At 64.5% G+C, this 57671-nt stretch carries 49 protein-coding genes and 1 pseudogene (1 of these 50 running past the window's edge); 26 read left to right on the top strand and 24 right to left on the bottom strand.

From position 1 onward, the window contains the following. The 4 genes in view from prpB to OO12_RS02740 are tightly spaced (at most 14 nt apart) and all read right to left on the bottom strand, a layout consistent with a single transcriptional unit that may run on beyond the window. Nucleotides 1-243, bottom strand: the 5' portion of a protein-coding gene (prpB, locus tag OO12_RS02755) for a methylisocitrate lyase (RefSeq protein WP_034157104.1). 678 nt of this gene lie to the left of the window's left edge; 243 of the gene's 921 nt are visible here — the first part of the coding sequence; its start codon is at nt 241-243; the stop codon falls past the left edge of the window. A gap of 10 nt (nt 244-253) precedes the next feature. Further along, nucleotides 254-1411, bottom strand: coding sequence for a bifunctional 2-methylcitrate synthase/citrate synthase (gene prpC / locus OO12_RS02750; RefSeq protein WP_034157147.1), 1158 nt, complete (start codon nt 1409-1411; stop codon nt 254-256). 14 nt (nt 1412-1425) lie between these two features. Beyond that, nucleotides 1426-2937: an MmgE/PrpD family protein gene (locus tag OO12_RS02745; RefSeq protein WP_034157103.1), complete on the bottom strand. Its 1512-nt coding sequence runs from the start codon at nt 2935-2937 to the stop codon at nt 1426-1428. A gap of 4 nt (nt 2938-2941) precedes the next feature. Continuing rightward, nucleotides 2942-3355, bottom strand: a complete 414-nt coding sequence (locus tag OO12_RS02740) for an acyl-CoA thioesterase (protein ID WP_152616237.1) — start codon at nt 3353-3355, stop codon at nt 2942-2944. A gap of 138 nt (nt 3356-3493) precedes the next feature. On the opposite strand from OO12_RS02740, the gene OO12_RS02735 reads away from it, so the two are divergent. Further along, a complete protein-coding gene (locus tag OO12_RS02735; protein WP_034157101.1) occupies nt 3494-4900 on the top strand; it encodes a short-chain fatty acyl-CoA regulator family protein in 1407 nt (468 codons plus the stop codon). Nucleotides 4901-5130: 230 nt separating this feature from the next. Next, nucleotides 5131-6327: a CmlA/FloR family chloramphenicol efflux MFS transporter gene (cml, locus tag OO12_RS02730; protein ID WP_034157100.1), complete on the top strand. Its 1197-nt coding sequence runs from the start codon at nt 5131-5133 to the stop codon at nt 6325-6327. 193 nt (nt 6328-6520) lie between these two features. Here cml and OO12_RS02725 read toward each other — a convergent pair whose 3' ends face one another. Next, a complete protein-coding gene (locus OO12_RS02725) occupies nt 6521-7534 on the bottom strand; it encodes a LacI family DNA-binding transcriptional regulator (protein WP_034157099.1) in 1014 nt (337 codons plus the stop codon). 146 nt (nt 7535-7680) lie between these two features. On the opposite strand from OO12_RS02725, the gene OO12_RS02720 reads away from it, so the two are divergent. The 7 genes from OO12_RS02720 to OO12_RS02695 all read left to right on the top strand — a co-directional run bounded on the left by OO12_RS02720 (nt 7681) and on the right by OO12_RS02695 (nt 19270). Next, the gene (locus OO12_RS02720; RefSeq protein ID WP_034157146.1) at nt 7681-9144 is read left to right on the top strand and encodes an MFS transporter; all 1464 of its coding nucleotides are present in this window, start codon (nt 7681-7683) and stop codon (nt 9142-9144) included. A gap of 107 nt (nt 9145-9251) precedes the next feature. Next, nucleotides 9252-9410, top strand: coding sequence for a hypothetical protein (locus OO12_RS28425; protein WP_160296722.1), 159 nt, complete (start codon nt 9252-9254; stop codon nt 9408-9410). 203 nt (nt 9411-9613) lie between these two features. Beyond that, nucleotides 9614-13060 carry a TonB-dependent receptor gene (locus OO12_RS02715; protein WP_034157098.1) on the top strand — a complete coding sequence of 1149 codons (3447 nt, stop codon included), beginning with the start codon at nt 9614-9616 and terminating at the stop codon, nt 13058-13060. Nucleotides 13061-13144: 84 nt separating this feature from the next. Next, a complete protein-coding gene (locus OO12_RS02710) occupies nt 13145-14683 on the top strand; it encodes a tryptophan halogenase family protein (RefSeq protein ID WP_034157097.1) in 1539 nt (512 codons plus the stop codon). Beyond that, on the top strand, nt 14680-16179 hold the full coding sequence (locus OO12_RS02705) for a tryptophan 7-halogenase (protein ID WP_034157096.1): 1500 nt from the start codon (nt 14680-14682) through the stop codon (nt 16177-16179). The genes OO12_RS02710 and OO12_RS02705 overlap by 4 nt, the downstream gene beginning before the upstream one ends. Continuing rightward, nucleotides 16176-17213 carry a cupin-like domain-containing protein gene (locus tag OO12_RS02700; RefSeq protein ID WP_052215475.1) on the top strand — a complete coding sequence of 346 codons (1038 nt, stop codon included), beginning with the start codon at nt 16176-16178 and terminating at the stop codon, nt 17211-17213. Before OO12_RS02705 ends, OO12_RS02700 begins: the two co-directional genes overlap by 4 nt. Before the next feature lie 38 nt (nt 17214-17251). Then, complete coding sequence (locus OO12_RS02695) at nt 17252-19270, top strand: glycoside hydrolase family 97 protein (protein ID WP_034157095.1); 2019 nt, start codon at nt 17252-17254, stop codon at nt 19268-19270. A 68-nt stretch (nt 19271-19338) separates the two neighbouring features. On the opposite strand, the gene OO12_RS28420 is transcribed toward OO12_RS02695, so the two are convergent. The 6 genes from OO12_RS28420 to OO12_RS02670 form a co-directional block, all read right to left on the bottom strand. Then, nucleotides 19339-19506: a hypothetical protein gene (locus tag OO12_RS28420; protein ID WP_160296721.1), complete on the bottom strand. Its 168-nt coding sequence runs from the start codon at nt 19504-19506 to the stop codon at nt 19339-19341. A 199-nt stretch (nt 19507-19705) separates the two neighbouring features. Next, nucleotides 19706-21061, bottom strand: coding sequence for an MFS transporter (locus OO12_RS02690; protein ID WP_160296720.1), 1356 nt, complete (start codon nt 21059-21061; stop codon nt 19706-19708). Nucleotides 21062-21162: 101 nt separating this feature from the next. Further along, the gene (locus OO12_RS26655) at nt 21163-21963 is read right to left on the bottom strand and encodes a GntR family transcriptional regulator (protein WP_160296719.1); all 801 of its coding nucleotides are present in this window, start codon (nt 21961-21963) and stop codon (nt 21163-21165) included. Between the two features lie 84 nt (nt 21964-22047). After that, entirely contained in the window at nt 22048-23940 is a 1893-nt protein-coding gene (locus OO12_RS02680; protein WP_034157143.1) for a glycoside hydrolase family 5 protein, read from the bottom strand. Beyond that, a complete protein-coding gene (locus OO12_RS02675; protein WP_034157093.1) occupies nt 23933-24829 on the bottom strand; it encodes a hypothetical protein in 897 nt (298 codons plus the stop codon). The genes OO12_RS02680 and OO12_RS02675 overlap by 8 nt, the downstream gene beginning before the upstream one ends. Next, a complete protein-coding gene (locus tag OO12_RS02670; protein ID WP_034157092.1) occupies nt 24816-27089 on the bottom strand; it encodes a TonB-dependent receptor in 2274 nt (757 codons plus the stop codon). The genes OO12_RS02675 and OO12_RS02670 overlap by 14 nt, the downstream gene beginning before the upstream one ends. Before the next feature lie 203 nt (nt 27090-27292). Between OO12_RS02670 and OO12_RS29390 the strand changes: the two genes are divergently transcribed. Then, complete coding sequence (locus tag OO12_RS29390) at nt 27293-28123, top strand: SDR family NAD(P)-dependent oxidoreductase (protein WP_443024538.1); 831 nt, start codon at nt 27293-27295, stop codon at nt 28121-28123. On the opposite strand, the gene OO12_RS02660 is transcribed toward OO12_RS29390, so the two are convergent. Both OO12_RS02660 and OO12_RS02655 read right to left on the bottom strand, forming a co-directional pair. Then, a complete protein-coding gene (locus OO12_RS02660) occupies nt 28033-28899 on the bottom strand; it encodes a phytanoyl-CoA dioxygenase family protein (protein ID WP_052215469.1) in 867 nt (288 codons plus the stop codon). The genes OO12_RS29390 and OO12_RS02660 overlap by 91 nt on opposite strands. 2 nt (nt 28900-28901) lie before the next feature. Continuing rightward, nucleotides 28902-29732, bottom strand: coding sequence for a phytanoyl-CoA dioxygenase family protein (locus tag OO12_RS02655; protein WP_034157090.1), 831 nt, complete (start codon nt 29730-29732; stop codon nt 28902-28904). 143 nt (nt 29733-29875) lie between these two features. On the opposite strand from OO12_RS02655, the gene OO12_RS02650 reads away from it, so the two are divergent. Then, nucleotides 29876-30841, top strand: a complete 966-nt coding sequence (locus OO12_RS02650) for a hypothetical protein (RefSeq protein WP_152616235.1) — start codon at nt 29876-29878, stop codon at nt 30839-30841. 60 nt (nt 30842-30901) lie between these two features. Here OO12_RS02650 and OO12_RS02645 read toward each other — a convergent pair whose 3' ends face one another. Next, complete coding sequence (locus OO12_RS02645; protein ID WP_235364663.1) at nt 30902-31312, bottom strand: NIPSNAP family protein; 411 nt, start codon at nt 31310-31312, stop codon at nt 30902-30904. 57 nt (nt 31313-31369) lie between these two features. Between OO12_RS02645 and OO12_RS02640 the strand changes: the two genes are divergently transcribed. The 6 genes from OO12_RS02640 (at nt 31370) to OO12_RS02615 (ending at nt 39477) form a co-directional block, all read left to right on the top strand. Then, a complete protein-coding gene (locus tag OO12_RS02640) occupies nt 31370-31981 on the top strand; it encodes a TetR/AcrR family transcriptional regulator (RefSeq protein WP_034157088.1) in 612 nt (203 codons plus the stop codon). A gap of 304 nt (nt 31982-32285) precedes the next feature. Next, nucleotides 32286-32684 (top strand): hypothetical protein, encoded by a 399-nt coding sequence (locus OO12_RS02635; RefSeq protein ID WP_034157087.1) that lies wholly within the window; start codon nt 32286-32288, stop codon nt 32682-32684. Beyond that, nucleotides 32681-33958, top strand: a complete 1278-nt coding sequence (locus OO12_RS02630) for an efflux RND transporter periplasmic adaptor subunit (RefSeq protein ID WP_034157086.1) — start codon at nt 32681-32683, stop codon at nt 33956-33958. Before OO12_RS02635 ends, OO12_RS02630 begins: the two co-directional genes overlap by 4 nt. Nucleotides 33959-34113: 155 nt before the next feature. Further along, the gene (locus tag OO12_RS02625; protein ID WP_034157085.1) at nt 34114-37305 is read left to right on the top strand and encodes an efflux RND transporter permease subunit; all 3192 of its coding nucleotides are present in this window, start codon (nt 34114-34116) and stop codon (nt 37303-37305) included. A gap of 11 nt (nt 37306-37316) precedes the next feature. After that, entirely contained in the window at nt 37317-38771 is a 1455-nt protein-coding gene (locus OO12_RS02620) for an efflux transporter outer membrane subunit (RefSeq protein WP_152616234.1), read from the top strand. Nucleotides 38772-39204: 433 nt separating this feature from the next. Then, the gene (locus OO12_RS02615; protein ID WP_235364662.1) at nt 39205-39477 is read left to right on the top strand and encodes a hypothetical protein; all 273 of its coding nucleotides are present in this window, start codon (nt 39205-39207) and stop codon (nt 39475-39477) included. Between the two features lie 633 nt (nt 39478-40110). Here OO12_RS02615 and OO12_RS02610 read toward each other — a convergent pair. From OO12_RS02610 to OO12_RS02600, 3 genes are all read right to left on the bottom strand, one after another. Beyond that, nucleotides 40111-41232 carry a dipeptidase gene (locus OO12_RS02610; RefSeq protein ID WP_034157084.1) on the bottom strand — a complete coding sequence of 374 codons (1122 nt, stop codon included), beginning with the start codon at nt 41230-41232 and terminating at the stop codon, nt 40111-40113. A gap of 100 nt (nt 41233-41332) precedes the next feature. Further along, the gene (locus OO12_RS02605; RefSeq protein ID WP_152616233.1) at nt 41333-41878 is read right to left on the bottom strand and encodes a GNAT family N-acetyltransferase; all 546 of its coding nucleotides are present in this window, start codon (nt 41876-41878) and stop codon (nt 41333-41335) included. A 130-nt stretch (nt 41879-42008) separates the two neighbouring features. Next, nucleotides 42009-42578 (bottom strand): DUF7010 family protein, encoded by a 570-nt coding sequence (locus OO12_RS02600; RefSeq protein WP_152616232.1) that lies wholly within the window; start codon nt 42576-42578, stop codon nt 42009-42011. 80 nt (nt 42579-42658) lie between these two features. On the opposite strand from OO12_RS02600, the gene OO12_RS02595 reads away from it, so the two are divergent. Beyond that, on the top strand, nt 42659-43480 hold the full coding sequence (locus tag OO12_RS02595; protein ID WP_034157081.1) for a helix-turn-helix domain-containing protein: 822 nt from the start codon (nt 42659-42661) through the stop codon (nt 43478-43480). Between the two features lie 44 nt (nt 43481-43524). Here the strand turns inward: OO12_RS02595 and OO12_RS02590 are convergent, their stop codons facing one another. Further along, nucleotides 43525-44892, bottom strand: coding sequence for a sensor histidine kinase (locus tag OO12_RS02590; RefSeq protein WP_034157080.1), 1368 nt, complete (start codon nt 44890-44892; stop codon nt 43525-43527). Further along, entirely contained in the window at nt 44889-45563 is a 675-nt protein-coding gene (locus OO12_RS02585) for a response regulator transcription factor (RefSeq protein WP_034157079.1), read from the bottom strand. Before OO12_RS02585 ends, OO12_RS02590 begins: the two co-directional genes overlap by 4 nt. 348 nt (nt 45564-45911) lie before the next feature. Here OO12_RS02585 and OO12_RS02580 point away from each other — a divergent pair, with 348 nt between their 5' ends. From OO12_RS02580 to OO12_RS26650, 4 genes are all read left to right on the top strand, one after another. Then, nucleotides 45912-46400, top strand: coding sequence for a class I SAM-dependent methyltransferase (locus tag OO12_RS02580; RefSeq protein WP_235364661.1), 489 nt, complete (start codon nt 45912-45914; stop codon nt 46398-46400). Nucleotides 46401-46609: 209 nt separating this feature from the next. Continuing rightward, on the top strand, nt 46610-48178 hold the full coding sequence (locus OO12_RS02575; protein WP_082006308.1) for a M20/M25/M40 family metallo-hydrolase: 1569 nt from the start codon (nt 46610-46612) through the stop codon (nt 48176-48178). Nucleotides 48179-48383: 205 nt separating this feature from the next. Further along, complete coding sequence (locus OO12_RS29025) at nt 48384-48560, top strand: hypothetical protein (protein WP_235364660.1); 177 nt, start codon at nt 48384-48386, stop codon at nt 48558-48560. 52 nt (nt 48561-48612) lie between these two features. Next, nucleotides 48613-49833, top strand: coding sequence for a serine hydrolase domain-containing protein (locus tag OO12_RS26650; protein WP_052215468.1), 1221 nt, complete (start codon nt 48613-48615; stop codon nt 49831-49833). A 10-nt stretch (nt 49834-49843) separates the two neighbouring features. Here OO12_RS26650 and OO12_RS02565 read toward each other — a convergent pair whose 3' ends face one another. The 5 genes from OO12_RS02565 to OO12_RS02550 form a co-directional block, all read right to left on the bottom strand. Then, nucleotides 49844-50125, bottom strand: coding sequence for a DUF3325 domain-containing protein (locus OO12_RS02565; RefSeq protein ID WP_052215465.1), 282 nt, complete (start codon nt 50123-50125; stop codon nt 49844-49846). Beyond that, nucleotides 50122-51636: a PepSY-associated TM helix domain-containing protein gene (locus OO12_RS02560; protein WP_034157077.1), complete on the bottom strand. Its 1515-nt coding sequence runs from the start codon at nt 51634-51636 to the stop codon at nt 50122-50124. The genes OO12_RS02565 and OO12_RS02560 overlap by 4 nt, the downstream gene beginning before the upstream one ends. Further along, nucleotides 51633-51938 carry a hypothetical protein gene (locus OO12_RS02555; protein ID WP_052215464.1) on the bottom strand — a complete coding sequence of 102 codons (306 nt, stop codon included), beginning with the start codon at nt 51936-51938 and terminating at the stop codon, nt 51633-51635. Before OO12_RS02555 ends, OO12_RS02560 begins: the two co-directional genes overlap by 4 nt. A 1-nt stretch (nt 51939) precedes the next feature. After that, nucleotides 51940-52089: a hypothetical protein gene (locus tag OO12_RS28415; RefSeq protein WP_160296718.1), complete on the bottom strand. Its 150-nt coding sequence runs from the start codon at nt 52087-52089 to the stop codon at nt 51940-51942. A 116-nt stretch (nt 52090-52205) separates the two neighbouring features. Beyond that, nucleotides 52206-53147: a LysR family transcriptional regulator gene (locus OO12_RS02550; protein ID WP_034157076.1), complete on the bottom strand. Its 942-nt coding sequence runs from the start codon at nt 53145-53147 to the stop codon at nt 52206-52208. Between the two features lie 81 nt (nt 53148-53228). On the opposite strand from OO12_RS02550, the gene OO12_RS02545 reads away from it, so the two are divergent. The 4 genes and pseudogenes from OO12_RS02545 to OO12_RS02530 all read left to right on the top strand — a co-directional run. Then, a complete protein-coding gene (locus OO12_RS02545) occupies nt 53229-54239 on the top strand; it encodes a zinc-dependent alcohol dehydrogenase family protein (protein WP_034157075.1) in 1011 nt (336 codons plus the stop codon). A gap of 134 nt (nt 54240-54373) precedes the next feature. After that, entirely contained in the window at nt 54374-54937 is a 564-nt protein-coding gene (locus OO12_RS02540; protein ID WP_052215462.1) for an RNA polymerase sigma factor, read from the top strand. Between the two features lie 104 nt (nt 54938-55041). Then, a complete protein-coding gene (locus tag OO12_RS02535; protein ID WP_034157074.1) occupies nt 55042-56835 on the top strand; it encodes a vWA domain-containing protein in 1794 nt (597 codons plus the stop codon). Nucleotides 56836-57011: 176 nt separating this feature from the next. Beyond that, nucleotides 57012-57671 (top strand): annotated as a pseudogene (locus OO12_RS02530) (hypothetical protein); the annotation flags it as partial.

Below are 57671 nucleotides of genomic sequence, written 5' to 3'. Positions count from 1 at the left end.
GATCTGGCGGATGAAGAAGGCGACCTCATCGACGGTGATGATACCGAGATCGGGCAAACCCATGCTCGCCGTCATCGCCGCACCCGAGAGATAGAGACCCTCGAACCCGGCCGCCTTGGCCTGCAGCGCGGCGTGGCCGTTATGCGCGCCGGGCAGTCGGAAGATCTGCGGCCGTTCAAGCTGTGCGCGGAAGCGCTTGCCCGCCGACTCCTGCGGCAATTCGTCTGCAATCAGATAGGGCATGTCTTCTCCTTTACGCCGCCACGCTCTCGCTGCGCGCCGCCAGCGGCACGAAGGCGAGATTCTCCGGGCCGGTATAATGCGCCGAGGGGCGGATGATCTTGTTGTCGATGCGTTGTTCGACGACATGCGCCGCCCAACCGGACGTGCGCGCGATCACGAACAAGGGCGTGAACATCGCGGTCGGCACGCCCATCAAATGATAGGAAACCGCGCTGAACCAGTCGAGATTGGGGAACATCGACTTGGCGTCCATCATCACCTGTTCGATCCGTTCGGCGATGGCATATTGGCGAACCGATCCCGCCTCATCGGCCAATGCCTTCGCCACGCGCTTGATCACGACGTTGCGTGGGTCGGACACGGTATAGACCGGATGGCCGAAGCCGATCACGACCTCCCTGGCATCCACGCGGCGACGGATATCGGCCTCGGCCTGGTCGGGCGTTGCGTACCGTTTCTGAATCTCGAACGCGACTTCATTGGCGCCGCCATGTTTGGGACCGCGCAGCGCGCCGATCGCCCCGGCGATGCACGAGTAGATGTCCGACCCGGTCCCGGCGATGACTCGCGCGGCAAAGGTCGATGCGTTGAACTCATGCTCGGCATAGAGGATCAGCGAGGTGTGCATCGCCCGCACGAAACTGTCGGACGGCGACTTGCCGTGGAGCAGGTGCAGGAAATGCCCGCCGATGCTGTCGTCATCGGTCTCGACCTCGATCCGCCGGCCATGCTGGGCATAATGATACCAATAGAGCAGCATCGACCCGAGCGATGCCATCAACCGGTCGGCAATGTCGCGCGTATCGGGCAAATTATGGTCATGCGTTTCCGGCAGGACGCAGCCCAGCGCCGACACGCCGGAGCGCATCACGTCCATCGGATGCGCCGCCGCCGGGATTGCCTCCAGCGCTTCCTTGACCGAACGCGGCAGGCCGCGCAGCACCCTCAGCTTGGCCTTGTACGCGACCAGTTGCGACGCGGTCGGCAAGGTGCCGTGGACGAGGAGGTGAGCGATCTCCTCGAACTCGCTGGTCTCGGCGAGATCGAGGATGTCATAACCGCGATAGTGCAGGTCGTTGCCGGTCCTGCCCACGGTACACAGCGCGGTGTTGCCCGCCGTCACGCCCGAAAGCGCCACGGACTTTTTCGGCTTGAACGTGGCGTTCATGGCTTTTCCCTCCATCAGAAGATGCCAGCCGGAGCTTCCGCTCCAAGCTTCCCGGCGGGTATGATGAAATTGAGCTGGGCAATTTCGGCACCCGTGAGTTCGGGCAATCTGTCGACCAGCGCCAGGAAGCGGTCCTGTTCGGCCCGTTCGACGATCCCGTCCGCCAGGGTGCGGAATTTCTCGACATAGTTCGCGCGCACGAACGGCCGGGCGCCATTGGGATGGGCATCGGCGACGCCAAGTTCGTCGATGATCGACTTGCCGTTCTTCAGCTTGATGATGACTTTGCCGCCGAACGCCTTGTCGGAACCCTTGGCGTGATACCGCGCGGTCCAGGCCGGATCTTCCTCGGTGGTGATCTTGTGCCACAATTCGACCGTCGCGGGACGCTGCGCGCGGTCAGGGGCATAGCTCTTCTCGTGGTGCCAGCCGCCATCCTCCAGCGCGACCGCGAAGATATACATGATCGAATGGTCGAGCGTTTCGCGGCTCGCCTTCGGGTCCATCTTCTGCGGATCATTCGCCCCGGTGCCGATCACATAATGGGTGTGATGGCTGGTCTTGATCAGCACGCTTTCGATCTGCGACAAGTCACCGACCCTCGGCCCCATGCGCCTGGCCAGATCAATCAGCGCCTGGCTCTGATATTCGGCCGAATATTCCTTGGTATAGGTGTCGAGGATCGCGCGCTTCGGCTCGCCCGCGACGGGCAGCGGCACCCGATAGACATGCGCCGGGCCGGACAGCAGCCAGGCGATGAACCCATCCTCGCCCTCATAAGCCGGCGACGGCGCGCCTTCGCCACGCATGGCGCGATCGACCGCCTCGATCGCCATCTTGCCGGCAAATGCCGGGGCGTAAGCCTTCCAGGTCGAAATCTCGCCCTTGCGAGACTGGCGCGTGGTGGTGGTGGTGTGCAGCGCTTGCTGGATCGCCTGATAGGTGATCTCGGTCGACAGGCCGAGCAAGGCGCCGATACCGCCCGCGGCGCTTGGCCCGAGATGTGCGATATGATCGATCTTGTGCTCGTGCAGGCAAATGCCCTTCACCAGATCGACCTGGATTTCATAACCCGCCGCAAGCCCCTGGACGAGCGCGGCGCCGTCGAGTCCCCTCGCTTGCGCCACCGCAAGGATCGGCGGGATATTGTCGCCGGGGTGACTGTACTCGGCCGCCAGGAACGTGTCGTGAAAATCGAGTTCGCGCACCGCGACGCCATTGGCCCAGGCCGCCCATTCGGGGCTGACCCTCACATCGGGCGCCAGGCCGAAAATCGTTGCGCCCGCATTATTGCCACCCCCCGAGCGATGGGCCAGCGCCTGGGCCCGGGCCGAGCGGATCGGTCCGCGCGCGACCGATGCGGCGGCGACCGACGCGTTGTCGATGATGCGGTTGCCGATCATGTCGATCACGTCCGCGTCGACCGGGACCGGGTCGGTCGCGACCGCGGCGAGCTTCCAGGCGAGTTGATCCTCGCGCGCCAGCGGCTCGGCGGACTTGTAGGTGCGGACGTCGTGCAGCTTCATGGACTCAGGCTTCCTTTGACGAGAGATGTTCGGGATCGACCGGCACGGGCCCGCCATGGGCATCGACGGCGACCATCTCGAACTGGCCGCGCATGGCCGGTCGACGTTCGCCGGTGGTCAGCGTCTCGACCACCACCGCGACATCGACCGTCATCGATGTGCGGCCGACGCGCGTAACGTGCGCCGTCAGTTCGACCAGTTGGCCGACCGCAACCGGCTGATGGAATTCGATCTTGTCCGATGTCGCCATCACCACGGGCTGGCGGGCCCGGCGGCTGGCGGCGACGAACGCTGCCTTGCCCATCAGGCTGAGCGCCGCGCCGCCGAACAATGTGCCGTAATGATTGGCCTGTTCGGGAAAGATCATTTCCACGAAGCGGGTGTCACCCGGTGCGCCATTGGTCGGTGCGGTGTGCATCGTCATTCCCGAAAGAGCCGCTTGCCGACCCTATGAGTTTGCAATATTCACACAAATGGCGATGCGAGAATGACTGAAATAGTGTGATTATGTGGACAAGATCATGCGGATTTGCAAAGTTTGTGAAGTAGAAACGCGATGAGTAAGGCCTTTATGGGCGTGCGGCTGCGGCGGCTGCGTGAAGAGCGTGGCCTTACTCAGGCGGCGCTCGCCCAGACGCTGGCCATCTCGACCAGCTATCTGAGCCAGCTCGAACAGAATCAGCGTCCGCTCACCGTGCCGGTACTGCTGCGCCTGAACGCATCGTTCGGCGTCGATGTGCAGATTTTCTCGGACGATGACGAAGCCCGTCTCGTCACCGATTTGCGCGAAGCATTGTCGGACGGCGCGCAGACCGAAACGATCTCAGTCGCCGAGATGCGCGAACTGGCGACCAACATGCCGGCGGTCGCGCGGACGCTCGTATCGCTGCACCGGCGGCATCGCGACGGCATCGAGCGGAACGAGGCAATGGCGGCGCGGCTTGGCGACGACTGGATCGGCGATGCGCCGGCACGCATGCCGTTCGAGCAGGTCCGCGATTTTTTCTACGCCCGTCACAATCACATCGCGCCGCTCGATGATGCCGCCGAGCGGCTTTATGCCGATGCGGGTCTCGCCCCGCATACGGTCCATGCCGGCCTGTCCGCCTGGCTGGCCGCGCGCCATGACGTGCGACTGATTGTCGATGACAGCGAGAAGGCGCAGCGGCGTTTCGATCCGGTGAGCCGCACCCTGCATCTCTCGCCCGATCTCAAACAAGGCCAGCAGGCGTTCCAGATGGCGACGCAGCTCGCCTTGCTCGAACTGGGCGACCTTATCGACCGCCTGACCGACGACTCCGCTTTACGGGGAGAGGAAGCACGCATGCTGGCGCGGATCGGGCTGGCCAATTATTTCGCCGGCGCGCTGATCCTGCCTTATGGGGATTTCCTGCGGGCGGCGGAGGAGTATCGCTACGATATCGAACGGCTGAGCCGGCATTTCGGTGTCGGGTTCGAGACGATCTGCCATCGCCTGTCGACATTGCAGCGGCCCGATGCGCGGGGCGTGCCGTTCTTCTTCATCCGGGTGGATCGCGCCGGGAACATCTCCAAGCGGCAATCCGCGACGGATTTCCACTTCTCCCGCGTGGGCGGCTCCTGCCCGTTATGGAATGTCTATGAAGCCTTCGCTCAACCGGGCCGCGTGCTGGCTCAGCTTGCCCGCATGCCCGACGGACGCACCTATTTGTGGATCGCGCGTACCGTCGGTCGCGGCAATGGCGGCTTCGGCGTCCCGGGCAAGACTTTCGCCATCGGGCTCGGCTGCGACGTGCGTCATGCCGCGCGGCTGATCTATGCCAAGGGGCTGGACTTGTCCGACCCGGACGCGACGACGCCGATCGGTGCGGGATGCAAGGTTTGCGAACGCCCCGCCTGTGCGCAACGCGCCTTTCCGCCGATCGGCCACGCGCTGGCGATCGACCAGAATCGCAGCGCGCTCACGCCCTATCCCACGACTTGAGCCTGGCGCTCGCTTGATCGACCGATCACGCGCGCCTATCATCATACCGCCGGACCGGCATCACTTCAGTTCGGAGTTTTCGCGATGGGAACACTACCGTCAGCAGACAAATAAGCCGCAACAACTTTCGAGATCGTTGTTGCGGCCATCTGCATTCTCACAATTGATGCTGAGCATCCCCGAGGCAGATCGCCGCCGAATGTCACCCACATTTGCGCGGACCCATCGTCATGCCTCATCAAAACACTCATCACTGGCCCTATTCCCTGCCCATCGCGCTGCTGCTGATGGCCCCGTTCGACCTCCTCGCCTCGCTGGCGATGGACATCTATCTGCCCATTGTTCCGTCAATGCCCGCCATTCTCGCGACATCCCCCGACATGGTGCAACTGACCCTGAGCCTTTATCTCGCCGTGCTGGGCATCGGCCAGGTCATCTTCGGACCGCTCTCGGACCGGATCGGCCGCCTGCCGGTACTGCTGGGTGGCGGTTTGGTCTTCGCGATCGCATCCTTCCTTCTCGCGCTCACATCATCCGCACCAGTCTTCGTCACGGTGCGCGTGGTCCAGGGACTGGGTGCGGCGGCAATGCTCGTCGCGACCTTCGCCACCGTTCGCGACGTCTATGCCCGGCGTCCGGAAGGTGCGGTGATCTACAGCCTGTTCGGATCGATGCTCGCGTTCGTGCCCGCACTGGGCCCGATCGCCGGCGCGCTGATCGCCGAACATCTCGGCTGGCGCGCGATCTTTGCTCTGCTGGGCAGCCTCGCACTTGCCGCCACGCTGCACGCCCTGTCCAGATGGCCTGAAACCCGGCCCGCCATGCGGAGCGGTTCAAGGGGCATGTTCGGCGCAATCCTGACGGATCGGGCCTTTTGGACCTACACCACCGGTTTCGGCACGGCGATGGGGGCATTCTTCGTCTTCTTCTCGACCGCACCATATGTCCTGGTCGAACGTGCCGGCCTGTCCCAACTCGCCTTCAGCCTGCTGTTCGCGACTGTCGCCCTGGTCATGATCGCCACCGCCCGCTTCACCGCGAATCTGGTCGGGCGCTGGGGAATTCCGGGCAGCCTTAGGCGCGGCATGGCGTTGCTGATGACGGGATCGGCATTGCTGTCGGCTGGACAGATGATCGGCGGCATATCGCCCTGGACCTTCATTCCGCCAATGTGGATCGTCGCCATCGGCATCGTGCTGAGCGTATCGGTCACGGCCAATGGTGCGCTCGCACGCTTCGCCGAAGTCGCCGGCACGGCGACCGCGCTCTATTTTTGCGTTCAGAGCCTGATGGTGGGGATCATCGGGACGTCGTTCGTCATCCTGTTGCCGGTCGACTCAGCCTGGCCGATCATTGGCTATTGCACGTCGATGGCCATCGTCACGCTGGCGCTGCTGGCGGCAACATCGCGCACTGCGACGATCTGATCCGAGGCCGGCGGGAAACGGGCGGGGACAATCATGGGCAGCACTTTGTCCGATCGGCGGGCGGTGTGGGCGTTCGCGCTCGGCCGTTGCGCCGTGGCCATCGGCGTCGTGCTGCACTTGCCGATGTTCCTGATGGCGCGTTCGACGGACTATCGCCTGTCGGGCATGCCGATGGATGCCGACATGAGGCTGATCAGCCGCCGCAGGATTCGCGCACGATCAGGTCAGTCGGCAGCCGCTCCGAATGGTGGCTCGAACTGTCGTCGAGGATGCTCGACACCAGCAGCCGTCCCGCCTCCTGCGTGTCCTGCCGGATTGTGCTGAGCGTCGGGGTACTCAAGCGGCTGAGCAGCATGTCGTCATAGCCGACCACCGACACATCTTGCGGCACCGACAAGCCGACACGCCGCAGCGCGCGGATCGCACCCAGCGCGATGAGGTCGCTCGATGCGACGATACCATCGAATTTGGTGCCGCGCTGGATGAAGCGACTGACCGCCGCATCGGCGGATTCGAGCTCGAACTCGACCGGCACCACCAGCGCTGGATCGGCCTCGATTCCACTCTCCTTCAGCGCGTCATGATAGCCACGACGACGCTGCAATGCTTCCGGATCGCTGCCGCCGAGAAACACGATCGACCGCCGCCCGAGCCGCGCAAGATGGAGCGTCGCGCGCCTGCCGCCAAGCAGATTGTCCGAGCCGATCGAGCGGTATTTCTGGCCCGGCAGCTGCGCACCCCACACCACGAAGCGCGCAGGCGTATCGACCAGTTGGTTGAACGCTTCGTGCAGCATACTCTGGCCAAGGAAGATGACGCCGCTCGCCCGGCTGGTCGTGGTGGTCAGGACCAGGTCATCATAATTGGCCGGCGCGGTGTGGCTGACGGTGAAGTCGCAATCGCGCGCGCGCGCCGCTTCGCCGATATTGGCGAGCAGCTCGAGGAAGAACGGGTGCGACAGCGGCAGCGCCCGGCCGCGCATATGCGGTGTCACGATCGCGATCGACCCTTCCGCCCCGATCGGACCGGCCGGCATCGATCGGCGGAACGGATATTGGTGCTCGCGCGCCAGCGCCCAGATGCGCTGCTTGGTCCGCGTGCTGATCAATGGCTGATCATTCAGCGCGCGCGATACCGTGGAGACCGAAACCCCGGCGAGCTTGGCCAAATCTTCCAGGGTGGTTATTTTATTGCTATCGCTGGCCATCGCACCGGAATTCGAGGGGGGGCATTCCGCCGCCTTAATGCATTGAAAGAGGGTCTTTGCAAGCGACTGACCCTGTGCAGGTGAGCGACACAGCGTCGGACCGACCGGCGGGCAGGCCGCATCTTTCGCTTTTTCAGATCTGGAACATGTGCTTCGGCTTGTTCGGCGTGCAGATCGTCTGGGGCCTGCAGAACGTCAACACCAGCCGTATTTTCCAGACGCTCGGCGCCGATGTCGATCAACTGCCGATCCTGTGGATCGCCGCACCGATCACTGGTCTGCTGGTACAACCGATCGTCGGACATCTGAGCGATCGAACCTGGGGCCCGCTCGGTCGTCGGCGCCCCTATCTGTTCGGTGGCGCCTTGCTCACCGCGCTCGCGCTTCTCGTCATGCCCAACACAACGACCTTGTGGTCGGCCAGCGTGATGCTGTGGGTGCTGACCGCGTCGGTCAATATCGCGATGGAGCCATTCCGCTCGTTCGTCGCCGATACATTGCCCGAGGAACAGCGTGATGCCGGCTTTGCCATGCAGGTGTTCTTCATCGGCGTCGGTGCGGTATTCGCCTCCGCTTTGCCGTGGATGTTGACGCATTGGTTCGGCATCTCGGGACAGGCACCGCCCGGCGCCCTGCCGCCCTCGGTCCGCTTTGCCTTCTATATCGGCGCTGTCACGCTGATCGTCGCCGTGACCTGGACCGTTTTCACGACATCGGAACGACCGCCGGCAAGCCTGATGGCCGACATGGCACGCCGACCGACGCAGGTGACGACGCCGATGGCGAGCGGTGGAGCAATGGCATGGCGAGGTGCGGCCTGGACCCTAGGCGGATCGGTGCTCGGCCTGGTCACCGCAATCGAGGGATATCGGCGCGAAGTGTTTCTGCTCGCGGCCATCGCCGTCATGTTCGGCCTGACTCAGGTCGCCGCGGCCTGGCTAAGGCGGCATGGTCGCGCATCGCAAGGGCTGTTGCAGATCGTCGATGATATCATCCTCATGCCCGCGGTGCTGAGACGACTCGCGATCGTCCAGTTCTTCACCTGGTTCGGCATGTTCGCACTGTGGATCTATGCGATCCCGGCGGTCGCGGCGCATCACTTCGACACCAACGACGTGAGCTCCGCGGCATATGGTCAAAGCGCCGATCTGGTCGGCATCCTGTTCGCCGGATATAATGGCGTGGCGGCGATCGCCGCGCTCAGCCTGCCCCGGCTCGAACGCCTGATCGGCCGGCGCAAGAGTCACGCGCTGTGCCTGACGCTTGGCGCGCTCGGGCTGGCCGGCTTCCCGCTGATCGACGATCCTTCACTATTGTGGATCCCGATCCTTGGTATCGGCTGTGCCTGGGCGTCGATCCTTTCGGCACCATATGCGATGGTCGCCAGCGCCGTCCCGCCCGACAAAATGGGCGTCTATATGGGCATCCACAATATCTTCCTCGTCCTGCCGCAATTGGTCGCCTCGGCGATATTGGGGCTGCTGGTCGAGCAGACGTTTGACGGACAGGCGATCTCCGCGCTCGGACTGGCGGCGGCTGCGCTGATCATTGCCGCAGCCATTGCACTGACGATTCCGGACACCGAAGGCGATCGGCGAATCATCGCCTGATCCGGAGTCGATCATCAGCGAGAAACCATCCTGAAATCCATGCAAAATTTTGCATAGATTTGACTTTTTGCAAATTTTCGCTCTCGGATTGAGTGCTGCCCCGCAGCATGAAAACGCATGAACTGGCAGAAAATCCGCTGAATTTCGCCATATTCTGGCAAATTAGCGGCTCGAAAAAACTTCTTGCATCCCTTGGCATATTACGCAAATTTACGCAAATAGATGATGACGACGCCATTGAAGCGCCGCATCCGACAGGGGGATGATGAAAGCGCATGCAAAATCGCGCGGAGCCAAGTGACCGGAATATGCCGCCGCGCCATGCCGCGGACGGTTCGGTGCGCCCTCGATCCTTGAGGTACCATCCGGCTCGAACCTGGCGGTTCCTCTCGAACCCACAGCCGCGACCTCATGCACTTTCAACGGATCGAACAGCGCCGACAGGGGCGGTACTAAAGGGGAGCATGTCATGAAGAACGAGTTTTCGGGGCACGCCCGCAACGTGATGCTGCATGGTGGCGTATCGTTGCTGGCGCTGGCGATGATGGGGGCGGCAGGCGCCGCGCAGGCGCAGACCTCGCCCCCCGCCAACGCGGTGGCCGATACCCCGTCCCAGACGCAATCATCGTCCGGCGCCACCTCAGTCGCGGATACCGCAACCGAAGACAGGAGCGACGACATCGTCGTGGTCGGCGTGCGCCAGGCGCTTGCTTCCGCGCAAAGCACCAAGAAGAACGCCGACACGGTGGTCGACTCGATCTCCGCGACGGACATCGGCGCCTTTCCGGACAAGTCGGTGGCAGCGGCATTACAACGCGTGCCCGGCATCACCGTCTCGCGTCTCCAGTCGAGCGACGACAGCACCCATCCTTCGGGCGAGCCGGCGGGTGTCCTGATCCGCGGCCTGCCGCAGGTCCGTACCGAGTTCAACGGGCGCGACAGCTTCTCCGCCGACGCGGCACGCGGGCTCAATTTCAACGATGTCTCGCCCGAACTGATGGCCGGCGTCGATGCGTACAAGAACCAGACCGCCGAGATGATCGAAGGCGGCATTGCCGGCACGGTCAATCTGCGTACCCGCCTGCCGCTCGACAGCAAGGGGCTGCTCGTCGCCGGCAACGTCAAGGCCACTTATGGTGACCGATCGAAGGACTGGAACTATGAATATTCCGGTATCCTGAGCTATTCGGCCGAAACCGGGGCGGGCACGTTCGGCCTGCTCGCCAACTATGCCCATTCGCATGTCGTGACGCGCACCGAGAGCGTGATCATGGACAAGATCGACACCTATTGCTCGGACGCTGCGCTTGATCCCCAAAAGACGGCGACCGTCGGCGCCGACGGCAAGATCGCCTGCGCCTCCAATCCGTTCGGCGGGACCGGCTGGGCCTATGCGCCGGACGGCATCCGCTATTCGCAGGTCGACTATGACCGCACCCGCCGCGGCATCGCGCTCGCCGCGCAATATGAGGATCCGACGGGCGATTTCCGCGCCAGCGTGCAGTACAATGATTCCAAATATCGCAACGCCTGGCTGGAGCGCGCGTCGCACACGATCTTCGACGGCAATTATTACGGCACACCTGCCTACAACCCGCGCAAGTCGACCATCCTGGGCGCGGCGCCCGGCACGTCCGCTCTGGTGTTCGGGTCGAACGGCATGCTGCAATCGGGCACGCTGACTCAGGGTCATGGCAGCTGGCGCGGCAGTTTCGACAGCTCTCAAGCGGCAATCGACACTGGCTCGGCCGTTCCTGGTATGCCGTTCGTCAATTACTGCGGCGCAGGCTCGTCCTGCACATCGCTCCGCGACGGCCTCTATTTCCAGAACGAATCCCGCAACTTCGACCACAGCGAGCGGACCCAGGATCTTTCCGGCAACATCAAATGGGATGTCAACGACCGGCTGCACCTCAATCTCGATGTGCAGAAGATCTGGGCGCATACCAACAATAACGACATATTGGTCGCCACCGGATCGATGGCGAACATGGACTATAGCGTGGACCGCAACGGCACCCCGACGGTCAAGCTGCTGCCGGGCTCCAACGTCAATTATGCGGCCGGCGGGCTCGCCAATCCGCACAATTACTGGATGCCGTTCATTCAGGGCCATGTGGAGGACAATGACGCCGACGAATTCGCGCTGCGCGGCGATGTCGAATATGACTTAGCCGATGGCGGTTGGCTCAATTCGCTCAAGGTCGGCGTACGCTATGCCGATCGCAACCAGACGGTACGCTATTCGACCTTCAACTGGTCGCCGATCGCGGCTCCGTGGAACTGCAACGGCCCGGGCTTCAACATCGACAACACCGCGCCGGCCGCTTACCCCGCCTGCGCGCAGCCGCATGCCGATTTCAAGGGCTATGGCGCGGGCATCTGGGAATCGACCGACCTTGGCAACGGCTTCTTCAACGGCAATGTCTATGACAATGGCAACCTGGTCTATCTGAACCGCCCGACGCTTAGGAATTTCGACAAGCTCGTCTCATCGTTGAGCGGCCCGAACACCAACTCGCCGCTGGGTGCCGGCTGGTCGCCGATCTGCGACCGGAGCGGCCTGATCGCCAATAGCTGCTTCCTGCCGCAGGAAGTGATGCAGGTGAAGGAGAAGACCACCGCAGCTTATGCGATGCTGCGCTTCGGCGGCGACGACAAGACGATCTTCGGCGGTATCAATGTTCAGGGCAATATCGGCGTCCGCGTCGTCAAGACCAGTATCGATAGCGAAGGCCGTATCGGTTTCCCCGCCGCGAACATCTTCGACAATGTCGCGCCTTGCGTGCCCGGTGCTCCGCCACCCAACGGATGGGTGGTCAACCCGGCCTGCTCCCTGACACCGGCGATCCGCGCGTTCGCCAACGGCGGTAGCGACCCGAACAACTTCAAGACGGATTACACCAATGTGCTGCCGACCCTGAACGTCCGGTTCGGTCTCGACAGCAAACAGTTCATCCGCTTCGCCGCATCACGTGCCATGGCACGTCCGGATTTCGGCCTGTTGCGCAACTTCGTCTCGATCCAGGCCCCGGTGTATGATGGCAGTGCAAGCTCGCCCTATCTGGTGCGCGATGCACAGGGGAACGTCACCGGATATAATTTCGTGTTCCGCGCCGAATCCGGTTTTGCCGGACTGAAGCCGGTTCTCGCCGACCAGTTCGACCTGACCTATGAACGCTATATGGGCCCGAGCAGCTCGTTCACCTTCGGCGCTTTCTTCAAGAAACTGCACAACAGCATCGCTTATGGCGACTTCACGCGAACCATCACCAATAACGGTTCGACCCAGACGATATTGCTGCGCGGCCCGCGCAACGAAAAGGGCGGCGGCAAACTCTATGGCTTCGAAGCCGCGTACCAGACCTTTTTCGATTTCCTGCCGGGCGCGCTCAAGGGTCTTGGCGCTCAGCTCAACTACACGTTCGTCAAGCAATCGGGGATCAACAATTCCAACCTGATCGCGGTGGGCGCGCTCGATGCCGGCGGCACCGGTGGCCAGGGCGCCGGCCTCGACGTGAGCGGCGGCCGCGGCGCGGTGATCGACTCGCATCGCCTTGCGGGGATTTCCGATCATACCTTCAACGTGGTCGGGCTGTACGAATATGGCCCGGTCGGCCTGCGCCTCGCCTATAACTGGCGGTCGCGTTTCCTGACCAACAACCTCGACTGCTGCATCGGCCTGCCGGTGTTCCAGAAGGCGGCCGGCTTCCTCGACGGATCGATCCGCTTCTCGGTCAACAAATATGTCGAACTGTCGATCGAAGGATCGAACCTGCTCAACACCACCACCGTATATCAGCAGCAGATCTTCGGCGACACGATCAGGACACCGGGCGCCAAGCCGGTCTATCTCGACTCGAACTGGGGCCGCGTCGACCGGCGCTTCCAGTTCGGCGCGCGGTTCAAATTCTGACCTTGGCCCGGCGTCGTCGCACCCTGCGGCGACGCCCGCTTTTCGATATGGTCGGGTAACACGCGCATGCAGGGAGACACTATCATGCCCCCGCCCCGGTTCAGGATCGTCATCGTCGGCGGCGGCACGGCGGGCTGGATGTGCGCGGCGGGCCTGATCGGACGGCTCGATCTTGCGGACTATGCGGTAACGCTGGTCGAGTCCGACGAGATCGGCACGGTCGGCGTCGGCGAGGCGACGCTGCCGCACATCAAGACCTTCAACGACCTGCTCGGCGTCGACGAAGCCGAGTTCATGCGCGAGACCCAGGCGACCTTCAAACTCGGCATCCAGTTCCGCAACTGGCACCGTCCCGGCGATTCCTACATCCATCCATTCGGCGTGTTCGGCGAGCCCTGGGGCGGGGTCGATTTCCAGCACCACTGGGTCCGCGCCCGCCAGGCCGGCCGCGACGTCGCACCGCTCGATGCCTATTCCTACGCGGTCACGGCGGCACAGCGGAATGCGTTCGAATTTCCCAATGAGGACCCGAAATCGATCCGCTCGACCTATGCCTATGCCTATCATTTCGACGCGAGCCTTTACGCCCGGTTCCTGCGCCGCTGGACGGTGGCGCGTGGCGCGCACCGTATCGAAGGCATGGTCAACGACATCGCGCGCGATGCCCAGTCGGGCGATATCACCGCGCTGACGCTCAAGTCGGGCGAGCGGATCGAAGGCGATCTGTTCATCGACTGCACCGGGTTCCGATCGATGCTGCTCGGCGGCGTTTTCGAGGTCGCCTGGGAGGATTGGACGCACTGGCTGCCATGCGACCGGGCGCTCGCGGTACCGTGCGACCGGACCGATGATTTCACGCCCTACACGCGATCCACCGCGCAGAAAGCCGGCTGGATCTGGCGCATCCCGCTGCAGCACCGCACCGGCAATGGCTATGTCTTTTCGAGCCGCTTCATCGAGGTCGATGACGCGCGCGACGCGCTGCTCGCACAACTTGACGGCGCGGCGCAGGCCGAGCCACGACTGTTGCGCTTCTCGCCGGGCCGCCGGGTGCGGACCTGGGCAGGCAATTGCATCGCGATCGGCCTGGCGAGCGGATTCCTCGAGCCGCTGGAATCGACCAGCATCTTCCTGGTCCAGGCGGCCGTCATCGACCTGATCAACCTGATGCCGCCCGCCACGGCACACGGACGGATCGATCCACGGCTGGCGCGTGAGTTCAACCGTCTGTCGGAACTCCAATATGAACGCGTGCGCGACTTTCTGGTCCTGCATTATGCCGCCAATGAGCGTCTCGGCGAGCCGCTCTGGGACTATGTCCGGGCCATGACGCTGCCCGAAAGCCTGGCGCACAAGATCGACCTGTTCCGTACGCGCGCCACCGCGCCCAATTATCAATATGGCCTGTTCTCACGCGAGAGCTGGCTGTCGGTGCTGATCGGACAGCGCATCATGCCGACCGGCTATAACCGGCTCGCCGACGCGCTCGACCTCGATACGCTCGACACCAGGCTGGCCGACCTTGCCGGAAGGATCGCGACCAACACGGCGGCGATGCCCGTGCATAGCGACTTTGTGGCAAGCTATTGCGCCGGCGCCGATCTGGCGGGGATGCCATCATGAGCGACACGCGCCCCAATCGCGTGGTGATCGCCGGTCGCGATGCCGCGCTGTGGCTGACGGCGAGCGTGATCCAGCGCGCGCTCGGCCCGGCCGGGGTTAGCGTCGAGGCGATCGAACTGCCGACGCGGCTACGATCCGGCGAGGTCATCGTCACGCAACCGGCGATCGAAGCGCTGCACAACCAACTGCGGCTCGACGAGGCTGCCTTGCTCAGGACGACCGGAGGCAGTTTTTCGTTCGGGCAGAATTTCGTCGACTCTTCCGGTGCGACCCCGTCCTTCATGCATGCCAGCGGCGCTTATGGCGCGCCGATCGATGGCAACGCCTTCTTCCCCTATTGGGTCAAGGCGCGCAGCTTCGGGCTCGATGTCGCGCTCGAAGATTTCTGCCTGACCGCCGCCGCCGCGAAACAAGGGCGGATGATGCTGCCCGACGAGACGACCGAGATTTTCGGCCGCACCGACTATGGCTATCATCTGCCCGCCCTGCCCTATGTCGCCACGCTGAAGACTCTGGCGGCGCGTCTCGGCGTGGTCATTCATCACACCGCGACGGTGGCGGCCGAGCGTGATGAAGGCGGGATCCGCGCGATCACGCTCGACGACGGGCGCCGGATCGACGGCGCCCTGTTCATCGATGCCACCGGCCCCGAGGCGTTGCTGATCGGCGAGGCGCTGGGCGTTGGGCGCGATGCATGGCGACCACAATTCGGCATCGATCGCCGGCTGAGTGCGCAGACATCGCGCTTTCTGTCGGTCCCGGCCTATGGCGAGATCCGCGCCTGGCGCGATGGCTGGCTCGGCCTTTTTCCCAGCCAGGTCGCAACTCATGTCGTGCAGCATTATTCCAGCGCCTGCTGCAGCGACGAAGAGGCCCTGCGCGCGATGGCCGTCGCGTCCGGCCTGAGCGTGTCGGACGCCACCCTTAGCGTCATCGACCCGAGCCGGCGGCATGTCGCCTGGGAAGGCAATTGCGTCGCGATCGGCGAGACCGCCTGCACGCTCGATCCGATCCATGGCGTCGATCTGCACGCGATCCAGCTTGGCCTGGTGCATTTGCTTCAGCTTTTCCCGGTGACCCTGAATTTCGCCGCCGAGCGCGCCGAGTATAACCGCCTGATGCAGTCCTCGCTGGAGCGTATCCGCGACTTCCAGTCGGCCTGGTACGCGCTCAACCGCTATGGCGACTCCCCATTCTGGACACAGGCACGGGCGGCGGCCCGGCCGGAGGCGCTCACGCACAAGATCGCGACCTTCCAGGCGCGCGGCGATATCGCGCCGATGGAGGATGAAAGCTTCTCGTTCGACAGCTGGCAGGCACTGTTCGTCGGGCTTGGATTGATGCCCGAAAGCTGGCCGCCGGCGATCGACCGCACCCCGCCCGAGCGGATGAAGCAGGAATTCCGCCGCACCCTCGCCTTTGTGAAGGAACAGGTGCTGAAGCAGCCGACGCATGAGCTGTACCTCGACAGTTTCTGCCGGAGCGAGGCGGCATGAGCGTTGGTACGGCACAGCGACAGCCGGCAAGTAACCCGCTCGATCAGCTCCCGCCGGTCGAGGTGCGTGCGGCGTCCTCGGTCAACCTCGACGCGTTAATCGCGGACGGCGTACCGGTAGTGCTGAGCGGCTTGTTCGATGCCTGGCCCGCGCTCGCCGTTGGCCAGCATTCGCCGGCGCGGCTCAACGCCTATCTCAAGGCGATGGACCATGGCATGGCCGGCCCGGTGATGGAGGCGCCAGCGAGGAGCGGCGGGCGTTTCGGCTATGCCGCCGACCTGCGCGAGTTCAGCTTTTCCAAGCGCCAGCGGTCGATCCCCGAAACGCTTGACCGGATCGAGCGGTTGCTCGGCACCGCCGATGCGCCCTTCGTCGCGATCCAGATGCTGCCGCTCGCCAGCCACCTGCCCGATTTCGTGCGCGACAATGCGATGCCGCTATTGCCGGCGGTTGGACCTCGGCTCTGGCTTGGCGGGCCAGTGCGCACCCAGACGCATAACGACCACGACCATAATCTAGCCTGTGTGATCGCCGGGCATCGCCGCTTCATACTGTTCCCGCCCGAGCAGGTGAGCAATCTCTATGTCGGGCCGCTCGACAATCCCCCGCCCTTGTCGCTGGTCGATCCCGAGGCGCCCGATCTGGCGCGCTTTCCGCGCTACGCCGAAGCGATCGCGACCGCGCGGGTCGCGCATCTTGCGCCAGGCGACGCGCTCTTCATGCCCAAATATTGGTGGCACCATGTCACGTCGCGCGACCCGTACAATGCGATGGTCAATTACTGGTGGGGCGATAGCGCCACCGGGCTGGAGCGCGCGAATGACGTGTTCCTGACCGCACTGCTCGCACTACGCGATCTGCCACAGTCGGAGCGCGCTTACTGGAAGGCAATGTTCGACCTGCATGTCTTTCGCAGCGAAGGCGCGGTCGATCATATCCCGGCCGAACTGCGCGGCGCGCTCGGGACGATGCGCCCCGCGGCCCGCGCCGCGCTGAAGCAACAGCTCAAAATGGCCTTTCTCAAATCGTCATGACCCCTTTTCCTGTCGCGTATCACGAAAGACTCCTCCCCATGATCCTTCGCCCACTCCTCGTCCTTGCCGCACTCGGCGCACCAGCGGCCGCCTCGGCCGCAACCCGCGAATGCGCCCAGTCGCCGACCAAGGTGATCGAGGTGTGCGTCACGGTCGAGGGTGGTCGCGCGCTTTATACGGTGAGCCGGGACGGCAAGCCGGTGCTCGCCCCGTCCGCGCTCGGCCTGAGCTTCGCTGGAGAGCCGGATGCGCGCTACACCGCGATCACCGCGGCACGGCGCGGCGCATCGGACACGACATGGGAACAGCCCTGGGGCGAGCAGCGCGTCATCCGCGACAATCATCGTGAACTGACCGTATCGCTGACCGGCGACACGCCGCTGAACGGGTCGTTCGACGTCACATTCCGTCTGTTTGATGACGGAATCGGCTTTCGCTACACTTATGGCGCGGTCCCTACCGGCAAGGCCGTCTCGGTCACCGCCGACCGCACCGAGTTCCACACCATCGGCGCCTATCAGGCCTGGTGGTACGAGGCGCTCGGCCAGGAACGCGACGAATATCTCTACACCAGGACCGATGCGCGCCGCATCACGCTGGCGGAGACACCGCTGACCCTGAAGGGCGACAATGGCCTGTATCTGTCCTTCCATGAAGCGGCGCTGATCGATTTCCCCAGCATGTTGCTGGCCGGCAATGGCGCCGGCACGCTGACCGCGCGGCTGATGCCCTGGCCCGACGGCACGCTCGCGCACAAGACCGGTCCCTTCACCACGCCGTGGCGCACGGTGCTGATCGGCACCAGCGCCGGTGCGCTCGCCGACAGCCGGATCGAGCTCAATCTCAACGACCCGAGCAAGATCGCCGATATGTCCTGGTTCAAGCCCGGCAAATATGTCGGCGTGTGGTGGGAAATGCATCTCGACAAGACCACTTGGGGCAGCGGTCGGCGGCACGGCGCGACCACCGCCAATGTGAAGGCCTATATGGATTTCGCGGCGAAATATGGTTTCGACGGCGTGCTGGTCGAAGGCTGGAACCAGGGTTGGGAGGGTGACTGGATCGCCAATGGCGACAAGTTCAGCTTCACCAGAAGCTATCCCGATTTCGATCTTCAGGCTGTCACCGCCTATGGCAAGACGAAGGGTGTCAAGCTGATCGGCCATAACGAGACCGGCGGCGCGGTGGTCAATTATGAAGCGCAGCTCGACGACGCGATGAAGCTCTATCAGTCGGTCGGGGTGTCGGAGGTCAAGACCGGCTATGTCCGGCACAGCGGCGACATCATCGCCGCCGATGGCAGCCGACAATGGTTCGCCGGACAATATATGGTGCGACACAATCTGCATGTCGCGGAGGTCGCCGCGGCCCATCGCATCGCGATCGACGCGCATGAACCGGTCAAGGACACGGGCTTGCGTCGCACCTGGCCCAACATGATCAGCCGCGAAGGCGCGCGCGGCCAGGAATATAACGCCTGGGGCCGCCCGACCAATCCGCCCGAGCATGTCGTCATCCTGCCCTTCACCCGGATGCTTGGCGGACCGATGGACTTCACCCCGGGCATTTTCGATATCGCACGCGGCGGCACCGAGCTGACTCACCGTGTGCAATCGACGCTGGCGACGCAGCTCGCCGAATATGTCGTACTTTATTCGCCGGTCCAGATGGCGGCTGACTTGCCGGAAAATTACGAGGCACGACCCGACGCCTTCCAGTTCATCCGCGACGTGCCCACCGATTGGGAGGTCTCCCGCACGCTGGCTGGCGAGATCGGCGAGCACATCGTCGTCGCGCGGCAGCCGCGCGGCGGACAGGATTGGTTCCTCGGCGCGCTGACCAATGAGACCGCACGCAAGCTCGACCAGTCCCTGTCGTTCCTCGCGCCCGGCAAACGCTATGAAGCGCAAATCTATCGCGACGGACCCGGCGCGGATTATCGCAACAACCCCGGCGCGCTGGTGGTGGAACGACGCATCGTCACCAACCGGGACAGCCTGGCGCTGGACATGGCGCCGGGCGGCGGCGCGGCGGTTCGTTTCAAATTGCTGCCATGACCGGCACACGCTTTAATGCGCAGAGCGGCCGGGCGATCACGCGCTTGCGGATCGCCCGGCCGTAAAGCTTACCCTTCGATCTCGTCGCCTTCTTCCTCGGCGCCGATTTCCTCTTCGTCTTCGTCTTCGTCCGCTTCACCTTCGGCGCCGTTCTCGACGGCAAACTCTTCCAGTTCATCCTCGGGCGGAGCAGCGGGATTCAGTTCGTTTTCCTGCGCTTCATTGTTCTCGGACATGAGGGTCTCCGCAAAAGAGAATCGGCCGCGACGCTGCGGCCGACCCAGGCTGGCACCCCAATGCGACACGCGCATTGCAACCCTGCCCGTTTCATCGTGCCGGAACAGTTCAGGGAGGATGTCAGCCAGATTTAGCGAAACATGAACCCATGCCGCGCCGGACGAGTCATGGTTGACTGTGCTTGACGCGGTGACGGCGCTAGCCGCGCCGCCGCGCTGCCAATTCCTCCACAATCTCGTCGTGACGGCGGCCGTGCAGCGGATAGAGCAGCATCGCCAGCCCGGCGAGCGCCAGCCCGATCGACGGCAGGACGATGATCAGCAGCTTCATATTGGCCAGCGTCTCGGGCGTCTGCACCGCGTTGGCATGATAGCCGATCCGGTCGAGCAGCCAGCCGAACAGCCCCGCGCCCAGGCCGAGCGCGACCTTGAGGAAGAATTGTCCAAGGCCGAAGATCAGCGATTCAGTCCGGCGCCCGGTACGCCATTCGCCGAACTCGACCGTGTCGGGCAGCATCGACCAGAAACCGAGCGCAAGACCCAGGCCGGTGACTTGCATCCACAGGAAGAAGCCCGTCGCCTCAATCGAGGTGCGCACGTCGTTGAACGCAAACCAGAGAAGGCCCGCCAGCCCCCAGACGATCGCTGCAAACCAGGCGTTGCGCTTGCCGATCGCGCGAGAAATCGCCACCCAGATCGGCACCACGATCAAGCCCGAGACAGCGGCAACCGTCAACGTGGTGCGCCCGCCGGCCTCATCGGCGAGATAATATTTGAAATAATAGAGGATCGATTTGCCGATCGCGGTCGAGCAGACCACACCCGCACAGATCGCCAGCAGGATCGACCAGAGCGCACGATTGTCGCGCAACGCGCGCCAATAATCGCCTGCCTTGAGCGCCGGTTCGATCTCACCGCTCTCTTCAGGCTCGCGTGTCGTGAAGAACACGATCGGCAGCACCAAAGTGGCGACAACCGCGAAAATCGCCGCAGCGAGCAGGAAGCCGTGCGACAGGTCGCCCGCGCCGAGTTTCGCAGCGAGAGGCTGAGTTGAGACGGCGATGACGATCCCGGCGAGCGTGGCGAAGATGATCCGCCCGCCGGCGATGGTGCCGCGCTCCGCCGAGCTTGAGGTGATGCGTGCGGTCATCGATGTGTAGGGGATCGACACCACGGTATAGGCGATGCGGAACAGAATGTGCGTTGCGAGCATCCACGCAGCCAGCCCGGTCCCGGTGAATGGCGGCTTGTAGTAAAGCAGCACGAAAGCGATGCCGACAAACGGCGTGCCGAACAGGATATAGGGGCGGTACCGACCCCAGCGCGTGCGTGTGCGGTCAGCGATCGCGCCCATGATCGGGTCGATCGCGGCGTCGAAGATCGACGCGATCATGTAGATCAGCCCGGCCGCCGCCGCGCTCAATCCGACCACATCGGTATAGAAGAACAGCAGGAAGAGCGAGATGCTCTGCCAGTAGAGATTGAAGGCGAAATCGCCGACTGTGAAGCCAAGCAAGCCCTTCACGCCCAACCGGGGTGCAACCGAATCCGCCACGTCTCTCTCCCGCATTTTCTGCGAGACTAGATAAATTATCGCGAATTATCCAAATAAAATATCGAATCCTGGGGATATTCGCACCGACGCGGCGGCATGGACTATTTCTTGCGCGGCCGTCCGCGTTTCGGGGCGGCCGCGACCAGCTCATCGCTGTCCTCAATGTCCACCTGTTCCATCCCGGCAAGCGTGTTGGTGACGGTCTGGTGAAACGAAGTCCCCATCTCGAAGAAATCCCGCACCAGCGTCTCGAGCCGCGGCGCATCGCGCTTGACCAGCGCATCGACAATCTCGCGGTGCTTGCTGTGATGGTCGAGCGCCAGGTCGACCTCATAATCAGCAAACAGGTTGATATAGCGCTCGATCCGGTTGCCGAGATCAGTCCAGATCTGCATCAGGATCGGCGAGCCGCAGCCCGAGAGCAGGGTGTAATGCAATCCGCCATAAGCCAGCTGCCAGGTTTCGCGATGCTCCGGGCTGTCGAACAGTTTCGGCACCTTGAGCGAGCGGTGGAGCTGCACCACCACTGCCTCTTCCCAGGCGTCATCGCCGTGATCGAGCGCCATTTTCAGCATCAGCCGGTAGATGCGGCGATAGACGCCGACCAGATCGGCATAATCGGCGAGCGAGACCGGTGCGACGCGATGGCCCTTTTGATGCTCGTGCAGGACAAGGCCGCCGGTGGTGAGGAGCAGGATCGCCTCGCGCACCGGGCTGTGCCCGACCTTGTAGAAATCGACCAGCTCGGCGATCTTGAGCCGCTCCATTGGCCGGAACACGCCGCGCACGATGTCGCGGCGGAGCCAGTAATGGACTGCCTGGGTGGGGTTGCGCTCTACATCGACGAACCCGCTGAGCGCGGGCGCGGTGAATGTGGCTACTGAAGGAAGATCTGTCGGCACCCTGATCATAGTAAACAGGCTGCGCGCCCTTGCAACCGACGCGCGCGCGCTTTGCCGCCGAACCGGATCTTCCTGGGACATGGCTTACAAGGCGGTCGCGACGACCAGCAACGGGCCGGCGGCCAGCGCACGCACGGCAATCACGCCCGGCGCAGGATCGGCCAGCCGCTCGCCCCCTGCCGCATCGATCGCCGCGCCGCGCGGGAAATGCGCCACGGGCAGCACGATCTCGGTCGGCGCCTCGATCGCCGGATTGGCATCGAAGGCGATCCTGAACACGCCGTTCGCCGCATCGAATGCCTGCTCGGTCAGCATGCCCTGAACCGCCCGGGCATAAGGCCGCGCAAAACCCGGCACCGCGCGCCCGCCGCTATCCGGATCACAGTCATACGTCGCCTGGTCCGGGCTGAAAATCGACAGATCCTCCTGGTTCCAGCCATCGCCCAGCGCAGCGTCGTTGCGATTGGACGCCGTATAGTTCCACAAGGTCCCGCTCATCAGATGCGAATCGAGCGCGTCATACATCGCGCCAAGCGCCGCGACATGATCGCCCCAGGGCATTGGGTCGCCCGCACGCCACGCCGCATAGGCCGCCCCTTCATCGAGATCGAACGGCAAGCCGAATTCCCCGATCAACGTCGGTGCGCCGCCCTCGCCCAGCGCATCGCCGAGGCGCTTGATCACGCCGAGCTGAGCGGCATAGCTGGTCGCGCGCCGGGGCTCGACCTGCTTGGTCACCAGGGTCGCGAAGTCATACCAATGGCTGGCGTTGACGCAGCGGTCGGGCATCCCGTCGGGAAAACCCATGCCGGAGAACGCTTTGAACGGATTCACCTCGGCAAAGACCAGCCAGTCGGGCCGGACGCGCCGCACCGTCGTCGCCATGGCGTGGAAGAAGGGCAGGACATGATCGCGCTCGGGATCGATCGCGGCACCATCGGCGCGATCGAAATGGTCCGGGCGCAGCGCCGTCTCGCCGTCATAGATGCCCGCTTCGGCAAAGGGACAGACGACCCCGTCGCGCCAGATCCGCACACCCGCCGGATTGGCGATGCGGAACCCGGCCGGCTCGACCTCGAACCCCTGCCCGGTCCGCACGACCAGCGGAATCTCGCACGGCCGGCCATCGGCGATCAGCAGCATGTCGAGCGGACTCATCGCCAGGCCCGGCCGCACCGGTTCGGGTTGCTCAACGCTGCGCTGGCAATGACGATAGGCCAGCGGCCGCCCGATCATGCCCGTATCGGGTTCGTTGAGCGTGTCGAAACCGATCACCTCGGGAATGTCGGCGACGCGTTCGGCCACCGCGGTCATCGCCGCGAGATACTCGCCCTGCAGCAGGTCCTGCACCGGCGTGCCACCCGGTTTGAAGTCTGGCAGGAAGCGCGTGCCGCCGAAGAACAGGGTCCACATGATCGCATTGGCGGGCAAGCGGTAATTGCTGCCCCAGCTCATCTGCGGATACGCCGCCTGGCGCCCGCCAAGTGCGGCGTCGTAGCGCTGCTGCATCAGATGCGCGGCATCGGCAGCGCCGAAACGGGTGAAGTCGAGCCCGACCGCCTCGAACACCCAGCCCGGTGCGCCATCGCCGCCGGTCATGCGCGACCAGACGTCCTGGTGAAAATCGATGAAAACGGCAAAGCCATAAGCCGCCGCCTTCAGGCACACGGCGCGGAGATAATCGAGATACTCTTCGTCGCGCATTCCCGGTCCGGCATGCGCCACCGCTTCCCAGGTGGTGAGCAGGCGCAGCGCGTTGAAACCCCAGCGCGCAAGCCGGCCGAGATGCGCGTCGGCTTCGGCAATCGGGAACGGCCGCCCGGTGAAGCTGACCGTCCGGTGATCGGCGAAATCGTCGCGCAAATGCGTGCCGGATACCGACACTGGCAGCTTGCAGTCGCCGCCAAGATTGACTCCACGCAGCAACACATGCCGGCCCGACCGGTCAACGAAGCGGGTACCCCGAATATCAAGCACCGGCCATCTCCCGCGCGGCATCGAAACAGACGCGTGCCGTGTCGATCAGGAATGCGGCATCGGTCCAGCGGTCGCTTTCCTCGCGTGGCTGGCCATCGGGACCAGTGACCATGCGAGGATAGAAGGAGCGCGGCGGGAGCAGTTCGGGCATGACGGTGAAATAGCCTCCTGGGGGTGCAGCGGCGAGGAAGCTGCGAAAGCTTTCCGTCCACATGCGTTTGAAGAAATCGAGATGCTTCGCCGCAGCGGGGTCGCTGGCGCTGAGCTGGCCGACCGCGTTCGAGCAGACGCGCAGATGCAGGAAGCGGGTGCGCGCGAATACCGAACGCATCACGTCGAACTTCATCTCCATGTCGCCATAGGTCAGTTCATGGCCGATATACCAATGCGCGAAATCGCCATTGAAGCGCAGGTCGGGAAAGCGCGCGACCAGATCGACCGTGCGGCGAATATCCTGGGTCATCGTCGCGCGGTGGGTTTCGAGGAACAGCGGATGGCCTTCCTGCACCGCCGCCTCAAGCAGGGCCTCGGCGAGCCGCGCCATCTGGTCGTCATCCTCGACCCCCGTGCCAAGCTGTATTGTGGTGCAGTCGCAGCCGGCGTCGCGCCAGCGCGCCGCGACGCCGCGCAGTTCCGCGGGATCGTGAAACACGCGGGCGATGCCGGTCGGGATCAATCCGGCGGCATGCGCGGCCGCCGGATCGAGTGTCTGGATCGTTTCATATCCGGCCTGTTTCAGCGCGGCATAGATCGCCGCCGTGTCACCCTTCGGTCCCGCCGACCAGTCCGGCAGGTCGGCGATGGTGATGAAACTCATGCCGGCGGCGAGACGCGGCGCTGCCGTCGTCCCGTCATTGGTGCCAGTACCAGGCGGTTCAGAAACCGACATCAAGCGACAATCCGATGCTGCGCCGCGATTCATACGGCCGGAACTGACTGAGGCTGCGTGCGGCGCCGAACGGAGTCGAGAACATCGCGATCGCATATTCCTTGTCGAGCAGGTTCTTGGCGTAGACCGACAGCTTCCAATGATCGTCCTTGCCGGCCAGCGCGATCGCGGCGTTGACCAGGGTATAGCCCCCCTGCCGCGCGCGCGGATTGTTGGGGAAAGCGATCAGCTGCTCGGAGCGATAGCTCGCGCCGAGATCGAAGCGCAGTTTCAGATCGTCCGACAGCGCCACGCCATAGGATCCGCCGAGATTGAATTGCCAATGCGGCGAGAAGGGCAGCGGCTTCCCGGTCAAATCCTGCTGCACATCGGTCGAACGGGTCGCGCCGGGCGCAAGCACGCAACCCTCGCTGGTCGTCTGGCCGCCATAGCAGGGCGCATAATTGAAATTGCCCCATTCCGCATCGACATAGGCACCACCCAGGGTCAGCGTCAGATCGGCCGGGTCGAGCGGTCGCCACGCCGCGTCGAATTCGACTCCCCTGGTCTTCGCCTCGCTGCTGACGATTGGATAGGTCGAGGTGACAGGGTCGCGGCCGGCGGTCTGATAATTGCTGACCTTGGTGTAGAAGAAGGTGGCGTTGAGCGTCAGGCGCTGTTCGGGCCAATAGGTGCGCAGGCCGAACTCATAATTGGTCGGCCGTTCGGGAGCGACCTTGCGCAGGATATTATTGCCGATATTGGTGTCGAAGCCGCCACCTTTGAAGCCGCGCGTGACCGTGGCGAAGATATTCGCGTCCTTGTTGAAATCATATTGCGCGCCTGCGCGCCACACCAGGGCGGTTGTATCCATTTTTGCGCTGGCGCTGTCGCGAGCATTATAGCGCGGATCAAGCCGGTTCTTGGCGGCCTCGACGCGCTCATTGACCACCCGCGCACCGGCGATCAGCTTGAAGCGTTCGGCCAGATTGATGTTCGCCTGACCGAACAGCGCCATGTTGCGCGTCTCGGCGGCGACCCGCACCTGACGGTAGTAGAACGAGTAGGGTATGCCGTTGAAAATCTGGGTCGAGTGCGAGATCACGTCGGAATTGAAATAATAGGCACCGAGCACATAATCGATCGTGCCGCCGGTCGGCGAGGCCAGCCGGAGTTCCTGGCTGAACTGATGCTGCTTGAAATCGGTGTAGTTCACGTTGAGCAGATTGTCCGGCGAGGAATCGGAATCGAGCCCGTCATGCGATTGCCAGGTGCGCCAGGCAGTGATCGAGGTCAGCGTATAGCCATCGCCGAAACGGTAATCGCCCTGCAGCGAGAACCCCTTGCTGCGTGCGTTCGAGAAGACGTCGCCATCGACATTCTGTTCGAGATTGCCGCGCCCCGGCACGATCCCCGCCGCAAGCGCTTTCCCCTCGGGTGAAATGGCGATGGGCGTTCCCGCCACCTCGGCCAGGGTCCAGATGCAGCAATCCGAGGTGCGCTTGAAATAATCGCCGATCGCGGTGATCGTCAGATCGGACGAGGGTTCATATTCGAGCTTGCCGCGAAAGCCGAATTCGTCGCGATTGTTGAGCTTGCGGCCGTCATAGATGTTGCGGATATAGCCGTCGCGCACATTGCGCCGCCCCGACAGCGAGAAGCGCAGCGTGTCGGTGATCGGCCCCGAGACATACGCGGTGAAGCGCCGGTCATTGTCCGGCCAGGCCCAGCTGACGCTCGCGCGTCCCTCGAATTCCTTGGACGGGCGTTTGGTCACGACGTTGACCACGCCGGCCGATGCGTTCTTGCCGAACAAGGTGCCCTGCGGACCGCGCAGCACCTCGATCCGCTCGACATCGGGCAAGTCGGTGACCGACGCACCCGACTGGCCGAGCACCACCCCGTCGAGCACATAGGCGGTGCTGCCCTCGATCGCCTCGGACGAGAAGGTGCTGGTGCCGATGCCGCGAATGAAAAAGCCGAAATTGCGCGGGCCCGCCGCGCTGATCAGGGTCACGCTCGGCACCAGATATTGCAGGTCGCTGGTCTCGTTGAACTTGAGCGCCGCGAGTTGGTCCTTGCCGACGACCGCGACCGACAACGGCACGTCCTGCAGATTCTCGTCACGGCGCTGCGCGGTGACGATGATGTCGTGGCCGTCCTCATGTGCGGTCGGCTTCGGTAGCGGCGCATCCTGTGCCGAGGCCGTGGCGGGCATGGCCAGCACAGCGATCGACAGGCCGGACAGCAGGCATAGGCGATAGAATCCAATCCGTGACATGTTTCATCCTCCCCAATCTTTTATGTTATTGAGTGAATAAATTTATCAATTTTTGTACTGTGTCAACGATTCAATCTAATTTTGCGCATTGATCCTCTGGCCATGGCGGGGATGCCGATCGAAAGCCCGCCCTGCCCTGCACGCTCCGGCGCTTGCCAAGATGATGGGGAACGTCGACATCGGCCGCGGGAAAAGGAGTGCTCGTGTCGACCCTTGCAGGGAAAATCGCGCTGGTGATTGGCGGTACCCGGGGGATCGGGGCAGCCATTAGCCGTCGCATGATCGCCGACGGTGTGTCATTGGCCATCTTCTATCTCAGCCGTGCCGAAGAAGCCGAGCAGTTCGCGGGCGAGCTTCGTTCGACCGGCGCGGCAGTGACCGCATTGCAGGTGGATGTGAGCGATGCCGGCGCGCTGAACGACGCCATCGATAGGGTGATCGCACAATTTGGCCGAGTCGATATTCTGGTGACCGTTGCGGGACTGGCGATCACCGGCCCGCTCGATGCCTATCCGGATGATGCGTTCGACCGTGTCTTCGCAATCAATGTGCGTGCGCCCTTCCTCGCGGCGAAGAAGGTAGCGGAGAAAATGGCGACCGGCGGGCGTATCATCACGATCGGCAGCATTGTCGCGGACCGGACGCCGGGCGATGGGACGACCTTATATGCCGCCAGCAAATCCGCGTTGAGCGGCCTCACCAGAGGATTGGCGCGCGACCTCGGCGCACGCGGATCACGGCCAATCTGGTTCAGCCCGGCCCGATCGACACCGAGCGCAACCCCGCCGATGGTCCTCATGCGGAAGAGAACCGGTCACCCCTCGCTATTCATCGTCATGGGACGGCCGATGAAGTCGCCGCGCTGGTTGCGTTTCTTGCCTCCCCTACCGCGGGCTTCGTCACCGGGTCCGTCTATAATATCGACGGTGGCTGGAGCGCCTGATCAGCCGCGCGGGTCCGGGATGATCCCGAGATCGGCAACCCGCCGTGCCCGCGCATCCTCGATCTGCGGCCAGGGCGCAGGATCGGGATAGACGCCGGCCGCGCGCGGCCAGGCGAGCGGCGTCGCGTCGCTGTCTATGACCGCACCCGGCAGGATGCCGCTGCGGTCAACCGAGGGATGGTGCTTGCCGTCAGTGCTGCGCGTACAGCCATCGGCAAAATAGATTGCGGTATAGACCCGCCGCATCATCGCCGAGGCATTGCCCATCGCCATGTGCATGGTCAGCCCGTGATGGAAGATCACGTCGCCCGGGCTGGCCGGCACGAAGCGCGCGCCCGCAGCGAGATCCTCATCGCCGCCCTCGCCGGAGAAAATGTCGACGAAGCGCGCATCCTGCCGGTGCGATCCCGGCACATAGCCCATGCCGCCGCTGCTGTCGTTCGCCTCGACGAACGGAATCCATGCCGTGACCGTGCGATATTCCGCGATCGGCCAATAAGGGTGATCCTGATGCGCCTGAGTCGGTGCGCCGCCCGGTTCCTTGTACAGCGCCTGATCATGCCATAGCCGGAGCCGGTCGGCCCCGACCAGCAACGCCGCCACGGCGCACACCGCCGGGTGGAAGGTCAGCGGCCGGACGTCCGGGAAATCCTCCCAGATATACTGGCATTGCAGGAAGCTTTGTTCGTAGCGCGACTTCTCCCGCAGCGACCGCGTGTCGCGCGACTTCCGGACCGCCACCGCCTGATCGACGGCGGCCGCATATCCGGCCAGTTCTTCGGGGTCGATCAGGCCCGGCACGGCTACGAAGCCGTCGCGCGCGAAATCGCTTTTCAGACGCCCAGGCTCGAGACCGACGCGCATCATGCTCAATCGCCGAGGATCAGAAACTGGCGGTGCGGATCGTCCTGCAGGATTTCCCTGCCCTCGGCCGTATGGGTGCGCGCGCCATCGGGTGCATATTGCAGGATATAGGCCTTGCGCACCGTCCCGTCCTTCAGATTGGGACCCGTGCGATGCGGTGCGAGCGAAGAGAACAGGATGATGTCGCCCGCGCGCGCCGGCACGCACACCGCATCCTCCACTTCCTCCAGGCATTTCAACCCGATCGAGGTCGGCCAATGCTCCAGCGTGCCGCGCTTGTGCTGGCCCGGCGCGATCCACGGACAGCCATTTTCCTCATCGACATCGACCAGCGGGATCCAGAAGGTCAGATATTGCTGCGGCTCGATGAAGGTATAGCCATTATCCTGGTGCCAGGGGAATTCCTGCTTCTTGCCGGTCTTCTTGTACACCGACTGGTCCCAATAAAGCCGCACCCGCTCGCCCGACAGATCGTGGCACAGGTCCTGGATCACCGGATGCGCGGCGAAGTCGTGCAACACCTCGGACCGCGCGACGAGATGCGCGGCAAAGGTGATCGTGCCGGCTGAGGTCAGGCGGAATTCACCGCCCTGCTGTTCCGCCACGAACCGCTCATAGGCCTCCTCGATCGGGTCGATCGCGGCGGTGACCTCGGCGATTTCCGCAGGGGTGAAGGCGTCGCGGATCAAGACGAAGCCGTCGCGGTCGAACGCCTCGGCCTCGGCGGGCCTGAGCCGGCGCAGCGGCCGGTCCGGCGTGACATTCTGCCATGAAAAGCCCGCGCTTCGTGCATCCACGGTGCCAGTGCTGATCCGGTCTTCGACGGATATAACCACGGCTCTTTCTCCTTGATTCGATTTTTTTTTATATTTATGATCAATTTTTATCGAGTCCACACAAAAAAATGCGGGCGGAACTCGGGAGGCGGATCAACCGTCGGCGTCGTCAGGCGCGACCGTCACGCAATGAGGAGAGAGAGATGAGGAAGGCGTTTGCCGCTATTATTGCCACGACTCTGGTCATGGTCGCGCCGTCAGCGGGGCTCGCCGCTCCCAACCTCCCAACCAAACCGATCGAACAGAAATATTATGCCGACGGGACCTGGGCCGTGTCGCAGACCGTGACCGCGGCGAATTGCGATTCCAAGGGCAGTGTCTGCGACATCTATTACCCGACCAACCTTGGTGCCGGCGGCTTCCAGCATCCGGTCATCGTATGGGCCAATGGATCGGGCACATCGCCGATCGCTCCTGCCACTTATGCCTTTGTCCTGCGCCATTTTGCTTCATGGGGCTTTGTCGTCATCGCGACGCGCGACGGCACGACCGGCGAAGGCCAGACGGTGATCGACAGCGCGAACTATATGAAGGCGCGCAATCTCGACTCCGGCAGCGTCTTCTACAACAAGCTCGACACGACCAAGATCGGCTCGATTGGCCATTCGCAAGGCGCGACCGGCGCGATCAACGGGATGCTGAAATCGACCGGCATCTTCCGCACCGCAATCGCCATCGAAATCGCACAACAGGCATTCTGCAGTTCGACGACCAATTGCCTGCAGACCGCGACCCTGACCGGCGCGACCAGCGGCTCGATCTTCTATATCGCCGGATCGTCCGACGGGCTGATCTCACCCGATACGCAGTGGCTTGGATCGCAGCTCAACTCCAATACCGCCTATTACAACGCAACGCCGGCCGCGCTGAACAAGGTCAAGGCGATCCTGAAGGGCCCCAATCACAACGACGTCCAGGGTACGCCGAACTGCCCCTCGGGCCTCGGTTTCTGCAGCAATGGCGCGCATGGCTATCTCGGTTATCCGACCGCCTGGATGATGTGGCAGTTGCAGGGCGCGGCGGATGGCCAGCAGGCGTTCAAGGCCTCGGGCGGCGAGATCTTCACCGAAACCGCCAACTGGCAGAGCGTACTCAGCAACGTGCCATGATGATCATGGCTTGCTGACGACAAAGGCCGGCCCGGGTTTCCCTGTGCCGGCCTTTTTCATTCAGGAGAATAACGGCCGGTGGAAGGATCGGTCGTGGCGCAGGAAACAGCGCGTTTCCTCGGCATAGGCGATCGCCTTCGCGACCTCCGGGTCGCTCGCGCTGGCGATGCGATATTGCTCATAGGCCGCCAGGCTGTCGAAGCTGAACAGGCAGAACGCCTCGTCGCTCGCGCCTTCCGACGGCAGGAAATAGCCGTGATGGACCCCGCCGAATTTCGGCAGCAGCGTCAGCCACATACGCGAATAGATCTCGAACTCGGCAAGCTTGTCCTGATTGATGATATAACGGACATGGCAGGTAATCACTGGCGGCTCCCTCACCGATTGCGCACCGATCCGATAGCCGCGCAAACCGCTCCCGGCCACGCCCTTATGCGTCAGGCCATGGAGGGAGACCGGCGGGATCAACATGCTGCGCCAATCGCGGGCACTGGACGAACGCGGCAAAGTCACTATATACCGATCGGTATGGAACAGACTCTAGCCCCTCCGCCGGTCAAAGGCCGGCCCCGGGAATTCTGCACGGAGGAAGCGCTTGCCGCTGCTCTGCGCGTCTTCTGGCGCAACGGTTATGAGTGCGCGTCGATGGCCGAACTGACCGCCGAGATGGGGATTACCAAGCCCAGTCTCTACGCCGCTTTCGGCAATAAGGAAGCCCTGTTTCACAAGGCGCTCGATCTTTATGAGCGCGAAAAGCTCGCTTACACCGTCGCCGCGCTTGAGGCGCCGACCGCACGCGGCGTGGCCGAGCGCTTCATGATCGGCGCGCTCGAAATGCAGATGAGCACGTGCGACCCCAAGGGGTGCATGGGCGTGATCAGCTCGGTGTCGTGTGGCGGCGCCGAATCGATCAAGGCGGATGTGGCCGCGCGCCGCGTGTCGTCCGAAGCCGCGCTGATCGCACGCTTCGAGCGTGCCAAGCTGGAGGGCGACCTGCCCGAAACGCTCGAGCCCGACGCGCTCGCACGCTATCTTTATGCCCTGCTCCAGGGCCTGTCGGTTCAGGCGGGATCGGGCGCGTCATGCGCTCAATTGCAGCAGCTGGTCGATACCAGCCTGTCGATCTGGCCGACCCGCTAAAAATAAACATACCTAGCGGTACACAAAGTGCTTGACGCACTGCGGCATAAAGTTATATACCGATTGGTATTGAAGTTGGACTCTCCCGTGAGCCCGACGGTCGGCTAGGGAGAACCCCTGATGACGAGCAAGTAATTCCAGCGCGGCGGGTTTCGGCCTGCCGTACTTCATCGATTTCAGACGGCGATCGTGGGCACCACCTGGTGCTTTCGCGAGCGTTTATCATTGCCTGATGGCCAGTGCGGCGCAGAGGACGGGTCTTCTGCGGATGGTGTTGTGCGATCTAAATTCAAGGGGATTTCCAATGGCTTATCTGGACATCAACAACATCTCCGCCGCTCCTGTCATGGGTCGCGCCGCCGAGCGTCGCCAGATGACCGCGCCGGCCAGCTTCTCGCCGATCGAGTGGAGCGTCATCGCTCTCGCCAAGCGCGATCGGATCAGCAGCCTGTCCGAACCGAGCCGCCTGTCGCGCGCGTTCGGCAGCCTGTTCGGTCTCGGCACCGCATCGCATCTCGCCGAGCCGCGGCTCGAAACGCTGCGCCGCCTCGCGGTGCATGCGTGGAAGCGCGGCTATGCGCTGCCCGCGTCGGAGGTCGCATTATTTCTGAAGGCCGGCTTCACCATGGGCCAGGCCGAAACATTGGTTGCGAGCGTCACCGGCGGACAAGTCGGTCAGCTCGCCTGGAGGATCGCCGCATGAATATGGTCACCCCGATCGATACCGAACACAGCACGCCGGTCCGCCCGCTGCGTGACGGCTTTTCCCGTCTGCCGCGCTGGCAGCGCGGTGCGCTCATCATTCTCCCTCTTGCCTTGATCGGCGCGGCTGGCGCCAAGCTCGCCGATCAATCCCCGGCAGTGGCGGCGGCTCCCCCCCTCGCCGCCGTCACTGTCGCGGCTCCATTGGTGCGGGACGTCAGCGAATGGGACGATTATGTCGGCCGTTTCGCGCCAAGCCGCACGGTCGAGATCCGGCCGCGCGTCGCGGGTGAAGTCACCGGCATCCATTTCCGCGACGGCGAGGTCGTGCAGAAGGGCCAGCTGCTCTTCACCATCGACGCCCGCCCGTTCGCGGCGGCGCTGGCCGAGGCACGCGCCAATGCGGCCAGCGCATCGAGCGCGCTTGTCCTCGCGCGCACCGACCTCGGCCGCGCGACCAAGCTGATCGATGACGAGGCGATCTCGGCCGGCGAAGTCGATTCGCTCCGCGCCAAGGTGCAGGCGGCAACCGCCGCGCTCGCCGCGGCCAATGCACGGGTCCGGGCGCGTGCGCTCGACGTCGAGTTCACTCAGGTGCGCGCACCGATTGCCGGCCGCATTTCCGACCGCAAGGTCGATGCCGGCAACCAGGTCGCGGGCGGCGAAGGCACTGGCGGCACGGTGCTGACCACGATCAACGCGCTCGACCCAATCTATTTCAGCTTCGACGGATCGGAAGCTTTGTACCTGAAGACGCAGCGTGCGCGTCAGCCCGGCGCCGAGCCGGCCGCGGTCGAGATCCAGTTGCAGGATGAGAGCGAGCATCGCTGGAAAGGCAAGCTCGACTTTACCGACAATGGCCTCGACCAGCGTTCGGGCACGATCCGTGGCCGTGCGGTGCTGAGCAATCCGAACTATTTCCTGACCCCGGGCATGTTCGGCAATATGCGCCTCGCCGCTGCGGGCAGTGCCAAGGCGCTGCTGGTGCCCGACGCCGCGATCCAGACCGATCAGGTGCGCAAGGTCGTGATGACCGTCGATGCGAAGGACCAGGTCGTCGCCAAGCCGGTGACGCTCGGCCCGGTGGTCGATGGCCTGCGCATCATCCGGTCGGGCCTAGCGCCCAGTGACCGGGTGGTGATCGCCGGGATCCAGATGGCCATGCCCGGTTCCAAGGTCCAGCCGCGCGCCGGCAAGATCAGCGGCCAGGCTCAGGCGCCGGCGCCACAGGTCGCTCTGCCGGTGGCCGGCGAGGCGACGCTGGGCGCCCGCTAGGAATCGAGACACCCTCCACCGTTCGCCCTGAGCTTGTCGAAGCACCGCCCTTCTCTCTGCCGTAGCAAAGAAGAACGGCCCTTCGACAAGCTCAGGGCGAACGGGGTGGGGGCAGCTTAGAAGCTCAAAAAACGCCTTCATCAAGGACAGTCCTCATGCGCCTCTCGCGCTTCTTCATCACGCGGCCGATCTTCGCCGCGGTGATTGCGGTCGTCATCACCCTGGTCGGGGCGATCGCCTATCTCAGCCTGCCGGTGTCGCAATATCCCGACATCGTGCCGCCGACCGTGACGGTCAGCGCGGTCTATCCCGGTGCGAGCGCCGAGACGGTCGCCGAAACCGTCGCCGCGCCGATCGAGCAGGAAATCAACGGCGTCGACAACATGCTGTACCAGTCGTCGCAATCGACCGGCGACGGCAAGCTGGTCATCACCGTGACCTTCAAGATCGGCACTGACCTGGATGCAGCGCAGGTGCTGGTGCAGAACCGCGTCGCGGTTGCCGTGCCGCGCCTGCCCGAAGACGTGCAGCGCCTCGGCGTCGTCACGCGCAAGACCTCGCCCGACTTCCTGATGGTGGTCAATCTGGTCTCGCCCGACGATTCGCTCGATCGCGGCTATATCTCCAACTATGCGCTGACTCAGGTGCGCGACCGGTTGAGCCGCATCGACGGCGTCGGCGACGTGCAGCTGTTCGGCAGCCGCGACTATTCGATGCGCGTGTGGATCGACCCCGGCCGTGCCGCCGCGCTTGACCTGACCGCGGGCGAGATCGTCGCCGCGCTGCGTGCACAGAACGTCCAGGTCGCCGCCGGCACGCTTGGGCAGCCGCCCTATGCCACCGGCAACGCCTTCCAGCTCAATGTCGAGACGCAAGGGCGCCTGACCGACCCCAAGCAGTTCGCCGATGTGGTGATCCGCACCGACGCCGATGGCCGCCAGGTCAAGGTATCGGACGTCGCCCGGGTCGAACTCGGGGCGCAGGATTATGGCTCCAACACTTATCTCAGCGGCAAGCCGACGGTGATCGTCGCCGTGTTCCAGCGCCCCGGATCGAACGCACTCGCGGCGGCCGAAGGCGTCAATGCGGCGATGAAGGACATGTCCGGCCGCTTCCCCAAGGGCCTGGCCTATAGCGTCATCTACAACCCGACCGAGTTCATCTCGCAGTCGATCGATGCGGTGAAGGACACGTTGTTCGAGGCGATCCTGCTGGTCGTGCTCGTCATCCTGGTCTTCCTGCAGAAATGGCGCGCGGCGATCATCCCGGTGGTCGCGATCCCGGTCTCGCTGATCGGCACGTTCGCGGTGCTGGCGGCGATGGGCTATTCGCTCAACAACCTGTCGCTGTTCGGCCTGGTGCTGGCGATCGGCGTGGTGGTCGACGACGCGATCGTCGTGGTCGAGAATGTCGAGCGTAACCTGGAACATGGCCTGTCGCCACTGGAGGCGGCGCGCAAGTCGATGGACGAAGTGTCCGGCGCACTGGTCGCGATCGTGCTGGTGCTGATCGCAGTGTTCATCCCGACCGTGTTCCTCACCGGCCTGTCGGGCGCGTTCTACCGCCAGTTCGCGGTAACCATCTCGACCGCGACGGTGATCTCGCTGATCCTCTCGCTCACTCTGTCCCCGGCGCTCGCCGCGATCCTGCTCAAGCCCAATGCGCAGCAGGGCGAGGGTAACCGCTTCACGCAGTTGCTGCGCCGCGCTGCCGATGCCTTCAACCGCGGCTTCGAGCGGCTGAGCATTGGTTACGCTGCCCTCACACGGCGGCTGGTGAGTGCACCGAAGAAGATGATGACCGCCTATGCCGCGCTGATCGCGATCACGGCGGGCGTGTTCTGGGCGACGCCGACCGGCTTCATCCCGGCACAGGATCAGGGTTACTTCCTGACCGTCATCCAGCTGCCGCCCGGTTCCTCGGTCGAACGCACTGACGCGGTGATGCGCAAGGTCGCCGCGCGCATCCTGCCCGGCGCCGGGATCAAGGGTGCGGTGATGCTCGCCGGGTTCGACGGGCCGTCGCAGACGCTCGCGCCGAACGCCGCCGCTGCCTATTTCCCGCTCAAGAGCTTCGAGGAGCGTAGGAAGCTCGGCGTCAGCTTCCCCGAGATCATGGCCCAGGCGCAAAAGGCGACCGCGGACATCACCGAGGCACGGCTGATGATCATCCCGCCACCGCTGATCCAGGGTATCGGCTCGGCCGGCGGCTATCGCCTGATGGTCAAGGACCAGTCCGGGCGCAGCTATCAGGAACTGGCCACGGCATCGAACGATCTGATCGGCAAGGCCAATCAGACCAAGGGGCTGGCGCAGGTCTTCACCTTCTTCGAGACCGCGACGCCACGCATCTTCGCCGATGTCGACCGGACCAAGGCCAATATGCTTGGCGTGCCGCCGGAGCGGGTGTTCGAGGCGCTGCAAGTCTATCTCGGCTCCGCCTTCGTCAACGACTTCAACCTGCTCGGCCGCACCTATCGCGTCACCGCCCAGGCCGATGCGCCGTTCCGCAACACGACCGCCGATATCGCCAATCTGAAGACCCGTTCCAATTCGGGCCAGATGGTGCCGATCGGGTCGGTCTCGACCTTCAAGGACAAGACCGGGCCGTATCGCGTGGTGCGCTACAACCTCGCCCCCGCGGTCGAGATCGATGGCGACACCGCACCGGGCTATTCGTCGGGCCAGTCGCTGATCGCGATGGAGAAGCTCGCCGATGCCAGCCTGCCCAGTGGCTACAGCCATGAATGGACCGGCATCGCCTATCAGCAAAAGGCGGCGGGCAGCACCGCGGGCCTGGTGTTCGTGATGGCGGTGGTGTTCGTCTTCCTCGTCCTGGCGGCGCAGTATGAGAGCATCACCTTGCCGCTCGCGATCGTGCTGATCGTGCCGATGTGTCTGCTCGCGGCGATGGCCGGGGTGAACCTGCGGGGGATGGACAATAACGTCCTGACCCAGATCGGACTGGTCGTGCTGATTGCGCTGGCCGCGAAGAACGCGATCCTGGTGGTCGAGTTCGCCAAGCAGGCCGAGGACCAGGACGGACTGTCGCCGATCGAAGCAGCCGTGCGCGCGGCGAAGGACCGGTTGCGGCCGATCCTGATGACCAGCTTCGCCTTCATCCTCGGCACGGTGCCGCTGGTGACGGCAAGCGGGGCAGGCGCGGAGCTTCGCCAGGCGCTGGGTACCGCGGTGTTCTTCGGCATGATCGGCGTGACCGGCTTCGGCCTGCTCTTCACCCCGACCTTCTATGTGGTGTGCCGGGCGCTCGCGCAGCGCCTCGGCCGCCGCCGTGCCGCCGGCCAGTCGCCCGAAGCCCCCAATCCCACACTTCAGCCCGCCGAATAGGAGCGGTCATCATGAAACAGATACTTCTCGCCTCACTCTCCGCGCTGGCGCTCTCCGCCTGCGCCGTCGGACCCAACTATGTCGCGCCGATCCCCGCACCCAAGGCGGCGGCCCCGTTCATCGGCGCAACCAACCCGGCGGTATCGACCGCAGCCGCTGACGATCATTGGTGGCGGCTGTACCGCGACCCGGTGCTCGACGGCCTGGTTGCCGATGCGCTCGCCGCCAATACCGATATCCGCGTCGCGGTGGCGCGGCTCGACAAAGCCCGCGCGTCGCTGCGCGGCGCCCGGACGGACCGGCTGCCCCAGACCAGTATCGGCGCGAGCGGCACCTATGGCCGGTCGCCCGAGACTCAGCGCCTGCCCGGCAGCGCGGCGGAAGACTCCGCCTTCGATGTCGGCCTGAGTGTCTCATATGAGCTCGACCTGGTGGGTCGGGTGAAGCGCAACATCGAAGCGGCGCGCGGCGATGTCGCAGCCGCGGATGCCGATGCCGACGCGGTACGCGTCGCGGTCGTCTCCGCCACCACCCGCGCCTATGTCGATGCCGCCTCCTCGGCCGAGCGCCTCACCGTTGCGAAGCGCATCGTCGACCTGCTCGACAAATCCGCCGGCCTGACCGGCAAGCGAGTCGAGGCGGGCCGCGCGGCGAAGCTCGACCTGGTGCGCATCACCACCTTGCGCGACCAGCGCGCCGCGCTCGTTCCCGCGATCGAAGCCGATCGGCAAGCGGCCTTGTTCCGCCTCGCCACGCTGACCGGTCGCACGCCGCAGGATTTGCCGGCCGCCGCCGCCGAGCGCAGCTCAACCCCGACGCTCGACCAGGCGATCCCGGTCGGCGACGGCGCGGCACTGCTTGCCCGGCGTCCCGACATCCGCGCGGCGGAGCGCCGGCTCGCTGCCGCGACCGCGCGGATCGGCGTCGCCACCGCCGAACTCTATCCCAAGATCTCGCTGGGCGGATCGGTCGGCTCCTCCGCCACCAGCATCGGCGACATGTTCACCGGTGGCGCGCTACGCTGGCTGATCGGCCCGCTGATCAATTGGTCCTTCCCCAACCAGGGAGCCGCGCGTGCGCGGATCGCGGCCAGCGAAGCGGACAGCCGCGGTGCGCTGGCCGCGTTCGACGGCACGGTGCTGCGCTCGCTCGAGGAAACCGAAACCGCCCTGTCGAGCTATGCCCGCGAGATCGAGCGCAACGCGGCATTGCGGTCGGCACGCGACGGCGCCGAAGCGGCGATGCGCATCACCCGCGCCCGCCAGCGCGCCGGGCAGATCGATTTCCTCGACGTGCTCGATTCGGAACGGACCTTTGCCGATACCGAAGCCGATCTCGCCGCATCGAACGCGCGGATCGCGAGCGCACAGATCGACCTGTTCCGCTCACTCGGCGGCGGGTGGGACAAGGCCGATCGCCTAGCGAGCGATGCGGCGGCCAAAGCAGGTGGTGGCAAGGGCCACTAAGGCGCTAGCCGGGGCATTGATCGGCGACCTGTTCCGCCTGTTACGACCTGTTATTTTTCGGCCGGTTATTTTTCGGCCGGTAAAGTTGGATTTTTCCGACGGATTTCCGCTTGTTCTCCAGTGACTTGATGCCCATCCACCTGTTATTTCAATAACCGGTGGAACAGGTGCGATAACAGGTGGGATTTCTCCTGTTGTCGCGCCGGAACAGGTGGACCGGTCCGGCGTCGTCATTCGTCATGAGAAAGAGCGGTGCGGAACCCGCCAGGGCACCCGCGAGACATGTCGCTGGCACGAACCATCCTGCCCTTGAATCGGCGTCACCGGCGCCTCGCCCCCGCGATCTGCCGGGGCGAGTGCAACAAGCCGCTTGCAGGGAGCGGAGAAAGGCATAGTCTCTCCAGAAAATAGAGGAGAGGGTATGATGGGAAGCATGCATGAGTCCGAAGGGTCGGGCGGCGAAAGCCTGATCATTTTGCAAAGTCTGTTATGTTTGTTGCGTGAAAAAAACCTGCTGACGCGCGCGGATATCGAGGAATTATGCGACCGCGTGTCGACCGTGGCCAAGCACGCCGATTGCGCACCGTTTCCGTGCAGTGAGAAACTCGCCACCGCAGCGGCGGACGAGATGGCGCGAATCGGCAGCCATATCGGCAACCGTTACGGCGGCAAGCATCGCAAGGGTGCGTACACACCGCATAACTGAGTTGGGACAGCTGGCGAGCGGGCCGGGTTGGACGGGCCGCTCGATGACGCTGGCAGAATCGGCGCAATCTGGCTGCGTGTAACGCGGTTACGCCAGGCGGCGGCAGACTGGAGGACCGGCTGAGGTCACGCTTAAGTAGGGCACTCTGGTATTAGGCCGTGAACCCATAAATGAGAATGGCCGCTATCGCCCCGTCGCAGACCTTCAGAAAGGCTGCCACTTTTGCTGACTGCAAGCGTGATGGCTGCGACGGCGTGCCGGTTTGGCCTTTGGGGAGTGTGGGGTGAGGCAAACGGTTTCTGTAGCCTGCACTATTCTCCTGGCGCTCAGCGCGGACGGCCTACAGGCACAAACCATGGAACAGCTGCAATCCGAGGGAGCATTTGTCCGGGCTCTCATTCGGGCGCGAGACGCTAAAGATTGCCGCCTTGCCCTTAGGCTGTTGGATGATCGCCAAGCTGTTGTTCAATCACAAGCGATAGAGTTTGCGCGAAGCAAACGTCGCCGTACTCGTGAGTTCGATAGTGAGGGCATTTACTTATATGAGCAAATTCGTGGTCTGGAAAACAGACGTGCTATTATGATTCAGGAATGCCGGTAAGATTCTCGCTCAAAAAAAGCGCTGCGCCACCCTCACCCACCCCAACTGTCTCCCCAAAGCCGCATCAGATTCGCGCCCAGAACCTTCTCGACCCGCGCCGCCTTCCAGCCGCGCGCGGTCAAATCGTCCGCCAGCATGCGGAAGCGCAACGGGCTGTTATAATCCCCGACATAGTTGAACACGTCGGGACCTTCGCCGGGCGCGGCGATGCCTTGTGCCGCGCGCTGTTCGTAGAATTTCTTCTGCTCGGCGCGCATCTTGTCGTCGATCACGATCGCGCTGGTGCCGCCATCGGTGCCGATCGAGACATGGTCCTCGCCGCAGACATTCACGGCATGGTCGAGGTGGCGGATCAGGTCTTCGCGGGTCGGTTTGCCCGACGGGGCCAGGAACGGCATGAAGAAGATGCCGGCCACGCCGCCCTTGTCGGCCATCGCCTTCAGTTCCGCGTCGCGGACGTTGCGGGGATTGTCGTGCAGATCGCGGCACCCGGTATGGCTGATCGTCATTGGGCGTTTCGACGCGGCGATCGCCTCGGCGATGGTGCGCTGGCCGCCATGCGACAGGTCGAGCAGCACCGCCGCCTTTTCGAGCGCGGCAATCGTCTCATGGCCAAGCGTCGACAGGCCGGCATTGGCCGCTTCAAGCGCACCATCGCCGCACAGGTTGCGCCGGTTATAGGTCAGCTGGATGATGCGCACGCCAAGGCTCTTGAACAGCGTGATACGATCGAGTTGCGGGCCGATCGGCGTGGTGTCCTGGAACCCGCACACCAGCGCGACCTTGCCGTCGCGCTTGGCGGCCAGGATGTCCGCCGCGCGCGTCGCCTTGACGAACAGGTCGCCATTGTCCGCGACCGTCCGGTCGAGCTCCGCAATGCCGCCCACGGCCAGTTCGAACGCGTTCGGAATGTTGCCGGGCTCCGCGACCGTGCAATTGATCGCAGTGATGCCGCTGCTCGCCAATTCCGCCCGCCCCCTGGCGGTATAGCGCGTCCGCCCCTCGACATAATCGGGATCGGAAGGCGCGCCGAGTCCATCGATGACGATCGCCTTGCGCCATGCCGCATCGGAATATTCGGCCGCGCGCACCATTGATGGCGCGAAGACCAAAGGTGTTGCGGCGATCAATTTCAGTGCGGTGCGGCGATCCATGGACTTCTCCCCTTTTGGGAACAGTGCCTGCGTGGTGCGAAGGGAGCAAGGTGTGTTTGGTCTGGCGGTTTCGGTCGCGTGGAATCGGGATGCCAGCGCCTCATTCGCGCCGCCGGAAAGAGGCCCAGTCCTCCCGCGTCAGCTGAAAAACCGCGGTATCGCGGACATAACCGGTCCAGGTCGTCATATTCCGTTCGAGCGTCGCGGTGCGTCTTGCGCCGAGTTTTTCGACCGCGCGCATCGATCGGCCGTTGCGCGTGTCGACCCTGAATTCGATCGTATGAAACCCGTTGGAAAACGCATGCTCGATGAGCAGCATCTTCATCCTTCGATTGAACGAGGTTCCGCGCACGGACGGGGCAATATAGGTCCCGCCGATCTCGACGAGTCCCGGCTGCAGCTCGGACAGGATGAAATTGGTCATGCCGACGACCGTCTCCCCGTCCAGCACCGCGAACCGCACCCAGTTCGGCATCATCGCCAGCAAGGCGATCGACCCGTCGAAACGATCGCCCAGCAGGGAGAGCGGATAGATGTCCCAGATTTCGCTGTCCTGTGCGCAGGCAGCGCGCAGCGGTTCGATATGACGATCATCGAACGGCATCAGGCCGATCGGGGCATCGAGAAGCGGTGCCGACAATCCCATGTTCATTGCTCCAAACCGAGCCTCGCCGATACCGGGTCACTGGGGCCGTACTGAGGCGGGATGCCAGGCGTCACGCGGGCGCAGCGCGCGGACTCGCCGGGTGGCCGGCCGTGACTCGTCCCGCTTCGGATCAGGCGCGACGCGGATCGAAGCTCAGCCCCAGCCGGCCTTGCCAGTCGACCCGGCTCAGCTGCACCACGGAGATCGCATAGGCCAGCGCGATACCGGCACAGACCGCGCCCATCCTGTTCGCCGTGCACAAATGCCAGGCTGTCAGGACGAATATGATCCGCATGCCGAGATGGACGAACCCGAGCGGATGACCGACGGTCCATGAAAAGATCACCCAGTGCAGCGCAAATCCGATGCCGACGCTGATCGGGAACAGGGCCGGTGCATGGATCCAGATCGGGATATGGATCGCCCACGTCGCCAGCGCCATGACCCGTGCGCTGGCGGACAGGCGCAGCAGCGGGTTCTCGGGCGGCGTGCTCATATCCTCGCCGCGCAGCCGGCCGATCAGGAACCCCACCGGCATGATCGTCCAGAAGCCCAGCGCCAGCACGAGATTATGCAACCGGGGATCGACCGCCAGGCTGAGCAACGCGATCGCCGAATAAACGAGCACGCCAGTGATCGGCAATGCGAGCGATCCCTTGCGGCGGATGATGAAATCGGCGCGCATCTCGTCGAAGGTCATGACCATTCTCCTCTCTCCCCATGCCTTCTGCTAGACTGATGCGCAGGAGGATTGGAAAAATCGGAAAGCCGATACCCCCCATGCATGTTTGCTGGCAGCCCGCCGATGCGGACCTGCGCCCGTTCCTGACCGGCATGGTGGAACGGTGCGACCGGGTACCGGCCGGGCTGTCGCTCGAACTGCCCGTCGGGCGCCCCCTGCTCCATGTCACATTGGGTGCGGACTATGGCTTTGCCCAGGATGGCGGCTTCGAATGCATGCCGCATCTCTCGCTCTGGGGTTTCGACGCGCGGACGCGGGTGACCCGGCCGGAGGGATGTCTTCACGCGCTGGTTGCGGTGCTGACCTATCGCGGCGCCGAATTGCTGGCGCCGCGCATCGCGCTCAGCGCCACCGGAACGCGCCTCGACCTGCTCGACCGCCTCGGCGACAATGGCGCGCGGCTGCTGCACCGGTTGAAAACGGCGCGTCTGTTCGCGGAGCGATGCGCGATCCTGCAAAGCTATTTTCGCGGCCTTGTTCGTCCGGGCGACGTGCGGCCGACAGGCTATGTGCATGAGGTCGCGGACTGCATGACCTCAGGCCGGATACCGGGCTCGATCGCCGCGATCGCGCGTCATTTCGAGGTCAATGAGCGCACCCTGCGCAATCATTTCCGCGCCGAACTTGGCGTCTCGCCCAAACGGATGCTGCGGGTTGCGCGGCTCAATCGGTCGATGCGCGCGCTCCATCCGCTTGCCTGGGGTGAAGGCGAGGAACATGACGTGCGCCTGGAATTTTTCGACGACGCGCATTTTCACAACGAGTTCCGGCTGCTGACCGGCCTTACCCCGCGCGACTTTCAGCGCCGCAAGGCAGCGAGCGGCGACACGCTCATCTACAGCCTGCCGGGCGCTCCCTGAAGCGGGTCGCTTTACCGGCCTTCCCGCCGCGACGACCCGGCCGGTCATGCTTCGCGCGCCGCCGGTGGCAGGCTGATGCGCAGGCACGCGCCTTTTGGCGACCTGTCGATGGCCGCGACCTGGCCGCCATGGAGCTGGACGATCTCCCTGACCAGACTCAGGCCGAGCCCGGCGCCCCTGCCCGCCGGATGCAGGCGACTGAACGGTTCGAAAATCTGTTCACGCTGCCCAGGCGGAATGCCGTTCCCCTCATCGCACACCTCGATACAGGCCGGGTCCGTCACGCGAACCGTGATCTTCCCCTGCCGCCCGCCATGCTCGATGGCGTTCTGCACAAGATTCATCAGCGCGCGTTCGAGCGAGGAATGGTCGCCAAGGACCGCCACGATCTCGTCCCCGGATTCGAACGACACCTCATATCCCGCGGCGAAGGCGAGCGGCGCCAGATCGACAATGACCCGCCGCGCCAATGCATTCAGGTCGACGGACGAGAATGAGCTGGTCCGCTGATCGAGCCGTTGCAGGTCGAGAAGTTGCCCGGCGAGCACGGCAAGGCGGGCCGCATCCTCGGTCAGGCGCATCTTCTCCGCGCTGGAAGGAAGGGATGCGACCCGGGTATTGAGGATCGCGATCGGCGTACGCAGTTCATGGGCGGCCTGGGCGAGGAAACGCTTGTGGCGCGTATAGCCCTCATCCAGGCGTGCAAGAGCGTCATTGACGGCCTTGACGAGCGGCAGGAATTCCCGCGGGATATTCTCGACCGGCATCTGAATGCCGCGCTGATCGAACTCGATCCGCGCCGCATGGGATGCCGCGTGGGAGAGGCCGGCCAGCATCCGCCTCACGACAATGGGGGTGACGATGACGGTCGCCAGCGCGACCACCAGCAGCATCGGCACAAAAATGGACAGGAAGGCGCCCGATGTCCCGAGCAGGAGCCGGTCGAGAGTCAGATGCCCTTCGGTTCCAGTGAAGATCTGGACATTGCCAGCCGGCGTTTCGACCCATTTGACCACGGCCTCCGGTCGCGCATTCCGGTCGGGCGCGAGCCTGAAGCGCGCATCGTTCATGCGACCAAGGCCAACCGTCGCAAACGCGAATTCGGGCGGCACGATGCCTTCGGAAAGATGATGACCCGCGCCGTCCCGCGCGACGAACCAGATGGCGCCGGTTTCTTTCCGGAGCCGCGCGAGTTCGGGCGTTTCCCGGAGGATGAGCGCACCACGACGGTTGCGGGCAATGGCGTCCTTCAGGACATCCACATTGCCATTCTCATAACCGTCGATGAGATAGCCCGTCGCCCATAAAAGGCCGACCATGACGGCGATGGCCAGCATGATCGTCCCGACCTCGAAGATCACCAGCCAGCGGACCAGACGCCATTTGAAGGATGGCGGCGCACCCGCGCTCATTGCGTTTCCCGCAACAGATATCCAACGCCGCGAATGCCGTTGATGGTCACGCCCGCATCGGCATCGAGCAATTTGCGGCGAAGGCGCGAGATATGCGTATCGAGCGCATTGGACTGGATTTCGTCATCGAGGCTGAACACGGATTCCATCAGGACCGTGCGCAGCACCATCCGTCCCATGCGCCGCATCAACGCCTCGAGCACGAGCAACTCGCGGCGTGGCATATTCAGCGGCGTTCCCGCAATGCTGGCTTCGCGATGGGCCAGGTCGAATGACAAGCGACCGACGGTCACCACGTCGAACTGCACCGCGGCCGGCCTGCGGGAAAGCGCGCGAATGCGGGCGAGCAATTCCTCAAGCGCGAAAGGCTTGCCGATATAATCGTCGGCGCCGCCATCCAGCCCCGTGACGCGGTCCGCAAGATCGTCCAGCGCCGTCAGGACGAGAACGGGCACATTGTTGCCCGATGATCGGATCACCGGGATGAGCGAGAGCCCGTCACCGTCCGGAAGCCGCCGGTCGAGGATGACCACATCATAGACCGCATCGTTCAGGACGAATATGGCTTCGGCCAGATCCGGGGCATGATCCACGATCATCCGGTGACGCGCCAATACGGTTTTCAGCGCCTCCGCCAGCTCCCTTTCATCCTCGACCAGCAACACCCGCATGCCAACACTTCACCCCGCGCACTGTCCCGACGCAGGGCATTCGTAACACAGCTTCATTGAGGGAAGCTGTCATTTGCCGGGACGCCGTGCCGATGCCGCCGATCCTCCGGAACAACCAGGGCATGACAGGCTCCCTCAATCCCGGCGTGAAACACGCACTCCGCCGGCGCTCTTCCCGCGTCGGCGTGAGGAAACGGCACATCCGACTGTTGCGCCGGCTCTTCTCCCCATGGCTGATGGAGTGCCGACATGTCCCTTCCTGATATCGTCCCCTTTCTGATCTCATGGCTGCGCAATCCGGCGCGTGTTGCCGCGATTGCACCATCGAGCGCCACCGCCGCCGCGCTCATGACCGGGGAAATCAGCCCGATTGCGGGCCCCGTGATCGAACTGGGGCCCGGCACCGGGCCATTCACCTATGCCCTTCTTGAACGCGGCGTCCGTGAAAGGGACCTGATCCTGGTCGAATTTGGCGCGAAGTTCGCCAGCCTGTTGCGCCAACGCTTCCCGCAGGCGCGGATTCTGGAGATGGACGCAGCGCATCTGTGCAGCTTCGCGGATTTGAAGGAAAGGTCCGCCGGCGCGGTCGTCAGCGGCCTCGGCCTCTCGACAATGCCGCAGGAAAAAGTCGCCGCCATTCTTGACGGCGCGTTCCGATTCCTCCGACCGGAAGGGGCGTTTTTCCAGATCACCTATCACCTGCGCTGCCCGGTTCCGCGCGCGGTGCTGGATCGTCTGGACCTGGAAGCATTCTATATCGGCCGGACCTTTCGCAATCTCCCGCCGGCATCGGTTTACCGGATCGCCAGACGCTCGCCCGCCCTTTCCAAGGGATGATCATGGAAATTCAGACCGTCTCACAGCAGGGCCGCGACCGCCGCGATCAGGTCGGCGGGGGCACCCCGGCACCGCTCCCGTTCGCCGGCTCGAACTGTGCCTGCCGGGCGATATGCAATGCTCAATATCCACGCATCGTCGACCTGGCCTTGACCTGCGCCGCCGCGCCGACTTCTATGCCGCAAAACCAAATGACAGGGGAGCAGGCCATGGATCGCAATGGGGATCGCAACGGAAATCGTAACGGGGATCACGACGGCGAGATCTTCACCCCGACGCGCCGCGCCCTTCTCCGCTCTGCCGCCGCCGGCGCGGCGACGCTCGCCCCCGGCATCGCCTTCGCCGCGCGCGGCGACGACATGGCCGTGATCCGCGCCGCCGTGGAGAAAGGCCATGACGCCGCCGTCGCGCGGATCCAGGACTGGATCAAGCATCCGACCATCGCCGCCGAGCGTTTCCAGGTCGATGAAGGCGTCGCCTATATGTCGCGGCTGGCGCAGGAAGCGGGCTTTACCGGGGTGCGCGCGGTGCCGACCGGGGGCGTGCCCGCGGTGTTCGGGGTGATGGATGTCGGAGCGCCGAAATGGCTCGGCATCTATTTCATGTACGACGTCAAGCAGTTCGACCCCAAGGAATGGTCGGTGCCGCCGCTCGAGGGCCGGTTGGTCGACCGGCCGGGCGTGGGCAAGGTCATCATGGGGCGCGGCGCGGTCAACCAGAAGGGGCCGGAGGGCGCCTTCCTTGCCGCGCTGCATGCGTTCAAGGCGTCGGGCCGCAAACTGCCGGTCAATCTGGTGCTGATCGCGGAGGGTGAGGAGGAAATCGCCTCGCCCAATTTCCTGACCGCGATCCGCGACCCGCAAGTGCTGGCGGCGATGAAGAAATGCGCCGGGGTGATCATCCCTTCCGCCGGCCAGGGGCCGAGCGGCAATGCGACAATCTCGCTCGGCGCGAAGGGCGCGGTCGAGATGGAGATCGTGTCGGACAGCAAGACCTGGGGCCGCGGGCCGGCGAACGACCTGCATTCGAGCCAGTTCGCGCGGGTCGACAGCCCGGCGTGGCGGCTGGTCCAGGCGCTCAACACGCTGATGGGGCCGGACGGACATACGCCGGCGGTCGAGGGGTATCTCGACCGCGTCACGCCACTGACCGCGCGGCAAAAGGCGCTGATCGCGGAGGCCGCGCGCAGCAACAGCGAGGCCGAGGCAAAGAAGGCGATGGGCGTGCAGCGCTGGATCAACGACGAGACCTGGGAACAGTCGCTCGAGCGGCTGGCGTCGCAGCCGACGATCAACATCCAGGGGCTGGTCGCCGGCTATACCGGCCAGGGCGGCAAGACCGTGCTGCCGCACCGTGCGGTCGCCAAGGTCGAGATGCGGCTGGTGCCCGACATGACGCGGGACGACAGCGTCGCCAAACTGAAGGCGCATCTGGTCAGGAAGGGCTTTCCCGATATCGAGGTGAATGTGACCGGCGGCTATGGCCCAACGCAGACACCCGAGGATTCGTCGCTGATCAAGGCGCACAAGGCCGTGCTGACGCGCGCGGGCGTGCCCTATGCACTGTCGGTGCGCTCGGCGGGGTCGTGGCCGGGAGTGGTGTTCACTGGCGATCCGTTGCGCTTGCCGGCGGCGCAGTTCGGCATCGGCACCGGCAATGGCGCGCATGCGCCGGACGAATATTTCGTGATCGAGCCGACCAATCCGAAGGTCGCCAATCTGACCGCGCAGAGCATGGCCTATGTCGATCTGATGTATGAGATCGCCGCGCTGGGGTGAGCGCGCGCATGGCCTGACCGGGGCGATGGGCGGTTCGTTCGGCGTTGATTCAACGCCGCAGTGGATCGTGACAGCGTGGCGGCGGACAGGATGCCAGCCGGTGTCCTGGCCCCGCTCTTTCACATGACTGGCAAGATACCGAACGTTCGAGCGCGCCGTTGCGCGAAAACAGCATGCTGTTCCATGCTGTTATGCGTGCTGTTCCATGCTGTTATTCAATAACAGCATATTGGCGACCAGGCTTTTGAAAACAGGACGAAAATCCGGACCTCAAATCCAACTTAACAGCATGGAAAAAATTTCCGTCGACTTAACAGCAAAAACAGCAGGCAAACCGGGTGACATGTCGGGCGCGACGCGCGATTCGGTGCCGTCTGGCTGAACGAGGGCGTGTGGATTGCTTCGCGGCATATGCCCCGATACGCTGGCCGCGAATGACGCCCGCCAAGCCGACCGACCGGTCCCCGACCATTTCCCCGGCTCATGGCCCGGTCATGCGCGTGCTGCTGTTTCTCTCGATCCTGATCGTCACCAGCGGTTGCGCCAGCACCCGCGAAGCCGGTCCGCTCACCCTGCAACAGCGGATGGACCGGGTCATGCCGGCGCTGCTGCGCGAGCAGAAGCTTGGCGGGATGGGGATCGCGGTGATCCGCCGCGGACGCGTGGTGTGGACCGGCTATTATGGCGAGCAAAGCCCGGGCGTGCCGGTCTCGCCGCGCACCGCGTTCAATACCGCATCGATCGCCAAGACGGTCACGGCCGAGACGTTGATCGCGCTGGCGGCGGCGCGGCGGATCGATCTCGATGAGCCGATCGCCGGCTATGTCGCCAATGCCGATCTCGCAGCCGATCCGCGCTACCGCGTGCTGACGGCGCGGCTGTTGCTGTCGCACCGCTCCGGCTTGCGCAACTGGCCCGACGATTATGACAATGGCCGGCTGGCATTCGATTGGGATCCGGGCACGCGCTATCGCTATTCCGGCGCTGGGGTCGAACTTGCCGCGCGCTATGCCCAGGCGAAGACCGGCAAGACATTGCGCGCGCTCGCGGCCGAGACTTTGTTCGCGCCGATGCGGATCGATGAGATGGCGGTCGCCGAATTGCCGGCCTGGACCGCCGGCCATCTCGCACTGCCGGTGGACAAGGCCGGGGCGTTCGGCGCGATCGACACGCTCTATCCGGGATTGAAGACGGGCAGCGGCGTCGGTGCCGCCTATGACCTGATCACCACCGTGCCGGCCTATGCATCCTTCCTGACCAGGCTGATCGCGCACGGCGGGCGGGATTCGGCGGGGCGACGCGCGCGCGAGACGATCCTGACCAATCTCGACGGCGATGCGGTTTATGGCTGTCCGCGCGCGGTGGTTGCGCGCTGCCCCGATACCTATGGCTATGCGCTTGGCTGGCAAGTGCATCGCTATGGCCGGCATGTCGTGCTGCAGCATACCGGCAATGACGAAGGGCAGACCGACCTGGTCTATGTCTCACCGGATACGCAGGATGGCGCGGTCATTTTCGTCAATGGCGCGAATGGCTGGGTCGCGATCACCCGCGCGATCGAGCTGATCGGCAATGAGCCGCTGGTCGCGGGCTATTATCGCGGACTGGTCGAGGCCGTGCTGCATGAACGGATGCCGACCGACGATACCAAATGACCGGCGCGAGCTAGCGTGCCGCCTTGCGCGCGAGCAACGCCACGATGATCGTCGCCGCCAGCGTCAGTTCACCCGCCAGCACCACCGTGCCGCGCGCCATGCCGAGACACGCCCAGCCCGCGACAAAGGCGGCGCCGATCAGGCAAAAGCCGCCCTGGCGCAGCCGCGTCGCGGTGCGCGGCGCGAGCTGGCGGCCGGCCATCACGCGCTGGTGACGCGGGTTGGACAGGCACAGCAGCAGGAAGCCGGCAACGGCCAGGACCAGCCCCGCAAGATAACCGGCGATCGTCATGCGGCGCGCCTCCTCCGCTTGGCGAGGATCCAGGCCAGCGCGCCGAACCCGCCGGCAAACAGCAGCATCACGCTGTCGAAGGCGACGAACATCGCGTCTCCCGCCATCAGGCTGGCGGGCAGGCCGCGCCCGGTGACCGTGGCGCTGACCAATGGCACTGCCGCAAAGGCCAGCGCGCAAGCGGCCGACAGCTCGATCCAGCCGCGCGCCGCCGGGCGCAGCACCGCCCAGCCAAGCGCTGCACCCCATATGACGAACAATGCGAGTATCTCGCGATCGGGGCGCGCCGCCAGATCGACCGGCAACAGGCGATTGGCGAGGAAATAGCCGGCGATGGCGAGCGGAAAGCCCGTAACGACGCCGATATTGAGCCGCTCCACGATCAGGAAGCCGAGATATGGCCGCGCCGGATCGGGCAACCGCGTGCGGCGCTTGACCGTCCACAGCACCAACCCGGTCGCGATCATCGCCGTGCCGAACAGGCCCGAGACGAAATAGAGCCAGCGCAGCGGCATATCGGCATAGCGACCCGCATGAAGGCCGATCATCACACCCTCGGTCAGCCGCGCCGCACCGCGTGGGGCCGCCGCCGCCAATGGTCGCCCGGTGAGGCCGTCGAAACTGACTGTCTCCCCGCGCGTGTCCATGCTGCCCGAGGGGGAACTGGTGATCGCGACGCGCGCCGTCCGGTCGCCGGGATGGGTGACGCTGATATAGCCGATCTCCGCGCCATGCCATTGCCGCCGCGCCGCCGCCATCATCGGCGCGAGCGGCGCCAGCGGCGCGGGGCCGCTCTTCGCGCCCGCAACCGGTTGCGGGAAAGCCTCGGCATAATAAGCTGCCTCGTCGGGATAGGCGGCGGCGATCGGCGCGGGCACATAGAGCGACGCGAGCGACACCAGCCCGGTATAGGTGATCATCAGATGGAAGGGCAGCGCGAGCACCGCGGTGACATTGTGCGCGTCGAGCCAGCTGCGCTGCCCCTTGCCGAAACGCAGCAGGAAGAAATCGATGAAGATCTTCTTGTGCGTGACGATTCCCGACAGGATCGCGACCAGCATGAACATTGCCGCGACGCCGACCAGATAGCGCGCCCAGATCACCGGCAGATAATGAAGGTCATAATGGAAGCGGTAGAGGAAATAGCCGCCCGCCGTGGCGCGCGCGGTCACTTCGCGGCCCGTGCCGTCAAGCTGCGCTTCGGTCGGCGTATCGGGCGCGGCACCTTCGGGCGCTTCCCAGTATAGCTGCGTGACGGCGCTGCGCTTGCCGGGCACCGTGATGAACCAGCTCGGCGCATTCGGCGCGCGCCGCGCCAGCCAGCGCTGCGCCGCATTCACCGCCGACGCCTGATCGGGCGCGGCGATCACTTCGGGCTGCATCCAGCGCGTGATCTCTTCCTGGAAATAGGCCGCGCTGCCGCATGCGAACATGACGAACAACAACCAGCCGAGCAGCAGCCCCGACCAGGTGTGCAGTCCCGCCATCGATTGCCGGAACCCGGTCTTCATGCGCGGCCCCCAAGCAGGATCGACACGGCCAGCGTCACGCCGAGGACGAGCGACGCACCGCCCATCCACAACCACAGCCGCAGGACGCTACGCGCGGCAAAGGCCCATATCAGCAGCACGGCATAAAGGGCGAAGAAAGCGAGCATGGCGATCGTCACCGCCTCGACCCGCGCGATCGGCAGCAGTCGAGCAAGACAGGCGACCGCGAGCGATGCGAGAACATAACCACCCGGAATCGCGGCAAGCCGCCCGGCCAGCGGCCAGCCCCGCTCGTTTTTCACACCTGCCCTGGGCAAGGCCATGTCAGAAGCGCCGCGCGATCGTCAGGCGGACATGGCGCGGCTGGCCGGGCGTGCCCCATCCATCCGCGCTTCCCGGCATCGGGGTCGGCACACCCGCCCCGCCACTGCCGATCATCACGGCCGTCGTCGCGGCAAGCCCGAATCTGTCCACCATCTGTCCCCTTGTGCGGCGTCGCCATAGGGAAAATGATAATGCCTCTCAAGAGCGGATAATGCGACAACCGACCTGATTGCCTGCTCGGGCGCGATCCGACAGGAAAAGGTTGCTCAGGTGCCGCCGTGCCGGCCCGCCAGCCACGGCGCCGGGTTGAGACCGTCGGCGATCCAGTCGGAGAATGCGCGCGTCTTGCTTGGCGTGCCGCCCGCGGCGGGCGTGACGATGTAGATCGCACCGCGATCGACGGTCGGCCAGTCGGGCAATATCTCGACCAGCGTTCCCCGCCGCAGCAACGGCGCGACATGCCAGTCGGTGGTGTAGAGGATGCCGAGCCCGGCCAGCGCCCCGGCCAGCAGCAGATCGGCATCGTCCGAAGCCAGCGGCCCCGTCACCGTGATCGCGAGCGGGTCGCCGTCCGGACCCTTGAAGGCCCAGCGAAACGGATCGCGCAGACCGGTGAAGGTCAGGCAGGCGTGACGGAGCAGATCCTCCGGCCGTTCGATCGGATCATGACGGGCAAGATAGGCCGGAGCGGCGCAGAGCAACCGCCGGCGCATGCCGATCTTGCGCGCGATCAGCCGCGAATCCGCCAATTCGCCGAGCCGCACCGCAGCGTCGAACGCTTCGCCGACCAGCCCGGCGAAATTATTGCTATACTCCGCCTCGATCGACACCAGCGGATGCGCGCGCGCAAAGGCGATGATCAGCGGATCGAGCCACATGCGGCTGAACGTGGTGGGGAGCGACAGCCGCAAATGCCCGCGCGGTTCGCCATCGGCGAAGGCCGCCGCATCGCGGTCCGCCGTCTCCAGTTCGTGCAGCAGCGGGCGAACCCGGGCGAGATAGGCCCGCCCCGCCTCGGTCAGCGCGACATGGCGGGTCGATCGCTCGGCCAGCCGGATACCGAGCCGCTCCTCCAATGCCGCTATCCGCCGCGACAGGACAGTGGGGTCCTTGCCCAGCATCTTGCCGGCGGCGGCAAACGAGCCGGTATCGGCCAGCGCGACAAAGGCCTGGATCGCGGCGAAATCGGGCGGTGGTAATTGCTGCATGATACGCAGCTATGAACGGTATGATTGCTGGGTTCCAGTCGGTAGTTGATGTCCCATATCTGCCGGGCAAGGAGATGTATCATGCAGGCGATCGAACTCACCCGGCCCTCACTCGATGCGCTGACCCGCATCCAGCACCCCGATCCGAGCGACCCGGGTCCGGGACGGATCCTGGTGCGGATGAAGGCGGCCAGCCTCAACTTTCTCGACCTCGCCGTCGCCACGGGCGCCTATCCGGGCGCACGCTATCCCAATGTGCCGATCGCCGACGGCGCGGGCGAAGTGATCGCGGTGGGGCCGGAGGTGTGGCAGGTCACGGCCGGCGACCGGGTCGCGATTCATCCCAAGGCGCACTGGATCGCCGGGCGATCGACCGCCGCAACCGCCGGCGCGATGCGTGGCGTGACCTTGCGCGGATCGCTGGTCGAGGTCGCCGAGCTTGATGCCGCGAGCGTCGTCAAGCTGCCCGGCCATCTTGGCTGGGAAGAGGCCGCGACGCTGCCGATCGCGGCGACCACCGCGTGGAACGGGTTGGTCGCCGGCACGGTCGGTCCGGGATCGACGGTGGTGCTGCTTGGCACTGGCGGCGTCTCGATCTTCGCGCTGCAGCTGGCCAAGGCGCGTGGCGCGCGGGTGATCATCACCTCGTCCTCCGACGCGAAGCTCGACGCCGCCCGCGCATTGGGGGCGGACGAGACCTTCAACTACCGCGCCGACCCGGACTGGGAGCGGTTCGTGATCGATCGCACCAATGGCGTTGGCGCCGATCTGGTGATCGAAACGGTCGGCGGTGACAGCATCGCACGTTCGGTCGCCGCGGTGCGCCAGGGCGGCACGGTGTTCACCATCGGCTTTCTCGGCGGCGTCGACACGCGGATCGACCTGTTGTCGGTGATCGGCAAGGCCGTGCGGATCCAGGGCAGCAACACCGGATCGGTCGCCGACCTGGCCGCCGCGACCGCCACGATCGACGCGCACCGCATCACGCCGCAGATCGAACGGCGCTTTGCCCTGGACGCGCTGGCCGAAGGGTATCGGCTGATGGAGCGCGGCGGCCATTTCGGGAAGATCGCCTTCACCCTGGACTGGTGATTTCGACGCCGATGAAAAGGCCGCGATGGCATCGGCCGCGTGAATGATGCACATCGTGGCTCGTGATGGATGCGGCGACAGGCTGGCCGATGGAACGGCATGTTCGCGGCGCGCGGCGCGGCCGGCGCTGAGGCATGTCGGAAATCGGGACGCAGATCGGGACGGGGATCGGCGGCGATCCGGACAGCAAACTGCTCGCCGCTGCGGTGGCGGGCGACCGCGACGCGTTCGGCGAACTGCTGCGGCGGCATTATGACCGCATCCATGGCCTGGCATGGCAGCTGACCGGATCGCGCGCCGATGCCGATGACATAGCGCAGGATGTCTGCTGCACCCTGGTCGAGAAGATCGGCGGTTTCCGGGGCGAGGCCAAATTCACCACCTGGCTGTGCAGCATCGTGTTCAACGCCTGTCGCGACTTTCGCCGCCGCCGCCGGTCGTTCAGCGGCTTTGCCGAACGGCTGGCGGTGCTGGCCGGCCTTGCACGCGCGCCGGATGGCCGCGACCTGTATGACGCGGTGTGGATCAAGAGCGCGATCGCCCGGCTCAAACCCGCTTATCGCGACGCGGCGGTGCTGGTCGCCGGGCAGCAACTGACTCATGCCGAGGCGGCCGAGATATTGGGTGTCGCCGAGGCAACCGTCTCGTGGCGGATGCACGAAGTCCGGCGGTTGCTGGCGGCGGAACAGGGTAGCTGACGGCACGCGGAAAAATAATTCGCATCGGACCCAAGGATTTCCCGCGAAGGCGCGTCCCAGTGACATGCGGACGATAGTGCGCCGCTGCCACCAGGGAGAATCCTATGCCCCGCCTACACCAAGCGATCGCCGCCGGACTGGCCGTCATGCTTGTCGTATCCTGCAGCAAATCCGGCGTCGAGGGACCCGCCACGGCCTCCGCACAGGCGCCCGAGACGGACGGTAGTGACAATATCGTGGTGACCGCCCAGAAAGTGACGGGCGATTACCGCACCAGACGAAATGAACAGGCGGACGCCAGGGCCTATCCGGTTCCACCGCCGCCGCCTGCCGCGCCTCCGCCGCCTGTTCTGATGGCGTCCCCCGCTCTGGCTTCACCGATGGCGCGCGTGACGCTGGGCCAAATCGCGACGATCGAACCCCGCCCCTATATGCCGCCGTCCTACCAGGATGTCGGCCGCGACAAATTCACCGCGACATCGCAGAACCCGTTCAAGCTGGTCCGCGAAGAGCCGGTCTCGACCTTCTCGATCGATGTCGACACTGCTTCCTATTCCTTCGTGCGCAGCTCGCTCAACCAGAACATCCTGCCCCAACCCGCGGCGGTGCGGACGGAGGAGATGGTCAATTATTTCCCCTATGACTATGCGCCGCCGCGCTCCGCACAGCAGCCGTTCAGCACCAATGTCGCGGTGTTTCCCAGCCCATGGACGGCCGGACGCAAGCTCGTGCGGATCGGGATCAAGGGCTATGCGATCCAGCGCACGACGCGGCCCCGCGCCAATCTGGTTTTCCTGGTCGATACGTCGGGATCGATGGACGCGCCCAACAAGCTGCCATTGGTCAAACAGTCGCTCGGCATGTTGCTCGACCAGCTCGACGGCGACGACCGCGTCGCGATCGTCACCTATGCCGGCGTCGCGGGCACCGCACTCGAGCCGACGCCCGCCAGCCAGAAGGCCAGGATCCGCGCGGTGATCGATGGGCTCGGCGCCGGTGGCAGCACTGCCGGTGCGGAGGGCATTCGCCAGGCTTACGCGCTGGCCGAACAGAATATCGACCCCAATGGCGTCAACCGCGTCATCCTGGCGACCGATGGCGATTTCAATGTCGGCATCACCAACCAGGACGAGCTCAAGGGCTATATCGAGCGTCAGCGCGGCAAGGGCGTGTTCCTGTCGGTGCTCGGTTTCGGCATGGGCAATTACAATGACGCGCTGATGCAGGCGCTGGCGCAGAACGGCAATGGCGCGGCCGCCTATATCGACACGGTCAGCGAAGCGCGAAAGACACTGGTCGACGAAGCGACCTCGACGCTCTTCCCGATCGCCAAGGACGTGAAGATCCAGGTCGAGTTCAACCCGGCGACCGTCGCCGAATATCGCCTGATCGGATATGAGACGCGCATGCTCAATCGCGACGATTTCGACAATGACAAGGTCGATGCGGGCGATGTCGGATCGGGCCAGACGGTGACCGCGCTGTACGAGGTCGTGCCGGTCGGCGGCCCGCGCGCGATCGGCGATTTGCGCTATGCCAAGCCAACACCGCTCGCCAATCAGCTGCTTGCCGCGAGCGGCAGCGAATATGGCTTCGTCAAGATCCGCTACAAGCTGCCCAAATCGGAGACGAGCCAGCTGATCTCGACCCCGATCGACCGCAAGTCGGAAGTCGGCCGGTTCGAGGACGCACCACAGGATGCTCGCTTCGCGAGCGGCGTCGCGGCCTTTGCCGAACTGCTGCGCGGCGGCCGCTATAACGGCTCGATGAGTTATGACGATGTGCTGAAGATCGTGACCGCGGCGCGCGGCGAGGATGACTTCGGCTATCGTTCGGAACTGGTTCAGATGGTTCGCGCGGCCAAGGCCGCGGGGCCAATGGCCCGGCTCGAACGGTAAAGCACCGGGAATCGAGTGCACGATCGGCCATCAGCGATCGTGCATTCGACCCGCCGGCAATTGAAGCTATAAGACTGGCAAATGCCTTTCCCGCTCCCCTGCCGCGCCAGGCCATTGTCGCCTTGCCGCATGTTTTCCGCCCCGACGGAACGCATGATACGCGATAGGGGCCATGAATGAGCAGCGATAACGACATTGCGGCATCGCTGCCTGAACCTCCCCCGCCCCGGCCGGCGCGGCGCGATGCAGCGATCGACGCAGCGATGCGGCGTTTCGATGCATCGGGCGAAGCGCCCCGCCCAACTGAGCGGCCCGGCGCGGCAAGGCCGACGGCGTGGTGGGCACGGGTCAATCGTCCGCAAATCGGTGGCCTGGTCACCATTGCGCTGATCGCGGTGATTGCCGTGCCGATCTGGAAATCGGGCGACCCCCGACTCCCGATCAATCGCGGCACGCCGACCAGCGCCGGCGACCGACCAGCGCCCGGCCCAGTGCCCGGCCCAGTGCCCGAGCGACACGTCCCGCCGCTACCGCCGGTGGCGGCAGTGGTGCCGCCAGCGCCAATAATCGACGCGCCTTCCGTTCCCTCACCAATGGTTGCGCCCGCCAAATCTGGCGATGCGCCATGTGGAAGCGGCGACTGTCCGGCCAAACCGGTAACCGCGGCGGATGCCAAAGCGGAGGAGGCTCTTCCGCCACCGCCGCCTGTCGAACAGCAATCAATGCAGGGCTATCTGTCACGGCCACAGGCCCAGGCGAAGACGGAGTATCGCAGCGCTCCGGTCCGTCCGGAACGCGACCGGCGGTTTGCGACCGTGGCGCCCGCTCCTCCACCC

It is taken from the genome of Sphingomonas sp. ERG5 (assembly GCF_000803065.1).
Lineage (GTDB): Bacteria > Pseudomonadota > Alphaproteobacteria > Sphingomonadales > Sphingomonadaceae > Sphingomonas.
This window is presented reverse-complemented; position numbering and strand designations above follow the sequence as displayed.

Coding starts and splice junctions, on each gene's coding strand:
- OO12_RS02695 (WP_034157095.1), top strand. CDS start 17,252: ATGATCCTTCGCCCACTCCTCGTCCTTGCCGCACTCGGCGCACCAGCG.
- OO12_RS02540 (WP_052215462.1), top strand. CDS start 54,374: ATGTCGGAAATCGGGACGCAGATCGGGACGGGGATCGGCGGCGATCCG.
- OO12_RS02535 (WP_034157074.1), top strand. CDS start 55,042: ATGCCCCGCCTACACCAAGCGATCGCCGCCGGACTGGCCGTCATGCTT.
- OO12_RS02565 (WP_052215465.1), bottom strand. CDS start 50,125: ATGACGATCGCCGGTTATCTTGCGGGGCTGGTCCTGGCCGTTGCCGGC.
- OO12_RS02555 (WP_052215464.1), bottom strand. CDS start 51,938: ATGGCCTTGCCCAGGGCAGGTGTGAAAAACGAGCGGGGCTGGCCGCTG.
- prpC (WP_034157147.1), bottom strand. CDS start 1,411: ATGAACGCCACGTTCAAGCCGAAAAAGTCCGTGGCGCTTTCGGGCGTG.
- OO12_RS02645 (WP_235364663.1), bottom strand. CDS start 31,312: ATGTTGATCCCGCCGGTCTCCCTCCATGGCCTGACGCATAAGGGCGTG.
- OO12_RS02585 (WP_034157079.1), bottom strand. CDS start 45,563: ATGCGGGTGTTGCTGGTCGAGGATGAAAGGGAGCTGGCGGAGGCGCTG.
- OO12_RS02600 (WP_152616232.1), bottom strand. CDS start 42,578: ATGACCTTCGACGAGATGCGCGCCGATTTCATCATCCGCCGCAAGGGA.
- OO12_RS02640 (WP_034157088.1), top strand. CDS start 31,370: ATGGAACAGACTCTAGCCCCTCCGCCGGTCAAAGGCCGGCCCCGGGAA.
- OO12_RS02735 (WP_034157101.1), top strand. CDS start 3,494: ATGAGTAAGGCCTTTATGGGCGTGCGGCTGCGGCGGCTGCGTGAAGAG.
- OO12_RS02625 (WP_034157085.1), top strand. CDS start 34,114: ATGCGCCTCTCGCGCTTCTTCATCACGCGGCCGATCTTCGCCGCGGTG.
- OO12_RS02670 (WP_034157092.1), bottom strand. CDS start 27,089: ATGTCACGGATTGGATTCTATCGCCTATGCCTGCTGTCCGGCCTGTCG.
- OO12_RS02550 (WP_034157076.1), bottom strand. CDS start 53,147: ATGCAGCAATTACCACCGCCCGATTTCGCCGCGATCCAGGCCTTTGTC.
- OO12_RS02700 (WP_052215475.1), top strand. CDS start 16,176: ATGAGCGTTGGTACGGCACAGCGACAGCCGGCAAGTAACCCGCTCGAT.
- OO12_RS02575 (WP_082006308.1), top strand. CDS start 46,610: ATGGATCGCAATGGGGATCGCAACGGAAATCGTAACGGGGATCACGAC.
- OO12_RS02580 (WP_235364661.1), top strand. CDS start 45,912: ATGACCGGGGAAATCAGCCCGATTGCGGGCCCCGTGATCGAACTGGGG.
- OO12_RS02675 (WP_034157093.1), bottom strand. CDS start 24,829: ATGTCGGTTTCTGAACCGCCTGGTACTGGCACCAATGACGGGACGACG.
- OO12_RS26650 (WP_052215468.1), top strand. CDS start 48,613: ATGACGCCCGCCAAGCCGACCGACCGGTCCCCGACCATTTCCCCGGCT.
- OO12_RS02705 (WP_034157096.1), top strand. CDS start 14,680: ATGAGCGACACGCGCCCCAATCGCGTGGTGATCGCCGGTCGCGATGCC.
- OO12_RS02715 (WP_034157098.1), top strand. CDS start 9,614: ATGAAGAACGAGTTTTCGGGGCACGCCCGCAACGTGATGCTGCATGGT.
- OO12_RS29025 (WP_235364660.1), top strand. CDS start 48,384: ATGCTGTTATTCAATAACAGCATATTGGCGACCAGGCTTTTGAAAACA.
- OO12_RS02630 (WP_034157086.1), top strand. CDS start 32,681: ATGAATATGGTCACCCCGATCGATACCGAACACAGCACGCCGGTCCGC.
- OO12_RS02740 (WP_152616237.1), bottom strand. CDS start 3,355: ATGCACACCGCACCGACCAATGGCGCACCGGGTGACACCCGCTTCGTG.
- OO12_RS02635 (WP_034157087.1), top strand. CDS start 32,286: ATGGCTTATCTGGACATCAACAACATCTCCGCCGCTCCTGTCATGGGT.
- OO12_RS02650 (WP_152616235.1), top strand. CDS start 29,876: ATGAGGAAGGCGTTTGCCGCTATTATTGCCACGACTCTGGTCATGGTC.
- OO12_RS02610 (WP_034157084.1), bottom strand. CDS start 41,232: ATGGATCGCCGCACCGCACTGAAATTGATCGCCGCAACACCTTTGGTC.
- OO12_RS02545 (WP_034157075.1), top strand. CDS start 53,229: ATGCAGGCGATCGAACTCACCCGGCCCTCACTCGATGCGCTGACCCGC.
- OO12_RS02620 (WP_152616234.1), top strand. CDS start 37,317: ATGAAACAGATACTTCTCGCCTCACTCTCCGCGCTGGCGCTCTCCGCC.
- OO12_RS02660 (WP_052215469.1), bottom strand. CDS start 28,899: ATGATGCGCGTCGGTCTCGAGCCTGGGCGTCTGAAAAGCGATTTCGCG.
- OO12_RS02560 (WP_034157077.1), bottom strand. CDS start 51,636: ATGAAGACCGGGTTCCGGCAATCGATGGCGGGACTGCACACCTGGTCG.
- OO12_RS02720 (WP_034157146.1), top strand. CDS start 7,681: ATGTGCTTCGGCTTGTTCGGCGTGCAGATCGTCTGGGGCCTGCAGAAC.
- OO12_RS02590 (WP_034157080.1), bottom strand. CDS start 44,892: ATGAGCGCGGGTGCGCCGCCATCCTTCAAATGGCGTCTGGTCCGCTGG.
- OO12_RS28420 (WP_160296721.1), bottom strand. CDS start 19,506: ATGTCCGAGAACAATGAAGCGCAGGAAAACGAACTGAATCCCGCTGCT.
- OO12_RS02725 (WP_034157099.1), bottom strand. CDS start 7,534: ATGGCCAGCGATAGCAATAAAATAACCACCCTGGAAGATTTGGCCAAG.
- OO12_RS02605 (WP_152616233.1), bottom strand. CDS start 41,878: ATGGGATTGTCGGCACCGCTTCTCGATGCCCCGATCGGCCTGATGCCG.
- OO12_RS02615 (WP_235364662.1), top strand. CDS start 39,205: ATGCATGAGTCCGAAGGGTCGGGCGGCGAAAGCCTGATCATTTTGCAA.
- OO12_RS02710 (WP_034157097.1), top strand. CDS start 13,145: ATGCCCCCGCCCCGGTTCAGGATCGTCATCGTCGGCGGCGGCACGGCG.
- OO12_RS02745 (WP_034157103.1), bottom strand. CDS start 2,937: ATGAAGCTGCACGACGTCCGCACCTACAAGTCCGCCGAGCCGCTGGCG.
- OO12_RS02595 (WP_034157081.1), top strand. CDS start 42,659: ATGCATGTTTGCTGGCAGCCCGCCGATGCGGACCTGCGCCCGTTCCTG.
- OO12_RS28425 (WP_160296722.1), top strand. CDS start 9,252: ATGAAAACGCATGAACTGGCAGAAAATCCGCTGAATTTCGCCATATTC.
- cml (WP_034157100.1), top strand. CDS start 5,131: ATGCCTCATCAAAACACTCATCACTGGCCCTATTCCCTGCCCATCGCG.